Annotated in this window: 42 protein-coding genes and 2 pseudogenes (1 of these 44 only partly in view); 19 read left to right on the forward strand and 25 right to left on the reverse strand. The window is 41.2% G+C overall.

What is annotated here, in order from left to right; genetic code table 11:
- Window positions 1-142: 142 nt before the first annotated feature.
- Together HWQ43_RS31800 and recF are read left to right on the forward strand one after the other, a co-directional pair.
- Window positions 143-3001, forward strand: a complete 2859-nt coding sequence (locus HWQ43_RS31800) for a cation-translocating P-type ATPase (RefSeq protein ID WP_292741150.1) — start codon at window positions 143-145, stop codon at window positions 2999-3001.
- A gap of 156 nt (window positions 3002-3157) precedes the next feature.
- Window positions 3158-4279 carry a DNA replication/repair protein RecF gene (recF, locus tag HWQ43_RS31805; protein ID WP_292741051.1) on the forward strand — a complete coding sequence of 374 codons (1122 nt, stop codon included), beginning with the start codon at window positions 3158-3160 and terminating at the stop codon, window positions 4277-4279.
- A 208-nt stretch (window positions 4280-4487) separates the two neighbouring features.
- Here the strand turns inward: recF and HWQ43_RS31810 are convergent, their stop codons facing one another.
- The gene (locus HWQ43_RS31810; RefSeq protein WP_292741053.1) at window positions 4488-4958 is read right to left on the reverse strand and encodes an MgtC/SapB family protein; all 471 of its coding nucleotides are present in this window, start codon (window positions 4956-4958) and stop codon (window positions 4488-4490) included.
- Window positions 4959-5658: 700 nt separating this feature from the next.
- Here HWQ43_RS31810 and HWQ43_RS31815 point away from each other — a divergent pair.
- Entirely contained in the window at window positions 5659-8010 is a 2352-nt protein-coding gene (locus HWQ43_RS31815; RefSeq protein ID WP_292741055.1) for a putative PEP-binding protein, read from the forward strand.
- A 40-nt stretch (window positions 8011-8050) separates the two neighbouring features.
- Here the strand turns inward: HWQ43_RS31815 and HWQ43_RS31820 are convergent, their stop codons facing one another.
- The 10 genes from HWQ43_RS31820 to HWQ43_RS31865 all read right to left on the reverse strand — a co-directional run bounded on the left by HWQ43_RS31820 (window position 8051) and on the right by HWQ43_RS31865 (window position 17976).
- On the reverse strand, window positions 8051-8869 hold the full coding sequence (locus HWQ43_RS31820) for a hypothetical protein (RefSeq protein WP_292741057.1): 819 nt from the start codon (window positions 8867-8869) through the stop codon (window positions 8051-8053).
- Between the two features lie 51 nt (window positions 8870-8920).
- The gene (locus HWQ43_RS31825) at window positions 8921-10096 is read right to left on the reverse strand and encodes a hypothetical protein (protein WP_292741058.1); all 1176 of its coding nucleotides are present in this window, start codon (window positions 10094-10096) and stop codon (window positions 8921-8923) included.
- A gap of 229 nt (window positions 10097-10325) precedes the next feature.
- Window positions 10326-10982: a DUF1361 domain-containing protein gene (locus HWQ43_RS31830; RefSeq protein WP_292741060.1), complete on the reverse strand. Its 657-nt coding sequence runs from the start codon at window positions 10980-10982 to the stop codon at window positions 10326-10328.
- A 746-nt stretch (window positions 10983-11728) separates the two neighbouring features.
- Window positions 11729-12349, reverse strand: coding sequence for a hypothetical protein (locus HWQ43_RS31835; RefSeq protein ID WP_292741062.1), 621 nt, complete (start codon window positions 12347-12349; stop codon window positions 11729-11731).
- Window positions 12346-12708 carry a hypothetical protein gene (locus HWQ43_RS31840; protein WP_292741064.1) on the reverse strand — a complete coding sequence of 121 codons (363 nt, stop codon included), beginning with the start codon at window positions 12706-12708 and terminating at the stop codon, window positions 12346-12348. The genes HWQ43_RS31835 and HWQ43_RS31840 overlap by 4 nt, the downstream gene beginning before the upstream one ends.
- A gap of 150 nt (window positions 12709-12858) precedes the next feature.
- A complete protein-coding gene (locus HWQ43_RS31845; RefSeq protein ID WP_292741066.1) occupies window positions 12859-14742 on the reverse strand; it encodes an iron uptake porin in 1884 nt (627 codons plus the stop codon).
- Between the two features lie 204 nt (window positions 14743-14946).
- Entirely contained in the window at window positions 14947-15423 is a 477-nt protein-coding gene (locus tag HWQ43_RS31850; RefSeq protein ID WP_292741068.1) for a hypothetical protein, read from the reverse strand.
- A gap of 153 nt (window positions 15424-15576) precedes the next feature.
- Window positions 15577-16341: an ABC transporter ATP-binding protein gene (locus HWQ43_RS31855; protein WP_292741070.1), complete on the reverse strand. Its 765-nt coding sequence runs from the start codon at window positions 16339-16341 to the stop codon at window positions 15577-15579.
- A 65-nt stretch (window positions 16342-16406) separates the two neighbouring features.
- Window positions 16407-17060 (reverse strand): energy-coupling factor transporter transmembrane protein EcfT, encoded by a 654-nt coding sequence (locus tag HWQ43_RS31860; RefSeq protein ID WP_292741072.1) that lies wholly within the window; start codon window positions 17058-17060, stop codon window positions 16407-16409.
- On the reverse strand, window positions 17053-17976 hold the full coding sequence (locus HWQ43_RS31865) for an energy-coupling factor ABC transporter permease (RefSeq protein WP_292741074.1): 924 nt from the start codon (window positions 17974-17976) through the stop codon (window positions 17053-17055). Before HWQ43_RS31865 ends, HWQ43_RS31860 begins: the two co-directional genes overlap by 8 nt.
- A gap of 921 nt (window positions 17977-18897) precedes the next feature.
- On the opposite strand from HWQ43_RS31865, the gene HWQ43_RS31870 reads away from it, so the two are divergent.
- The 3 genes from HWQ43_RS31870 (at window position 18898) to HWQ43_RS31880 (ending at window position 24876) form a co-directional block, all read left to right on the forward strand.
- Entirely contained in the window at window positions 18898-20136 is a 1239-nt protein-coding gene (locus HWQ43_RS31870; protein WP_292741076.1) for a glycosyltransferase, read from the forward strand.
- A gap of 102 nt (window positions 20137-20238) precedes the next feature.
- Window positions 20239-22095, forward strand: coding sequence for a glycosyltransferase (locus HWQ43_RS31875; protein WP_292741078.1), 1857 nt, complete (start codon window positions 20239-20241; stop codon window positions 22093-22095).
- Between the two features lie 252 nt (window positions 22096-22347).
- The gene (locus HWQ43_RS31880) at window positions 22348-24876 is read left to right on the forward strand and encodes a mannose-1-phosphate guanyltransferase (RefSeq protein ID WP_292741080.1); all 2529 of its coding nucleotides are present in this window, start codon (window positions 22348-22350) and stop codon (window positions 24874-24876) included.
- 87 nt (window positions 24877-24963) lie between these two features.
- Here the strand turns inward: HWQ43_RS31880 and HWQ43_RS31885 are convergent, their stop codons facing one another.
- Both HWQ43_RS31885 and HWQ43_RS31890 read right to left on the reverse strand, forming a co-directional pair.
- On the reverse strand, window positions 24964-25266 hold the full coding sequence (locus HWQ43_RS31885) for a hypothetical protein (RefSeq protein WP_292741082.1): 303 nt from the start codon (window positions 25264-25266) through the stop codon (window positions 24964-24966).
- 218 nt (window positions 25267-25484) lie between these two features.
- On the reverse strand, window positions 25485-26168 hold the full coding sequence (locus HWQ43_RS31890; protein ID WP_292741084.1) for a class I SAM-dependent methyltransferase family protein: 684 nt from the start codon (window positions 26166-26168) through the stop codon (window positions 25485-25487).
- Between the two features lie 563 nt (window positions 26169-26731).
- On the opposite strand from HWQ43_RS31890, the gene fldA reads away from it, so the two are divergent.
- The 7 genes from fldA to HWQ43_RS31925 all read left to right on the forward strand — a co-directional run bounded on the left by fldA (window position 26732) and on the right by HWQ43_RS31925 (window position 35210).
- Complete coding sequence (fldA, locus tag HWQ43_RS31895; protein WP_292741086.1) at window positions 26732-27244, forward strand: flavodoxin FldA; 513 nt, start codon at window positions 26732-26734, stop codon at window positions 27242-27244.
- Between the two features lie 67 nt (window positions 27245-27311).
- The gene (locus tag HWQ43_RS31900) at window positions 27312-28064 is read left to right on the forward strand and encodes an alpha/beta fold hydrolase (RefSeq protein WP_292741088.1); all 753 of its coding nucleotides are present in this window, start codon (window positions 27312-27314) and stop codon (window positions 28062-28064) included.
- 400 nt (window positions 28065-28464) lie between these two features.
- Entirely contained in the window at window positions 28465-28926 is a 462-nt protein-coding gene (locus HWQ43_RS31905; protein WP_292741090.1) for a hypothetical protein, read from the forward strand.
- A gap of 6 nt (window positions 28927-28932) precedes the next feature.
- Entirely contained in the window at window positions 28933-31578 is a 2646-nt protein-coding gene (locus HWQ43_RS31910) for a hypothetical protein (protein WP_292741091.1), read from the forward strand.
- Window positions 31568-34534 (forward strand): hypothetical protein, encoded by a 2967-nt coding sequence (locus tag HWQ43_RS31915; RefSeq protein WP_292741093.1) that lies wholly within the window; start codon window positions 31568-31570, stop codon window positions 34532-34534. The genes HWQ43_RS31910 and HWQ43_RS31915 overlap by 11 nt, the downstream gene beginning before the upstream one ends.
- Before the next feature lie 77 nt (window positions 34535-34611).
- A complete protein-coding gene (locus tag HWQ43_RS31920; RefSeq protein ID WP_292741094.1) occupies window positions 34612-34842 on the forward strand; it encodes a DUF433 domain-containing protein in 231 nt (76 codons plus the stop codon).
- Window positions 34839-35210 (forward strand): DUF5615 family PIN-like protein, encoded by a 372-nt coding sequence (locus HWQ43_RS31925; protein WP_292741095.1) that lies wholly within the window; start codon window positions 34839-34841, stop codon window positions 35208-35210. Before HWQ43_RS31920 ends, HWQ43_RS31925 begins: the two co-directional genes overlap by 4 nt.
- A 2-nt stretch (window positions 35211-35212) precedes the next feature.
- Here HWQ43_RS31925 and HWQ43_RS31930 read toward each other — a convergent pair whose 3' ends face one another.
- On the reverse strand, window positions 35213-36535 hold the full coding sequence (locus tag HWQ43_RS31930) for an ABC transporter ATP-binding protein (protein ID WP_292741097.1): 1323 nt from the start codon (window positions 36533-36535) through the stop codon (window positions 35213-35215).
- 235 nt (window positions 36536-36770) lie between these two features.
- Here HWQ43_RS31930 and HWQ43_RS31935 point away from each other — a divergent pair.
- Together HWQ43_RS31935 and HWQ43_RS31940 are read left to right on the forward strand one after the other, a co-directional pair.
- Window positions 36771-37671: pseudogene (locus HWQ43_RS31935) on the forward strand (FAD-dependent oxidoreductase); the annotation flags it as partial.
- Window positions 37672-37967: 296 nt separating this feature from the next.
- Window positions 37968-38537 (forward strand): single-stranded DNA-binding protein, encoded by a 570-nt coding sequence (locus HWQ43_RS31940; RefSeq protein WP_292741099.1) that lies wholly within the window; start codon window positions 37968-37970, stop codon window positions 38535-38537.
- Window positions 38538-38745: 208 nt separating this feature from the next.
- On the opposite strand, the gene HWQ43_RS31945 is transcribed toward HWQ43_RS31940, so the two are convergent.
- From HWQ43_RS31945 to HWQ43_RS31960, 4 genes are all read right to left on the reverse strand, one after another.
- Window positions 38746-39027, reverse strand: coding sequence for a type II toxin-antitoxin system YafQ family toxin (locus HWQ43_RS31945; protein WP_366932939.1), 282 nt, complete (start codon window positions 39025-39027; stop codon window positions 38746-38748).
- The gene (locus HWQ43_RS31950) at window positions 39008-39238 is read right to left on the reverse strand and encodes a hypothetical protein (RefSeq protein WP_292741103.1); all 231 of its coding nucleotides are present in this window, start codon (window positions 39236-39238) and stop codon (window positions 39008-39010) included. Before HWQ43_RS31950 ends, HWQ43_RS31945 begins: the two co-directional genes overlap by 20 nt.
- Window positions 39239-39310: 72 nt before the next feature.
- Complete coding sequence (locus HWQ43_RS31955) at window positions 39311-39544, reverse strand: hypothetical protein (protein ID WP_292741105.1); 234 nt, start codon at window positions 39542-39544, stop codon at window positions 39311-39313.
- Window positions 39545-39611: 67 nt separating this feature from the next.
- On the reverse strand, window positions 39612-39806 hold the full coding sequence (locus tag HWQ43_RS31960; protein WP_292741107.1) for a hypothetical protein: 195 nt from the start codon (window positions 39804-39806) through the stop codon (window positions 39612-39614).
- A gap of 154 nt (window positions 39807-39960) precedes the next feature.
- On the opposite strand from HWQ43_RS31960, the gene HWQ43_RS31965 reads away from it, so the two are divergent.
- On the forward strand, window positions 39961-41847 hold the full coding sequence (locus tag HWQ43_RS31965) for an ABC transporter ATP-binding protein (RefSeq protein WP_292741109.1): 1887 nt from the start codon (window positions 39961-39963) through the stop codon (window positions 41845-41847).
- Between the two features lie 69 nt (window positions 41848-41916).
- Here HWQ43_RS31965 and ureG read toward each other — a convergent pair whose 3' ends face one another.
- The 6 genes from ureG to HWQ43_RS31995 form a co-directional block, all read right to left on the reverse strand.
- On the reverse strand, window positions 41917-42513 hold the full coding sequence (ureG, locus tag HWQ43_RS31970) for an urease accessory protein UreG (RefSeq protein WP_292741152.1): 597 nt from the start codon (window positions 42511-42513) through the stop codon (window positions 41917-41919).
- A gap of 107 nt (window positions 42514-42620) precedes the next feature.
- Entirely contained in the window at window positions 42621-43313 is a 693-nt protein-coding gene (locus tag HWQ43_RS31975; RefSeq protein WP_292741111.1) for an urease accessory protein UreF, read from the reverse strand.
- Window positions 43288-43731, reverse strand: coding sequence for an urease accessory protein UreE (gene ureE / locus HWQ43_RS31980; RefSeq protein ID WP_292741112.1), 444 nt, complete (start codon window positions 43729-43731; stop codon window positions 43288-43290). The genes HWQ43_RS31975 and ureE overlap by 26 nt, the downstream gene beginning before the upstream one ends.
- Window positions 43732-44623: 892 nt before the next feature.
- Window positions 44624-44992, reverse strand: a complete 369-nt coding sequence (locus HWQ43_RS31985; protein ID WP_292741114.1) for a hypothetical protein — start codon at window positions 44990-44992, stop codon at window positions 44624-44626.
- Window positions 44993-45138: 146 nt separating this feature from the next.
- Window positions 45139-46878 (reverse strand): ATP-binding protein, encoded by a 1740-nt coding sequence (locus HWQ43_RS31990; protein ID WP_292741116.1) that lies wholly within the window; start codon window positions 46876-46878, stop codon window positions 45139-45141.
- A gap of 87 nt (window positions 46879-46965) precedes the next feature.
- Window positions 46966-49620 carry a PAS domain S-box protein gene (locus HWQ43_RS31995; protein ID WP_292741117.1) on the reverse strand — a complete coding sequence of 885 codons (2655 nt, stop codon included), beginning with the start codon at window positions 49618-49620 and terminating at the stop codon, window positions 46966-46968.
- A gap of 506 nt (window positions 49621-50126) precedes the next feature.
- Here HWQ43_RS31995 and HWQ43_RS32000 point away from each other — a divergent pair.
- Window positions 50127-55946 carry an AAA family ATPase gene (locus HWQ43_RS32000; RefSeq protein ID WP_292741119.1) on the forward strand — a complete coding sequence of 1940 codons (5820 nt, stop codon included), beginning with the start codon at window positions 50127-50129 and terminating at the stop codon, window positions 55944-55946.
- Between the two features lie 268 nt (window positions 55947-56214).
- Window positions 56215-56325: pseudogene (locus tag HWQ43_RS32005) on the forward strand (Uma2 family endonuclease); the annotation flags it as partial.
- Window positions 56326-56584: 259 nt separating this feature from the next.
- Here HWQ43_RS32005 and HWQ43_RS32010 read toward each other — a convergent pair.
- Window positions 56585-57205, reverse strand: coding sequence for a GNAT family protein (locus HWQ43_RS32010; RefSeq protein ID WP_292741121.1), 621 nt, complete (start codon window positions 57203-57205; stop codon window positions 56585-56587).
- Window positions 57206-57278: 73 nt separating this feature from the next.
- Here HWQ43_RS32010 and ada point away from each other — a divergent pair, with 73 nt between their 5' ends.
- Window positions 57279-57671: the beginning of a bifunctional DNA-binding transcriptional regulator/O6-methylguanine-DNA methyltransferase Ada gene (ada, locus tag HWQ43_RS32015; protein WP_292741123.1), read on the forward strand. It continues 687 nt past the right edge of the window; only the first 393 of its 1080 coding nucleotides appear in the window; the start codon lies at window positions 57279-57281; the stop codon falls past the right edge of the window.

Consider the following 57671-nt stretch of genomic DNA (forward strand, 5'->3'; position numbering starts at 1 on the left):
AACGGGAGGAATTTACAAATGTTAAGAATTACATATACACTCATACAACTGGGCGATCGCCTTAATGTAACTTTAGAAGATGGAATTCCTGCCATCACTAAATTATGATCGAATTTTGTAACCATTTGCTGTGACCTACACGATGTCTGCTAATTCTCTGCCTGAAGGTGCCGCCGTTTGGCATAGTTTAGAAGTTGATAAAGCGCTAGACCTGCTTGATAGTAATGCAGACAGTGGCTTAACACCCCAAGAAATTCAACAGAGATTGCAAAAATACGGCCCCAACGAACTTGAAGAAACTGCTGGCCGTAGTGCTTGGGAAATTCTGCTAGATCAGTTCAAGAACATTATGTTATTGATGCTGATTGGTGTGGCTCTGATTTCTGGGTTTTTAGACCTGATGGCTTTGCGATCGGGCAGCTTAAAGCCCGGTGAAGTGCCATTTAAAGATACAATCGCGATTTTAGCAATTGTCATCCTCAATGGCATACTCGGCTACGTCCAAGAAAGTCGTGCCGAAAAAGCCTTGGCAGCCTTGAAAAAAATGACCTCTCCTTTAGTGCGAGTCATCCGCGACACTAGACTGGTGGAGATAGCAGCCAAGGAACTAGTTCCGGGGGATGTAATGCTGCTGGAAGCTGGGATGCAGATAGCCGCAGATGGACGCTTGATCGAACAGTCTAATTTACAAGTGCGGGAGTCGGCATTAACTGGTGAAGCCGAAGCAGTGAATAAACAGGCATCACTAAAATTGCCGGAGGAAACATCATTAGGCGATCGCCTCAATGTCGTCTTTCAAGGAACTGAAGTAGTCCAAGGACGCGGCAAGGTTCTGGTGACGAACACCGGCATGACTACAGAACTAGGCAAAATTGCCACCATGTTACAGGCGGTGGAAAGTGAACCTACGCCTTTACAACAACGGATGACTCAACTGGGTAATGTCCTAGTTACGGGTTCTTTAATTCTGGTGGCGATTGTCGTCGTTGGCGGTGTCATCAAAGACAGAGGTTTTAGCAACATCCAAGAACTCTTGGAAGTTTCCTTGAGTATGGCGGTTGCTGTCGTACCAGAAGGTTTACCAGCTGTAATTACCGTTACATTGGCACTGGGAACCCAGCGAATGGTGCGCCAAAATGCCTTGATTCGCAAATTGCCAGCAGTGGAAACGTTGGGTTCTGTAACGACCATCTGTTCTGATAAGACCGGCACCCTGACTCAAAATAAAATGGTGGTGCAATCGATTTCCACCAATAACAAAACTTTTCGCATCACTGGCGAAGGTTATGCTCCTACGGGAGACTTTCAGTTAAATGGTCAAAAAATTTCCCTAGAGGAGTCTCCAGAAATTTCCGCGTTATCAGTAGCCTGTGCTGTTTGTAATGATTCAGTATTGCAAAAAGAACAAGGTGAATGGGCGATTTTGGGAGATCCGACAGAGGGAGCATTGTTAACACTGGCGGGAAAAGCCGGAATCGAAAAAGACCAGTGGAACAGTAAGTTACCTCGTGTTGCGGAGTTCCCCTTTTCCTCGGAACGGAAGCGGATGAGCGTGATTTCTCAGGTGGAGGGAGTCGCCACAGGTGAAGCATCTTCGAGAGGTGTTGACCCGGCGATCGCCGGTTTTCTCCAATCTGAACCTTACTTAATGTTTACTAAAGGTTCTCCAGAGTTAACTTTGGCACGTTGTACTCAAATTCATTTGGGTAATGACACCGCTACTTTAACCGAAGAACAACGCCAGAAAATTTTGGCAGAAAATGACCTGATGGCGAGTAAAGGTCTACGGGTACTAGGTTTTGCCTACAAACCTTTGTTAGAGATTCCACCGGAAGGTTCAGACGAAACCTCTGAGCAAGATTTAGTATGGCTGGGATTGGTGGGAATGCTAGATGCGCCACGCCCCGAAGTCAGGGCAGCTGTGCAAGAGTGTCGAGAAGCAGGTATTCGCCCAGTGATGATTACTGGCGACCACCAATTAACAGCACGAGCGATCGCTACCGATTTGGGAATTGCCCAAGAAGGCGATCGCGTTCTCACAGGTCAAGAATTGCAACGGATGAGTGACGAGGAACTAGAGCAAAACGTTGACCTAGTGAGCATCTATGCCAGAGTTTCCCCAGAACACAAACTGCGAATTGTCCAAGCACTGCAACGCCGGGGTCGATTTGTCGCCATGACAGGCGATGGTGTCAACGATGCTCCAGCCCTCAAACAAGCCGACATCGGTATTGCAATGGGTATTACTGGCACTGATGTCAGTAAAGAAGCCAGTGACATGGTGTTACTTGATGACAACTTCGCCACCATTGTCAGCGCCACCAAGGAAGGTAGGGTTGTTTACACCAACATCCGCCGCTTTATTAAATACATCTTGGGCAGTAACATTGGCGAAGTTCTGACAATTGCAGCCGCACCCTTAATTGGTTTGGGAGGCGTTCCCCTGACTCCCTTACAAATTTTGTGGATGAACTTGGTGACAGACGGTTTACCAGCCTTAGCATTAGCTGTGGAACCTCCAGAACCGGATGTCATGCAACGTCCGCCTTTTAGTCCCCGCGAAAGTATTTTCGCTAGGGGATTGGGTTCTTATATGATTCGCATTGGCATCATCTTTGCCATTATCACCATTGCCTTGATGTGGTGGGCTTATCAACATACCCATGCTGCCGGGTATCAGGGAAATCCTGAAACTTGGAAAACAATGGTATTTACTACCTTGTGTATTGCCCAAATGGGTCATGCGATCGCTATTCGCTCCAACAACCGACTGACCATTGAGATGAATCCCTTCTCCAATATTTTTGTACTAGCGGCTGTTGTCGTCACCACGATTTTGCAGCTGATGCTAGTTTATGTCCCGCCTCTGCGAGATTTCTTTGGTACTCATTACCTGAATATGCAAGAATTGGGGGTTTGTATTGGCTTCAGCGCCTTAATGTTCGTCTGGATTGAAGCGGAGAAGATATTTTTGCGGATTGTGGGCAAGAAGGCTGTGTAAATGGGGCATAGGGCATGGGGCATAGCGCATAGCGCATAAGAGGCGGAGGGGCAGAGGGGAAAAACTTACTGCAATTTCTCCCCTGCTCCCCTGCTTCTTCTTTGTCTCCCTCCTCTCCAATGCCCAATCCCCAATGCCCCATGCCCAATTATCACTATGTACCTAAAAACTCTAAACCTCCGACAATTTCGCAATTATCAAGACCAAAAGGTTGAGTTTACTGCTGCCAAAACGATTTTGGTAGGTAATAACGCTCAGGGAAAGTCGAATTTATTGGAGGCGGTGGAGTTGCTGGCGACATTGCGATCACACCGCATGACCCGCGATCGCGATTTAGTTCAAGAAGGGGAAGCCATAGCCCAAATTGATGCCACCCTTGAACGACAAACAGGTGTTAGTGACCTGACCTTAACCCTGCGCCGCAATGGTCGCCGTAGCGTTGCTCTCAATGGCGAATCTATCCGCCGTCAAATGGATTTTCTCGGCGTTCTCAATGCAGTCCAATTTTCCAGTTTAGATTTAGAACTAGTACGCGGCGGCCCGGAAGGTCGCCGCAACTGGTTAGATACACTATTAATTCAACTGGAACCAGTTTATGCTCACATTTTGCAGCAGTATAACCATGTGTTACGCCAGCGCAATGCCTTTTTAAAAAAAACTCAAGACTCAGCACTGGATACAGAGCAATCAGAACTAGCGGTGTGGGATGCACAGTTAGCGACCACAGGAACCAGAGTAATTAGACGACGCGATCGTGCCATCCAAAGATTAGCTCCCATTGCTACCACCTGGCACAGCAGTATTAGCGGCAGTACAGAAGTTCTGCAAATCAAGTACATACCAAATATTCCTTTAGAGGATAACCAGCCAGAAGAAGTACAGCAAGCTTTTTTAGCAAAAATTCAGCAACGAGCCGTTGCTGAAATGCACCAAGGCACGACTCTTGTCGGCCCGCATCGAGACGAAATAGAATTAACTATTAACCAGACACCCGCTCGCCAATATGGTTCTCAAGGTCAACAACGAACGCTGGTTCTAGCTTTAAAATTAGCCGAATTACAATTAATTGAAGAGGTCGTCAAAGAACCACCATTACTATTACTTGATGATGTTCTTGCCGAACTAGATTTATCCCGCCAAAATCAATTACTTGATGCCATTCAAGACCGCTTTCAAACCCTGATTACTACCACTCACTTGGGTTCTTTTGATTCCCAATGGTTGAAGTCCTCCCAAATTATTTTGGTGAAAGCAGGAGAATTAACAATTAAAAATTAAAAATTTATTTAAAGACACATGACTTACGCAAAAATCACCAAAAACCTTAATTTATCGAACCGCCATCTCTACGAGAGGCTTCCGCCAACGCGCAGCGTCTCGTAGAGAAGACGCCATCGCGAAGCGTCTCGTAGAGAAGAATTCGTAGAGTGTGCGTAAGTCCTAAGACATTTTCATCCGGGAATTTATAGCGTCCATCTGTATGCCTCTACTCTGATTTTTTATGATGTTTTTCAAACCTTTTAAAAACATTGAGAACCAAAAAAGTTAGCATAGCACTGATTAATCCTAACTGCCATAAACCACAGCCAGCAGCAATTCCCAATGCAGACGAAACCCAAATAGCCGCTGCTGAGGTGAGTCCGTGAATTTCAAGTTGCTGTGACTCTTGGGAAGATTGGCGCACAATTTCTCCAGCACCGAGAAATCCTACACCAGCGGCAATCCCTTGAATCACACGGCTAAGTGCATCAGGACTAGCTTGCAGTCCTCCTGTTTGCATGATTATTAAGGTAAATAAGGCTGAACCTAAACTCACCAGCATGTGAGTTCTTAAACCAGCTGGTTTGTGCCTAATTTGGCGTTCTAAGCCGATGATTGCTCCAATAAGCAATGCAACACATAGCCGGAAGCTGATATTCAGCCAATCATTAGTTGCAAGGTAGTAAGTGTTTGACAATGTTTAGTCTGATATGGAGAATTCTATATACTAGGTTAAATCGTAATATTTTTATAAAAATAGTACAAAACTATTCTAATGTTTTATTAATGGAGTTTGATCCAATGGGTGTAGTGCAATAGCCTACCTCAATATTTGGAATCTATCAATTTATGAATGGTTTTGAAACGGAGAATTAATATTTTCCATTATTAGGATTATTTTTCAACAAGATAATATTATTTTGGTCAATAAATGGAGATTTGCATTGTTAAATTGTGGCAAGGATCGTCATGGCAAACTATATGAATTTTAAGTTTATTAAATAGTTGTTTGACTATTTAAAATGAATGGGCAACAAAATTATACCTTAAATTGTTAGATTTAACCCATATACTCAACAATTAAATATGATACGACCATGTATAAGTAGAGCAAATCAGCTATACAGCGCATTTCAAGTTACTGAAGTACACAACGATTCGTCTCAAAGCCAGCTATCAAGCCTGTTTTACTTCTGATTTCTGACTCCTGTTAGCGCAGCGGGGCGTAGCCCATTCTGAATTTTCCTCTATCCTGCTTCAAAAACCGTAACTTTGTAATTCATGCAAAAGAAAACTGCTGTCATCCCTGAGTACTTTTTTTCAGAAGTCAGTGGATTAACCTGATAACATACCAAAAAGAAATGGCTGTGGCTACAAATAGACAACTAACAAATTGAGTGAATAAACTCTACTGGCTAGATCAAATTAAACTACAAGACCGTGCCAAAGTAGGTGACAAAGCCTTTTACTTAAGCAAAATTATCCAGCGTGGCTATCCGGTGATGCCTGGTTTTGTAGTTTCGGCAGAAATTTTGCGGCAATTTCTCGAAAATCTTAATAGTTCAGAATCATTAGTAGCTGACTTACCCCATTCTTCGCTACACCTGGATGTTACTAATTGGCGACAACTTCAGCAGGTGGCTAGCCGCTTGCGCCAAGAAATTCTGAGTGCGACTGTAACCCAGGAGTGGGTGAGTACAATTTTCCAAGCCGCTAGGGAATGGCAAACTAGCTGTTTGATTCTTCGACCTTCCTTGGCAGTATCAACTGCTACTCCAGGTATAAACAACAATATATCGGGTTTACTGGAATCGGTATTTTGCCAGTGCGAACCGGAAGCGATCGCTTTGGGGTTAAAGCGTACCTGGAGCCAAATATTTCGGGCCCGCAGTCTATTATATTGGCAGCACTTAGGAATTAATCTGCAACAAATTAATCTCGCAGTTTTGGTGCAACCTGTTGAAAATGCGATCGCCAGTGGCTCGCTCACAACCAATGCCTCTGGGTGGGAAATTGAAGCTACTTTGGGATTAGGAATTGCGATCGCTCAAGGGGAAGTACAGCCAGATGTTTACTACATTCAACCGGGAACTGGGGTTGTGCTTGAGCAACAACTGGGCAATAAAATGCTGGCTTATGGCGTTGATGATGCAGCCTCTGGAGCTTTTTTGCAACCCATGCCGAACTCAGCGTTAACACCAGATCATACCTGTCTGATTACCTATATGCTTCCAGAAGCCCAACAAAAACAGTACTCTTTACAAGAAGAATACTTACAACAAATAATTGCTCTGGGAACTCAACTGGTAAGCGAACTAGGTAAAACCTTTACCATTAAATGGACTATCGCCGGGCAAACTACATCTGGAAAGCTCTACATCACACAAGTTAGTCCTTCGCAATCTATAATTCCCCACTTACACTTTATTCGGGGACTAGGGGCAGCCGGGGGACGTGTTGCAGCCACTGCCCTGGTAATTATTAATCCGCAACAGAAACCCGAACAACTACCGAAGGGAGTCATTTTAGTAATACCAACAATTACACCTGATTGGTTGCCATTATTACAACAAGTTGGTGGTATTATCACAGAACAAGGGGGATTAACCAGTCACGCGGCAATTCTAGCTAGAGAATTAAGTATTACAGCAGTAGTAAATGCAACATCTGCCACAACTTTAATCCAAACTGGCGAGCGATTGCTGCTTGATGGCGACAGAGGAGAAGTCTATCGCATCAAAGGAGACTCAAAGGAGGAGATGGAGAGAGGGAGAGAAGAAAATCTTCTTTCCTCCCATTATCCCAATCCGAAAGCGCCTCATCCTGCTGTTACGTCTCATCTACCTATGATTGCTACCCAACTGCTGGTTAACTTGAGTCAATCCACTTTAATAGAACAAGTGCAAAACCTGCCTGTGGATGGAGTGGGATTGTTGCGTTCCGAATTGATGGTACTAAATATATTGAACGGGCAACATCCTAATAGTTGGATTTTAAGCGGGCGTCAGGCAGAATTGTTAGAGCTATGGTCTGAGCAGATTATGCAATTTGCTCGTGCCTTTGCACCAAGACCAGTTTTTTATCGTTCTTTAGATTGGCGATCGCAAGATTTACCATCATTGCGTGATAGTTTAGAATCTTCGCCACAATCGATGTTAGGTGAACGCGGCACCTTTAGCTATTTACGAAATCCCGCAGTATTTGACCTAGAACTGAAAGCTTTGGCAAGTGTACAGCAAGCTGGTTATACCAATGTCAACCTACTTTTGCCTTTTGTGCGGACTATAGAAGAATTTATTTTTTGCCGTCGCAAAGTTGAGCAAGCTTTTTTAACCGAGGTAGCGCAGTTTCAATTGTGGATGATGGCAGAAGTGCCAAGTGTCTTGTTTTTATTACCAGAATATGTGAAAGCAGGTGCAGCCGGAATTTCTATTGGTACAAATGACCTGACCCAATTATTGCTAGGAGTGGATCGAGAACAAGGACAGTTAGCAAAAGTATTTAATGAACGTCATCCAGCTGTTATGAGTGCGATCGCTCAACTGATCCAAATGGCTAAAAGTGCCGATATACCTTGTTCAATCTGCGGTCAAGCACCAGCCCTCTATCCAGAAATTATTGATAAATTAGTGGAATGGGGTATTACTTCCATTTCTGTTGAACCGGAAGCAGTCGAACGAACATATCAAGCGATCGCTCGTGCTGAACAACGTATAATTTTAGCAGCAGCACGCCGAAAACTTAATTAATTAGGAGTTAGGAGTTAGGAATTAATTGCTCACTGCTAATTTATTTAATGTAGCCAGTTTCGCGCAAAAACTTCCGTAAATCGGTGAAGAATTTGGTGCGGTCGCTTTTTTTATAAGCTTGTTGCACTCGCCCCCATCCATCCTGTCCTTGATTCAGCAGATATTTATCTGCCAGATAAGCTGCTAAAAATCCCTTGCCATCATCGCCTTGTTGTCGTGCCTGAGTATAAGTTTGCCATAGCTCTGAGGCATGATTGGAGATTAATTTGGGATAGCTACGAGTCACATCGACCATTTTACCTTGGCGATAACGCCAAATTTGCAGAGGGTAGGCAGAAGCAGCATAAGCTGTAAAAGCATAGGCAAAGCGATCGTCTCGACTATCAAACTCTGGCAGTCCATCTTTGTCTAAATCTTTAAGTTGATAGCCACCATTACCCCATTCATGACGAATCTTAAGATACTTTTGGGATTTGCTGTCGTAGCGGTAAATCAATGAATAAGTACAACAGTGCGCTCCACCTGTAAAGAAATCGGCAATTATTTCTGGTTCTTTGTTACCGTCCAAGTCTCGCACTGGCAAGTTGTTTTCTTGTCCAGATATATTCCCCACAGGTCTGTCATATTCATCTTCTTGCGGCAGTTTTTGATCCAAAACAGTTTTATCCGCCCGGATAATTTTCAACCGGACATTTTTATACTGATATTCCTCTAGCTTCTCGTAAGATACTTCTGCCCGCACATTGCCCAATTCTCCAGTTATTGTTTCTGCTGTTGCAGTCTGGGTAAATATAGTCGTTGCACTCAAAAGAGCTAAACCGATTAGAGATTGACTGCTAAAGGAGCGAATAGTAATCATCGTTGGTGTTGTACATAGCACATTCAACTTTATACAACACCAGCAAAATGTTCAATATCGATAAATTGCCGCAACGGCTGTGCTATATGGAATCTGTTCAAAGGGAACAGCGTAAACCGTGCCACCGTTTAATAAAGTATGAGCAGCAACAAAATCCAACAAATCCTCATCACCAGCTTCTTTTTCTGGATGCAAATAAACCGTTTCTGAGGTTGGATCGAATAAACCCCACTGTTGCTGACCAACTGCAACTAGTAATGAATCCACGCGTTGGTAATAAGCCGCGGAGACAACTTCTTGGAGCTTGTTAGATGCCTTACCAGTATCACCACCAAACAGTTCGTGAAATTGCTCCAAAACTGCTTGCTGTGACTTTTGGAAATCAGCCTCGACAATCGGCCAAGCTTGGTTATGTAACTCTTGGGCGCTGAGAATTTCTGGATTACCGGTAATAGCTTCATCCATCAAATGCTGGTAAGTATTTGCCTGTCTATACAAAGGCAAGAGATACTCTACGCCAGCCAGCACCAAAGGCGCTTTTTGCAATTTCAGTTTCTTATGTAATGCGCGATCAATAATCTGAAAGAATTGTAGTATGTATTCTTGTTGTTTATCCTTGTCAGGGCTTCCCTGTCCGTGAAACGTGCCTGGTTGCGAAAAGGAATTGGCAGTTGTTCCCCCTCTTGATGTTGCCAGCCGGAACTGCCCTTCTTTAACAGTCTCGTCTTTTTGCAAAGCTTCATCTAGACTTTTAGGGAGATTTTCGACTTCCACTTCATTGATGCTGTAGCGTGTTCCTTCAAAGAACCTGACATCTTGTTGGCTCAAAGCCAGTATATAGAAGCGACCATTGCCATTTAAAATTGGCAGCAGTGGCTTGATGTGAAATCGGTCTGTAACCACGACCAACTCTTGAAAATCAATTGGCAGGGGATAATAGCGAAAAATATCTTCCGAAATAAAAATCGCCAGCCCTTGCTCTCCCATTTGCTCCCAAAACTCTTGGGTATCTATTTCATGGGATTTTTCTAACAATGCGATCGCATCTTTCTCCTCCAAGCCCGCATCAATTAAACGAGTCTCCGCTTCCTTGACCAAATTTTTAAAGCGAATTGGATCTTGTCGCACTTCTGGCCCGGCTGGGTGCGTTGGCATATAAATGGAAACACAATTTCCTTTTGGCTGTTCTATTAATGTCTTTATTTCTTCTCTAGAGATTAATTGCATATTATATCCCTCCTATCAACGTGACTGGGTACATTAGACCAGACCATCGATATTCAACGATCTGATAGAACGTTATTCTCAAGTGATGGCGGTTGAAGTTCAACCGGTTGCTTCTGAGTTTATTTCACCTTAAGGAGAGTTTAGTTGCATCTTTCTTTTGATAGGCAATATTCATCAAAGGAATTACTAATTAAAACCCCAAATTTAAAAGCTAAAATCGCCATTAATATCAAATATTTGGCGTGTTAGAGTTTGCGCTTTCTGAGTTTATGTCTATTCTACTGTCTGGTCGGCTAAGACCTAAAGTTACTCGTTTCATAATCCAGTACAAACCTGCAAGTACCACAAAGGTGATAGCAATAATCACCAAGGGCTGTTTTCCTAGAATTTCTTCTACCCCTTTGGTTATTACGGCATCGGGTTGAGTAATAAAATCCCAACTGTTGAAACGCAAAAATCGCCCCCAATAGACACCAACAGCACAGAGAAAATGTGTAATCGTCTCAACGCGCCAAATCCATTGGCTCTTACCGATGCGATGTAAGTAGTGACCCCAATTAATTAACGATATGACATAAGCTTCAAATCCACCGAGAATTACTAGCAAATACACAGGAATGAGTACCAAAGTAATCATCCAAACCGATTGAATCGTGCGGATATCATCTATTAGGTGAATTACATCAGTCAACAAATATGGTGCATTTGGTAAGAAAGCATAGAAAACTAAAAATCCTAGCCACCAAAGCCAAGTGCCACCACGCTTAAAGCGAAATAGCCACACACTCAAAGCTAAAGGTATAAAAGCCAGAAATAAATTCCAAGTCATCCACTTCATATTAATTTGTAAGACCTGCACAACTCTGGCGATCAATTCTTCTTTCATAGGTGCTAACTCAGAAGATGTTTGATTTATCTAGATTCACTCTGTAGTGTTTAGTCTGACTGATAAATTTTTTGTAGTCCCCAAGAAAACTAATTTCCTCCAATAATATTAGACAAAATTTTTGTCTTATTTAAGTCTCATTTATAAATAAATGCTCACTAATCACTAAATATATGTCTAAAATTTAGATTTTTTATATATTTTATACAAGGGGACAAAATTTATCAATCAATTGGCTTCAGCCACTAGTACCGCAAGGCGGAATTAAAAATTAAAAATTAAAACAGCGTAAGCATTTCATTGATTTGGAATTGGTGGTTTATTTCCGCCGTGTTGTACTAGTATAGCCAGAAAATGATTATGGTAAAAAATACTACCGAAAGGTAGTCTGAGCAACAAAAACACCGCGCATAACTTATTGTGGACTTTTTTAATTGCAATGTTGCCCCTATGCTGACTATTATATTGATTTCATTTTGCCCTGCTATGCTTTCAGAAGCACCTAAAGTTTTTGTCAAGTCAGCCTTTGCTTAAAGGCGGGCGAGACGCCCACCCGACGAGAAGTAGTTGATATTTTTTATTGGAAAGTCCCTAACTAACGCAACGTGAGTTCGACAAGTCTTATTTGACCTCTCCCCCAGCCCCTCTCCGACGCGGAGAGGGGAGCAAAAAGCGGAATTATTTCTTGCTCCTCCCTTTCCGTTTCGGAGAGAAAGGCTGGGAGGGAGAGGTTCATCGAACTCACGTTAACGCAGTAGCACTCGACTACGAGGTCCGATCGCTTGTTTGGGTGAAGTGGGTAGTGTACAACTTTTGGCAGAATCCTGTGAACAAGTAGCTTGAGCAAGGGTTGCAGGGTTGACAATTACTTGATTGACCTCTAGGGAATTACCGTTACTCAATTCCATATTAGGTGTAGTAGAAATTGATGGAGAATGAGACCCAGATGTGTACGTTTTAGGTGTTGAGGAAGCGCCACTATCAACTATTGGTGTAACAGTGAATGTGTTACCACCATCAACTATTGGCGTGACAGTGAATGTGTCACCGCCGTCAACTATTGTTGCAAGGGTGGGTGTGCTACCACCACTAACTACAGGTGCAGGGGTGGGTGTGCTATCACCACCAACTACGGGTGCAGGAGTGGGTGTGCTACCACCAACTACGGGTGCAGGAGTTATAAGAGTTGCAGTTGCAGGTACTTTGATTTGTATTCTTGCTAGGGGTGAGTTAGTCATTTCCAAAGATGTCACCTTTGGCGAACCTGGAAGATCGGATTTGAAATCAAAGACTGTGGGGGTTGCACCACCATTGCGTAGGCGTAGCCCGCCGTAGGCATCGCTATATCGGGCTCCATATCCACTCACTTCAAAAGTGCCCTGATACTGGTTTCCATGCCTTTAAAGTCAACAAAATAATGCAGACTACCATCAGCACGTGTTTGTACCTGCACATAGTCTGACTTGTATATAGGAACGTAATTAGGATTATTCTTAGTACCTAAGTTTTGCGCGTAAGTCCCCGTGTCGTCTGTATCAACACGAGTAATGCTTTGATTGAAATTGGGATTATTTCTGGGAAGTTGGATAGTACCCGATAATGTACCAGTACTTTGAATTGTGATTTGAGCAGAAGCACTTGTTCCACCTAAACCGATGAAGACTGCGGCTAAACTGCTGCTGCTAACAAGAAGACAACCCAACTGAACTGATAAATTTAATTTCATGAAAAATTTGCTCCTTTAATCACATATAAAAAAAATATGCGTGTGTTTACGCATGACTTTTCCTTGCTCTTAATGGATCGTCAAAGCATCCAATACTGAATTAGTCAGTGTAAAAATAGCGTATTTTATTACATTTACGTCGGTATAAAATTAAAACCGGAAACTTGCTCTTAATGTCCCAACGATTAATGCATCGTTAGCAGCATTGTGATCGAGATTGAAAATAACGAATAAGCCTGGAGTCAAGGCGATATTGTCGCTTAGTTGGGCGCGGTAAAAAACTTCTACGTGAATTGATGTGTCACTACGTCCACCTGCTGTCCCCCCATCAGAAAAGTTAGGAAAATTGAAGCCGTCGGGTAAAGTACTAGAAGTCATTTTGGGCGGTTGTCCGACAAGAACGCCCCCTAAATTCCCAAAACGCAGCAAATTAGGAAAAGCTGCGAACACCATCCAGTTGGTGGTTTCTACAGTTCCAGAAAGTTTCAATGGCTTGGAGGAAGTAAAGCCACCCCAACCGCCCAATTGCAAGTTAGGGTTAATTCGCCAAGCAACGGTAGTGCCAATGGCTTGGGTATCGAAAGCTGTAGGATTTGCAAAAGGTGAAATCAGTTGAGAATCGCCAATACCACCTCCCAGTAAGCCATCTGGGGAGTGGGAATAGAGATAATGTATGCCGACATCTATCTTATTTGTGGGTGCCAAACTTAACTGAGCGCCAGCAGTATATCTACCGCCAAAGAGTCCGCCCTGCTTGGTGTCACCAGGAAAACTGGGTATTTCGGCACTATAAACGCCTTGCAAACTGATGCGATCGCTAATTTGCCAGTCAAAGGCTATACCACCACTGCCGTTACCAATACTTAAAATTGGGTTACGCTGACCAAATAGAGAAATTGCACCATCGCTAGAACCTTCTAAAGGGCTAATACCGCGAAAGGTGTTGATTGGGTTGACTCCCGCCGTACCTACCACGATTCCCAAGTTATTTGAAGCGAGAAATCGATAAGATAAGTCACTAATAACTAGATTGTTGTCTGTATTTGACTCGAAACCCAACCGCCCCATATTGGTAGATAACAAAGATGCATTAGAACCCAAATTGCCCGCAGACAGTCCTGTTAACAGTAAATCTCGTCCTGTAAATGAAGTTGCTAAGGTTAGTTGGGCGCTACTTGTAAAAGTTAGATTGGTTTTTCCCTGGCGTTCAGGTACTCTATCTCTAGGAAACAAATCGACATCGGGGCTATTGGTTCCCTGAACGCTAAAAATTGCTTGACCAAATAATCTAGTAGTTGGGGAAAACTGATTACCTTGTAATTCACTAGTCCGGCTTTCCACAACCTCAACGCGCTGCTGTAATTGCTGCAACTCTGCTTTGAATTCGCCTTGCAACCTTTGCAGCAAGATTAAATCTTCATTATTAACAGTATTAATTTTATTGTTAGCGTAGGCGTAGCCCGCCGCAGGCATCGCTTCGTTAATCTTCTCTAAACAAGCATTTAAACCAGCCGCAAATTCATAACGGCTGATAGCACGATTTCCCAGATAAGTCCCATCAGCATATCCCGCAATGCATCCATAGCGTTCTACTAAAGACTGCAAAGCACCAAAAGCCCAGTCTGAGGGTTGCACGTCTTCAAGTTCGGATACTGAGGTGACTTGAGACATTTGGTTGTCTGAGTCTGGAGGATGAGGAGATTGGGAAAATTCTTCTGTACTTTCCTGATTCTGTACAACTTCTGCTACAGGTTGAGTATCTTTTAATTGAGGTAAATTAGGGTAACTGATGAATTGAATTTTTTCTCTACTTCTTCTAAGTATATTCTCGTACTTGTTTTTTATAGCTGACGAGGTGGTTATATCTGGTTGCACGAATTCAGGTGGTGTAATTTCGGCAGGTGAGACAACTTGAGATAAATTATCTTGTCTTGACTGCTGCACCGAATTGTCTGGCAGAATTACGGACTTTTCTGGTAAATTGACCGCAGATATTGGCACTGTTGTCAGCACACTCGCCATCAGTAGACTCATATCACTCCTGGTATTTCATTTGACTTACACCAATACTTCTTTTGACAAATAAAGTTGGTGTATATCAGGGAAAATTTTGAAAAAAAAGTGATAAAAGTTACTGTTGTTCTGAGAGCTATCGCTGTATCAGTGGGAGAATGAAAGAGCAGAGGAGAAGTTGCAGTAAGTTTTCCCCTCTGCCCAATGCCCAATGCCCCAGATAGATTATTCTGGCTCGCTACAATACTTATTCATCTGATTCACTAATGTATCTGACTGTTTGCCAAGAGTTGTAGCTGTTGTCAGTGCTGAATCAATTTCGGCTCTAGCCTTTTGGATTTTTGCTCTCCCAGATTCTGAGGCTTGTGCTGTCTTGGTTGCACCAAGCGCCTTACCTGCCTTAGCGATCGCTTGACTAAGATTTTGAAAAATCTTCACAAAACCGCTTTGAAATTCTTTCAGCTTCGGATCTTTTAGCTTCAGTTCTCCAATGGATTTAGTCACAAAGTCTAAATCTTTAGATAGCTGGATGCTAGTTATCACTTGCGTTCCCTTATTTTTATCAATTAGAGAAGTTCCAGCATTCACAACTCGAATCAGTCGCTGGCACTGGGAAACTTTATTGTCGGTGCAACCAGTAACGAACAAAGCAATACTTAGGCTAACGGGAGCAAGAACAGTATATTTATGTAAAACAGACATTAACACCCCAACAGCAATTCAACCCACAATATAGTATCCAATATTACGGGTAAATGAGGGGATTGGGCACAGGAGGCAGAGGGGCAGAAGGGAAAAACTTACTGTAATTTCTCCCCTGCTCCCTTGCCCAATGCCCAATGCCCAATGCCCAAATCACCAATCTATCGGCAAACCCAACTGGTCTAAAGTAGCACCATCTTGCAACAGTGGTTGAATATCGCTGTCTATTTGAATACGACCACTAGACAGCACCAAAGCGCGTTGAGTAACTCTACTTAACCAATGTAGGTCATGGGAGGCAATTAAGATCACCTGTACGGGTAACTTTAATAATACTTGCGCCAAATGACGCCGCCATGCTGGATCGAGACCGTTAGTTGGCTCATCCAAAATTAGAATTGTTGGTTCTAGGGCTAAAATCGAGGCTAGGGCGGCTAGGCGTCTTTGTCCACCAGAAAGTTCGTGGGCGGAACGATTGGCGTAAGCTTCTAGACCAAAATCAGCTAATAACTGTCGGGCGCGATCGCTAGCCTCTGCTGGTGGCATCCCATAGTTACGTGGCCCAAAGGTAATATCTTCCAAGATGGTGGGCATAAATAGTTGGTCGTTGGCGTCTTGGAAGCTAAAGCCAATTTGACGACGCACTTGCGGTAAAGTTTGCAGTTCTAAGGGGATACCATTAATGGTAATTTTTCCTGATTGTGGTTGTTTTAAGCCGATTAAGTTCTCCAATAAGGTGCTTTTTCCAGAACCAGTTGCTCCCATTAATGCGACGCGATCGCCTTTTTTCAAGGTAAAAGATATTTCCTGTAATACTGGCTCTTGGCGAGAATATGCATACACCAGGTTCTCAACCTCGACTACGGCTGTATGGGGATTATGGGTTGATAATTGGGGATTAGAAGTTAATGATTTCAAAATTTACAAACTCAATATGTAAGGGAGTAGAGACGCGATTAGTCGCGTCTGTAATGGGGAGTGGGTTAAATTTTGTAAGAAGTTAGGGTTACACTAGCAGCGATCGCCCAAGCTAGTAATAGGGCAAAACGTTCTTTTGGTCTGAGGGTAGAATCTATGGGTAATTGTCCGTTGTAACCACGAGCTACCATTGCCGCATAGACTCGCTCTGCTCTATCTAAACTACGGAGATACAAAGCTCCAATCATCGCAGCACTGGCATAGCGCAACCATCCTGTAGTTCCATTCAGACCGCGTAGCTGGGCGCTGCGCCGCATTCGCGTTACTTCTGAGAGCAAAATTTCCATATATTGCCCAGCTAATAACAAGTTTTCCTTTAAAGGTGCTGGTACTGGTAAGGTTTTCAGGGCAATGCCGAAACTGTGGGGCGGTAAGGTTAACAAAAAACTATTCATCGTCACTAGACAAACCAGCGAACGAACTAGCAAAAAACTGGCTCGTTCCCATCCCAAGGGCAATGCTAGCAATGACAAAAAAATCAATTCTGTACCGAGTAATCCTCCCAATTGGCGAATTGGTACGCGCAAGAAGCAAGCCCATAAAAGTGCGATCGCGCCATATACACTTAGTCCATACCAGGCATGATGCTTTAATAAAGCTGCTCCCACCACAATTACTAGAGACAGTTGCAAGCGTAGCGGTAAGGAAAGTTTAAGCATTCTTCGGTTTCACTACCTTGGCAATTCCAAAGGCAACAGCAAAGCAAACCGCAGCTCCCACCAGTCCGGCGATACTAGTGCCAATTGGCCCCAAACCTTCAATTCCATAGTTAGCTAAGGGAGTCGGCACAATTATCCGTACTTTCTCGGCTAAGTTGAGGAAGCCAGTATTTTCAGCAACTTTCTCCAAACCATCGGGCCATGCTGAAGCAAAGAGTGACAGCACTCCCGCAATCAAGAAAATAGTGACAATGGGTACTGACCAGCCGCGAAACTCGTGTTGTTCGCCTGGTAACAAATCTGGTCTGGCTCTGGCCAGATAAGTCAGCACACTCCCGGTAATCATTCCTTCACCAATGCCAATCAAAATATGCACGCCAGTCATGGCTGGTAAAACTATGGCTACGGGTGCAGTTCCAGAGAGGGCTAATTCAATGGCACAAGCGATCGCAGCTACCACTACACTCACACCAGCTGCGATTCCAGCAGCCAAAGGTAAGCGCCCTTTTGATCCCCCAAATAGCCGTTGCAAGGTTTCGGTTAAAACCCAGCCAACCCAAACTCCAACTACTGCCATGTTAAAAATATTTGCTCCCAAGGCTGTAATGCCACCATCAGCAAATAGCACGGCTTGAATAATTAAAACTGTGGCGAGACACAATGTTCCTGCCCAAGGACTGCCCAAAACGATCGCAGCTAAGGTTCCCCCTAACAAGTGACCACTAGTACCTCCTGCTACTGGAAAATTGATCATCTGGGCAGCAAAAATGAAGGCGGTGGTTAGTCCCAATATTGGGGCACGACGAATACCAAAAGCCTCTTGCGATCGCCCGAAGGCAACAAACAGCGCTGCCGCACTCGCTAAACCAGTAGCCCCTGCCACCGGAATAGAAACAAATCCATCAGGAATATGCATGATCTACCCTGTATTCTTAGAGGTTCATTTACTCAAAACAAGCAATAAAACTACGCCATCATTTTAATAACAAACAAAATTTTTCTCTTTTTTGCAATGCCCTATTGGGGGATTTTATAGTGTTACTTTTGACATATTTTCAATCCAGTGCCTACTAAATAGTATACTTATTTAGTAGCATATTAATTTTTGTTAAGCTTATTTTTTATATTACTAAACGTTGACAAATCTGGCAAAATGGGACTGTAAATATCTAGTCTCATTTTGTCGATCAAATTACTCCTAAAAACAGGTAATAACAAAACATTAACTGCCTCTTACCTGATGGAGTAGTTCGTTTTTTTTTAATCAAACAGGAATATCTAGCTTTTCTTACAATTAATAAATAGCTATAAAAATTTCTCAAAAAATTATTTTGATTTTTCTTTGTTTTGTAGTGTCTAATTAATTCAATAATTGTTGCATCAAAAAGTATATTTTTACAGGTATAACAAGCTTATACAATTAGCATTTGCACTTTATTCTTACCTTGCTGTAACAACAATAATATACAAGCACATCACCACAATCTCCGATACTCAATATTAAATTAATATTTCCCCTAGTATAAAAAATCATCAAAATATGCTTAATAAACTGTATATTTATTGACTTTGTTTACTTAAAAGTACAGGATGTTTCGCTAATAAATACGTAATTTTTCGTATAATATCATAAAAACAAGGGGTAAGATGTAAAATTTAGATGAAATTTAGGAAAATACTGTGAATCGAAGTGCGGGAATTACTAAACTTTCAGGGCGGCTAACTGTAACAAAAGTATTCCTCAAGTTTTGAGTAACTAGGTTGAGTCAATAAAGTCAGCAGATGTTTGACTCTATTTTCCACGGACTTTACACACCCTCGTTTTGCAATTTGGAATATGAAAACAAACTCATCCAACTCGCTGTTAACAGTCTCAACTGGCCCACTAAAGATTTCCGAGTTGCCCCCCAACCCCGTGGGTACAGATGATAATTATATTCATCTTTCTCTAGTAATTCCTACTTATAAAGAGCGTGACAACATCAAGAATGTAGTCAGCATATTGAGCCAATTACTGGATGAATCTATTGCAGGAAACTATGAACTAATAGTGGTAGATGATGATAGCCCAGACCGAACCTGGGAAATAGCGCAATCTTTGACGACAGAATATCCCCAGTTGCGAGTGATGCGACGCCAACAAGAACGGGGATTGTCCTCAGCGGTGATTCGTGGGTGGCAAGCAGCTACGGGGAGTGTGTTGGGGGTGATTGATGGAGATTTGCAGCATCCACCAGAGGTACTAATACAACTGCTGGGTAATATTGAGCAAGGAGCAGATTTGGCAGTAGCTAGCCGTCATGTAGAAGGAGGCGGTGTTAGTAGCTGGAGTGTTGTTAGGCGTTTTTTGTCTCGTGGCGCTCAGTTGTTAGGCTTGGTGATCTTACCGGGGGTATTGGGCAGAGTTTCTGACCCAATGAGTGGTTATTTTATGGTGCGCCGGAGTGCGATCGCAGGTGCAACACTCAATCCAGTCGGATATAAAATTCTCCTAGAAGTAATTGGCCGGGGAAAAGTAGACCAAGTTGCCGAGGTTGGGTATGTATTTTGCGAACGCAAAGAGGGCGAGAGTAAGGTGACATGGAAACAATATGTAGATTACATCCACCACTTAGTGCGATTGCGGCTCTCCACAGGGAAAGTAGGACGATTGAGTAGAAAAGTCAATTTCCCCGTCGGTCGATTTGTCCGTTTTGGGTTTGTTGGCTTTAGTGGTGTGTTTGTGGATTTAACGGTGTTTCACTTGCTGCGTACTGTAATTCATTTAGGTTTAACTCGCAGTACGATTCTTTCGGCCGGAGTGGCAATCGTAAATAATTTTTTATGGAATGATGTATGGACTTTTAGTGATATTTCTCAAGGTCAACGTGCTTTGCATCAACGTTTCAAGCGATTTTTGAAGTTCAGTGCAGTCTGTTTGGCAGGAGTTATATTACAAGCTCTAATAATTAACTTTCTCTATAATGTTTTGGAAATAAATCAGTATTTAGCTAAGTTGATCGCGATCGCAGTTGCTACCATCTGGAATTTCTGGGTTAATTTGAAACTTAGCTGGCGCGTCACAGACGTGAAATAATCACAACGAGGGATTTGAGCTTTAGATTTTTGTTTTTAGATTTTAGAACGAACTTAAATCTCAAACGTCAAATCTACAAATCCATGAGTGTGAGGCCCAGCAATGAGAGTTCTTTTCCAAGGTGCATTTTATTTTTACAAACAAATTATCTCGTTGCTATCTGCATCTGCTACCCATTTCCTGCCTCTGGCAGATAAAAACTCTGGCTCACAACGCAAGCATTGGCATAATTGGCATCGCCTTCGTCCTTCCTGGGTTAATCCCTTGCTGATCTTAGTGTGGTTGATTGTCGGCATCAGCTTGCGCCTGGTCAACTTGACTGCAAAGCCTCCTTGGACTGATGAGTTTGCCACCTTGGTGTTTAGCTTGGGGAATACTTTTTTATCAGTTCCCCTCGATCAAGCGATCGCACCTGATATCTTATTACAACCACTGCAACCAAACCCAGCGGCTACTATTGGTGATGTTATTCATAACTTAGCCACGCAAGATAGTCATCCACCACTGTATTTTGTGCTGGCTTACCTATGGATGAAATTATTTCCCAGCGATGGAGGATTAGTATCGCTGTTTGCGGCGCGATTGCTACCAGCGATAATCGGTGCTGCATCTATCCCGTGTGTTTACGTATTAGGTAGAGTAGCGTTTCGTTCGCGATTAGTGGGACACTTGACTGCTGCCATGATGGCAGTATCACCTTATGGCGTATTTTTAGCACAAGAAGCGCGTCATTACACTTTGGCAATTTTATGGGTAATTGGTTCCTTCACCTGCTTAGTAATTGCCACACGTCATATTCAAAACCGCACACCTTTACCTATATGGGTAGCGCTTTTCTGGATAGAAGTTAATGCTTTAGGTATTGCTACTCATTATTTTTTCACCCTTACCCTCTGCACAGAAGCCGTAGTTTTGATTTTTCTGGCTTGGCATCAATTGCAAACTAGCAGCAAATTTTCTCTCCTCCTCTCTCCTCCTTGGCGGCGCATCTATGCCGTTGCTGTAGGTACTTGTGTGGCGGGTTTAATTTGGATACCAACCTTGTTAGAGAATGAAAATCGTGGTGCTTTGACCGAGTGGATTCGAGGTTCGCGCGTTGGACTAGATTGGTTAAGCCCAATTTTTCAAGCTTTAGGAACATTGATTGCAATGATTTCCCTATTACCAGTTGAATCTTCACAACTATTGGTTGTGATTCCTTCTGGAGTAGTGATGCTGACTTTCTTTATTTGGGCAGTCCCAATTTTGCTGCGTGGGATTAAAATTCAACTACAGCACCCAGAAAGCCGGATAATGATTCAGGTGCTTGCGGGAGTAGTTACCGGTGCGATCGCTTTATTCTTTATCTTTACGTACTTTTTGGGTATTGATCTTACTAGGGGTGCTAGATATAACTTTGTTTACTTTCCCGCGATCGTGGTTTTACTAGGCGCAAGTCTTGCAGTTTGTTGGCATCCTCCCCAGATGGAAACAAAGCAAGGGAAAAATGGGATAACAAGCATAGGTAAATGGGGAATAAGCGGGAAAAAAGCCGTAATGTTAATTTGGTTAATGGGATTTTTCAGTGCAGTTACAGTAATCTGCAATCTCGGCTATCAAAAATATTATCGCCCTGACCTGTTTGTGCAGCTAATTCAACAAACATCCCCAACACCAGTATTGATTGCCACCACCCACAAAACTTATGTACACACTGGCGAAATGATGGGAGTTGCGAGGGAGATTAAACTTGCAAATTCACTCCAAAATCCTCAGTTTCTCCTCGCTCATCAAAACCAAGATCCGAATGCTTCCACCATTGCTCTAGAAAATACTTTAAAAAAATTACCACGACCTTTTGACTTGTGGCTGGTAAACTTTCACGCACCCGTAGCAGAAACCGTCAAAACATGCGTATCTGATACTCAATCTTTGCCAACCGTAGACGGCTACGAATATGAACTTTATCATTGCCAATAAGCTGGGGAATGGAGAGCAGGGGAGCAGGGGAGCAGGGGAGCAGGGAAGCGGAGGAGCAGAGGAGAAGTTGCAGTAAGTTTTTCCCCCTGCCCCAATGCCCAATGCCCAATGCCGCATGCCCAATCCCCAATCTATATGCATCTTGTGGAAGTTCCTCAAATATGAATATCCATAGGAGACTAGAGAAAGAAGAACAAAATATATCTGACACGTTTTCAAGCAGCGAAAGCTGTAACTAGTTAAGGAGGATTTATGCGTGCAGTACTCATGGCAGGGGGTTCGGGAACGCGGCTTCGCCCGTTAACTTGCGATCTGCCCAAACCGATGGTGCCGATTCTAAATCGACCAATTGCCGAACATATTATCAATCTCCTCAAACGACATCAAATTACAGAAGTTATTGCGACATTGCATTATTTACCTGATGTCTTGCGAGACTATTTTCAAGATGGCAGCGATTTTGGTGTCCAGATGACTTATGCCGTCGAAGAAGATCAGCCTTTGGGTACAGCTGGCTGTGTGAAAAACATTGCCGAACTTCTTGATGAAACTTTTTTAGTCATTAGCGGTGATAGCATAACAGATTTTGACCTCACAGCAGCGATCGCATTTCACAAACAAAATAAGTCAAAAGCTACTTTGATTTTAACCAGGGTTCCCAACCCGATTGAATTTGGAGTAGTGATTACCGATGAGGAAGCCCGGATTCGGCGATTTTTAGAAAAACCCTCTAGTAGTGAAATTTTTTCTGATACCGTCAACACTGGTACTTACATTCTCGAACCAGAAGTTTTGGAATATCTGCCAGCAAACGTTGAATGTGACTTTTCCAAAGACTTATTCCCCTTGCTACTAGCAAAAGATGAGCCAATGTATGGTTACATCGCTCAAGGTTACTGGTGTGATGTCGGTCACTTAGATGCCTATCGTGAGGCTCAGTATGATGCCTTAGATCGGAAAGTACAATTAGATTTTGCCTACAAAGAAGTTTCCCATGAATTATGGGTAGGCCAAAATACTTATATTGACCAGACGGCTGTGATTGAAACCCCAGCAGTGATTGGTGACAATTGCCGGATTGGGGCAAGAGTACAGATTGAGGCAGGAACCGTAATTGGGGATAATGTGACTATTGGTGCTGATGCTAGTCTCAAACGTCCCATAGTGTGGAATGGGGCATTTATTGGCGATGAAGCACATCTTTCTGCCTGTGTAATTTCCCGTGGCACTCGTGTAGACCGCCGCGCCCATGTATTAGAAGCTGCTGTTGTGGGTTCGCTTTCCACCGTGGGAGAAGAAGCCCAAATTAGCCCTGGTGTACGTGTTTGGCCCAGTAAAAAGATTGAGTCAGGGGCAGTTTTAAACATTAACTTGATTTGGGGAAACACCGCCCAACGGAATTTATTTGGGCAACGTGGTGTCCAAGGTTTAGCGAATATCGACATCACCCCAGAATTCGCTGTGAAATTGGGATCTGCTTACGGTTCTACTTTGAAACCTGGTTCTAAAGTAACGGTTTCCCGTGACCAGCGTAATGTTTCTCGGATGGTGACGCGATCGCTGATTGCTGGTTTAATGTCAGTAGGTATTGATATTCAAAACCTCGATGCCACAGCTATCCCCATCGCCCGTACGGTTATACCCACAATGTCGGTAGCTGGTGGTATCCATGTGCGGGTACACCCCGATCGTCCTGACTACATTCTGATTGAATTCATGGATGCTAAGGGCATTAATATCTCCAAAGCCCTGGAAAAGAAAATCGAAGGGGCTTACTTTAAGGAGGATATGCGGCGGGCGCTAATTCATGAAATTGGCGATGTATCTTATCCTAGCCAAGTCATGGAGCGCTACTGCACTGCTTTTGAGAAACTGTTGCATGTTCATACACTCCGCAACAGTCGCGCCAAAGTGGTGATTGATTATGTTTATGCAGTATCCGGGGCAGTTTTACCCCAAATGTTGGATAAATTTGGCGCTGATGCAGTCGTACTGAATGCCAGTGTCAATAAAACGGCGATGTCAATCACCGATCGCGAAGGATTGCTGACTCAGTTAGGTCATGTAGTAGAGGCATTAAAAGCTAACTTTGGCGTGCAAGTATCTGCTAATGGAGAACAGCTAATTTTAGTTGATGAATCCGGCTACCCAATTCGTGGGGAAATGTTAACAGCACTGATGGTAGACATGATATTAACCGCTAACCCCAGAGGAACAGTAGTTGTACCAGTTCATGCTTCCAGTGCTATTGAACAAGTTGCCCGTCGCCATGATGGCAGAGTGATTCGCACTAAAGCCAACCCGACAGCTTTAATGGAAGCTTGCCAGAAAAACCCGAATGTGGTGTTAGGAGGTAGTGGAGAGACTGGTTTTATTTTCCCGCAACTGCATCCGGGATTTGATTCCATGTTCTGCATTGCGAAGATAATTGAGATGTTGACTATACAAGAGCGATCACTTGCTGCTGCGCGGTCAGAATTGCCCCGTGTCATTCACAAAACTTATACAGTCCGTTGCCCGTGGACAGCCAAGGGTGCTTTGATGCGTTATTTAGTGGAAACTCACCCAGCGCAAAATCTAGAATTAATTGATGGAGTGAAAATTTGTCAACCCTACGATGACAGTTGGTTGTTAGTTTTACCAGATGCTAGCGAACCACTGGTGCATTTGTATGCAAATAGCAACGATCGCGAATGGGTAGATGAGACTGTGAGAAACTACCGCACCCGTGTACAGGCGTTTGTGGAAAGACAACAAGAATATCAACCAGCCGAAGTGTAATTCGTAATTCGTAATTCGTAATTGAATTCTTTAATTACGAACTACGAATTAGCAATTACGAATTATATTGAGGGGGGTTCAAAATTCTCATCGAGGGCATTCTGGTAAACTTCTCTCAGCGTAATTGCAATCAAAATAAATTAGAGCTTCCCTAGTAGAGGTGAATGCTCCATTTGTAGAGTATGCGTCACTGTTTGGACTTGCTTCAGATGACCAAATTTTCAAATAGTAATGACTATTATCATCGCTAGACCATAATTCATAACGGTAATTACCTCCTGAACCCTGACTATTTAAATAGTCAGCTAGTGCTGTATTTGATGTAGACACAAAGCTAAATACAGTCAAAACCGGAATTACGGCTAGTTTTAGTATTTGGATTAATTTCATAAATGCACAAAAAACTTACACCCTCTAGCCTCCTTTACCGAAGTGATTTTTGAAACCAGTAATTATAGGGATGTTTTGTGAGGATATCGTAAGACGCGATAAATCGCGTCTCTACAAGCGTTATCGATATTTTGAGCAGCGATCGCACTATTTATCAATTTTCTTGATTAAATAGCTGAAAACTGCTTTCAGCAAATTGTTCTAGAAAAGAGTCTGATTCATTCTCCAGAGGTTTGAAAAACTGGCTGTGCTGCTCTATTTGGAGTGCCGGAAAACACGAATAACTGTTGATTCTCTAGTAAAGCCGAACCTTCACCGAGATAACGATGAAGTCCTACTGCCATATCTCCTGTAGGAGTGAGCTTAAAACTAACTTCTTCAAAATCAGCTTCACGTAAAAGTTTGCGGACAGTATCAGAATGGCGAATATCTTTAGTCTCTCCACGAGTCCAAATTATTAAGGAACCTTTTTTACTTAATAAACTTAAGTTCCGAAGTAAGCGATTCAGTTCAGCTTCGTCAGCTAAATTGCCGAATATACCACACACAATCACAATGTCTGCTGGCACTGCTCCTGCATAATTGGAGGAATTTGTGGCATCGCCATTAACAAACTCAATTTGCTTTGCCAAACCAGCTGATTCTATAGCTAGTTTTCCACGTTCAACTAACTTCGGATCTAGTTCAACGAGTCGTGCATACACATCTTTTGCACGGGGGTGCTTTGATAACGTCCCTAATAAATCTCTCCCATCACCCGCGCAAACACTGACTACACGAATGATTCCCGGTAAAGATACATCCAAACTATGAGAAATATATTCCCGAACAATTTGCAGTCGTTGCTGCAATTTTGGCTCACTATTGTAAAGATCGTGCCATTCAAACCAGTCTTTTGGCATAAGGGGCAATTTCCGTTTGATTTAAACTATCCTCTTGCAGAGTGCATTATTCACTCTTAATATAAAAGTACGGTAACTCGACACAGTTACCGTACTTGAATCAGCTAAAGAACAATATCACATAACTCTTCCAAGATCAAGTCTTGTATCGCTTTTTGTCTAAACTCCAGTAACTGAGAAATGCTTTTTGTTCAGGCGTTCATCTCACTACTTCTATTCGAGTAAGTGCGAGGTTTCTGACCAATTAAGGTACAAGAGTTCTTGCTGCCTCGTCTAGTTTTCGGTTTGTTTTCTGAAATACTTAACAAAAGTTTACCAAAATAAATGAAAAAGACTCTCAATAAGTCTGGTAGTATATCTTCAGAGTTATTGAGAGTAATACTCATTAAGCGGGCGATGTATTTCAGCTATTTGCAAACTTTCTAAAAAGATAACGCTTTTGACTTGCGTGGCTGTTCAAACACTGGAGTCGATGCCTTGATGAGTAGGAAACCTTGGATTAACCAACTTCTCAGGGCGACTTTTCAGCAAAGCACACAACTATTTATTTATCAGGTGTCAATATGTCAAAAAAAATTGGTTTGTTTTACGGTACTCAAACTGGCAACACTGAATCGGATGCTGAAAAAATTCGGGATGAGTTTGGTGATGATATTGTGACATTGCATCCCATTTACGAGGCGGATAGTAGCACTTTTGATGAGTATGACTTGCTGATTATTGGCTCTCCTACTTGGGATATTGGTCAACTTCAGAGCGATTGGGAAAGCTTTTTCTCCGATCTAGATGAAATAGATTTTAGTGGTAAGTTGGTTGCCTATTTTGGTGATGGAGATCAATATGGCTATGCCGATAACTTCCAGGATGCAATAGGAATTCTAGAAGAAAAAATTTCCCAACGGGGTGGTAAAACTGTTGGTTACTGGCCAACTGAGGGATATGACTTTGAGAATTCTAGAGCTTTGAAAAATGGCAAGTTTGTTGGGTTGGCACTTGATGAAGGTAGTCAATCCGATCTAACAGACGAGCGAATTAAAACTTGGGTTGCTCAGTTGAAGACAGAATTTGGTTTGTAGAGATTTGCGGCGCACAGCTAGCTGTGCGCCTTTATTGAAATTGATAATTTAGAAGTTATAGGTATTTATGTCTGATTCATTTGATGTTCTGTGGTTAAATGCTAGTCCTATTTTGAAGCGTTTTGATAAACCATTACTTGAATATTTATCTAGGTATATAAATGTCGCCCAGTGGGAATATCAGCAAAGCAAAGATGAAGCGAGTTCCATAGATCAAGCAGTGGATTTGCTATATGAGTTTTTAGAATGGCGCGATCGCCCCGTGCATTTAGCAGGTCATGGTATGGGTGGTGCGATCGCCTTAACCTTTGCGCGGCGATTTCCCCAAAAAGTGCGATCGCTTACCCTGCTGGCTGTAGCAGCTCAACCTGCAAACAATTGGCAAGCTCACTATTACTTTCAACGACAACTTTTTAGCATCAGCCGTGAATTAGTTTTAGCAAGCAGCGTTCGCAGTCTTTTTGGAAATCAACCAGCTCATACCACTAAAAAGTTAGTAGCTGCCTTAGATAAAGATTTAGAACAATCTCCCACGTCACACTCTTTATTTAAGTTGGTTTATTTACCCAAGGGTGGAGTTTCGATACCAATGATGGTATGTGGTAGCAAGAGTGATCCGGTAGTCAACTCAACTGTATTGCATGATTGGTTAAATTGGTTGAAGCCAGAAGATAAGCTCTGGGAATGCCCAGAAGGATATCATTTTTTTCACTACTTCTATCCTCAACAGGTTGGCGAAGAGATTTTGAGTTTTTGGGAACGCCACCATCCGCATCTACTGGAAGCATCTGCACTATCTTTTAGCACTTCTACAAATTAGTAACTTTGAAAGTGCAATGTCTGACGATAAGCCTTACAGCTACGCACTTGTGGAATTTGGGGTGTAATGAGGTGCGTAGCTTGCCGCCGTAGGCATCGCTACTTTACAGTTGAAAGCACTTTTTTACCAAATTGATTAATAAACTATTTTTACTAAAAATTAAGAATTTTAAACTTTTTTCTAAAAGCAACCTTTTGGTACATTTATACTATAATATTCACCAGATAAGCGTAAGTCTTCAAAACTAGCGATATAGCTGAATTAAAATTTTCGGGTTATAAGATAAGTCTTACAAACTCTGAATTCATTCTACCAGGTTACTCTGTTGGCTGCTATTTAAGCGCATCAATCTTCCAGGATAAGTCACAAAATTGAAATATTTCTAAACAGTGGTTGCATCATGACATCAACATCAGGACATTCTATTGAAGAAAGTTTAAATCCCTTAGCAAAATTAGATTATATTCCATTATTAGACACAGTTTTAAAGTTAATTAAAAAAAAGACTCTTTTCAAATTTTCTCCAGATAGACAGAAACTCAGAATATCAGCTTATGAAATTGCCTATGAAATTGCTACCAATACCAATCAACGTCCACAAAGTCCTTTAACGCAGAATATAGGCATTAAAGCAGCAACTGTCAATTTTAAGTTGGAAACAGAATTTTATTCTAAAATCCAAGCTATTAGAGATGAATTGAGAAGACAACTTGTTACTGCTTGTGGAGAAAACCAAACTCAATCTTCCTTAGACAATCTTTGCACACCATTATCTGATTTTATTAGCGCTCAAGCTGAGTTACCATTTAAATATCCTTTTAACAAGCCTTATAGTTTTACATCTCAGCAATTAGTTATTTAGAATAGCTTGGCTCAAGAGAGGCGAAAGGGTACAGAATCAGTCATAAAAGCTCATCACTTGAACGTCAAATTTGAAGGCATATCTAATTTTAATAATAGGTTTTTAGAGAGCCTTAAAAGCTACATAGATACTATAACTAGACCCGATTCACAAGATTGGCAAAAACTTACAGAAATTTTAGATAATATATCAGAGCAAAAAGAATCTGAACTTACTAAATTTCAAAAAATAGTAGATACTGAATCTCTTCCGAGACTACTACGAGATATCAAAATAGATTATTTGGATTATTTGAGAATAGAATGTGCCAAAACTAATCTACGTAATTCCAATACACAGGGTTTTGAATATTTAGAAACATTGATTAAGCGGCTGAGATTATTAATAAATTATATCAACGATCCAGATTTAGATGATCCCGATTATGAAGTAAGTTATTTACTTGATAAGCCTGTTAATCTCAGGACAGCTTTTTCTCAAGCAAATGCCTTTGATATCTTGCCTATTATTCCTGAGTATGAAGGAATGATAGGAGAAAGCATAGATCAAGACAGAGGTATCCAAGAATTCAACTTGGGTGTGAGATTAAAGCTCAATGGTTCTGTAAATTCTTATCATGAAAATTCAGTCGTGAATTACTATATGACTGAACTTGACCCCACCAGTCCACGTCATAAAGACCAACTAAAAGATCCTGTAAAAGCCAAGAACTTTAAAGAAAAAGTTTTGAAAATTGCTTGTCTTTATTACTTCGTTTTCGCTGTTGATGAAGAAGGCGAGATACCTGATAAAGATTACGATCCTACTCCTAAATTTAAGGACGATATTTTAAATAAATTCAAAGTCGGTATTTCTGATGAGGAAGTTACAAATTTATTAATCAAAATTCACGCTTTGATATTGAATAAGGATGTTTGTCAAGTCGAACGAAAATTAGCAGCCTTAAGAAATCTGCTGCAAACCTTTCTTAAGAAAAAAGAAATATTGCCATCTTTTTCTAAAAGAGTACAATTATGTATTAACAAAGCGGTTTTGCATAAAAATGTCTCAAAAATTATTAATACTCATAGTTTTTTGAAACTTGATTTAAATCAAGAAAACCAAGCAAATTTTAAAGCCCAAGCTAGAGAAGCTCTGGCTTATGTGGAGGTTTTACCACCTACTGTAAATGAACAATCTCTTAGTTCATTATCTGTTACTTTTACCTTTGATGATGTTCGCTATTTTACAGATAGTGATAAGCAAAATTTCTCGATGGAGTATGATATCACAGGTATTAAAGGATTACCTGTAATATTTTCTCCAATAGGAGAGAAAGATGGTAGGTCTATATCTCTCCCAATATATGATGAATACTTTGCAAAAGAAAAAATCATAGTTATTTATTATAAAATTAAGGAAGTAAGAGAAGTAATATTTAAAAATACTCAATCACCAGAAGCAACTATATATCAGCAGGTCTTCACTTTATTAAGTTACTTGTGCATTAGTATTTGTCGAGAGCAAATTAGTCTAGATAGTGAAAAACAAGAAAAACTTTTTATTCCAATTTTTAGATTTCATCTCCAAGATACTCAGAAAACAACAGAAGATGAAGTTTTTCTTAATTCTTTATCAAAGTCATTAGCACATATTCTTCGTCGAGATTGTATGGCTGATGCTCAAGGATTAAATCTTAAAACAACAGATAAGTATATAGATAAGTATAAAGTCCAAAATGCCTTGTCATCATTGTACGCTTTAATTCCTAAAACTTTCGAGTTGCAAGAAGGTTATCAGGCTCAACTGGATAAATTAGCAATTATTGTTGTTTCTAGCTGGTTGAGTGATGCAGTTTGGGATGAAAAAGATAAACCTGTCAGAATTTCAAATATATATGGCGAAATTATTGTTATTAATCAGGTATCTGATACAGCAGTCAAGGTTGAACCTATCAAAACATTTGCAGACAATCAACCTCATTCTAAAATATCTACAGAATCAGAGGTTGTGAGAGATGAAATTAGTAAACTTTACCAACAAGGTTATCGACATTTTTTATACATAGCGAAAGCTCCCTATACTAGGAGTTTGGGTATAACTAAATTGGAATCAGACCCAGATTCATTATTTTTCATGTCTCAGGATGTAGTTAAGTATCTCAAAGCAGGTAAGCCAGATATCAAGCTATATCCAATATTTATGGATAACTATCCTGCTATCAACTTGGTTGAGGGGAAAGCTGATTCTTTTTATATTCCTGATATTGAAGAATTAGAGAAGTTATCTGTGGATAAAAGTCAAAAAACCAGAGTGTTTCTCAACCTCTTTACAGGTCGTTGTGTAGATAAAAAGCGCACTATATTTAATAGTGTAGTTTGCTACAGTACTTTATTAAATATTTATGACGTAGGTGATACAAAAGATATTATAGAAGGGTTATTAGATAAAGATTCGCCTTTACAAAAGACGATTTTACAATACATTGCTTTATTTCATTTTTCTCGATACGAAGTAAATATAAACATTGCTCTCAAGCTGAACCCTTATAGTAAACTAATTGGTGACGAAGGTATCGGTAAAATATCTACTTATACTTACTCGGTGAAGAATGTTAAGTTTAATAACTTAGCCTTTTTGACTGAAATTAGGAGTGTGCTTTATGGGAAATGATTTAGGCATTAATTTAGGTCGAGTATTTGAAATAAGTTTTAATATCGGCATTTTAACTTACTTTCAGCATTCCAAGTTAAAACATTACTACGGCGATGTTTATCTTCAGCCTTTAAGTAAGTTATCTTTGCATAATATCCAAAAGTCTATAGCTAATAATTTTATAGATAAATCTCATCAAGAAATTATTGGAGATTGGGTAAAATTATTTATTCAAAAAGGATGGACTTCAGGCTACAGCTTTGTGCGAGAATATATAGAAGCATCTGGCTGGCTAATTAAAAACAAAATAGAAATTATCTATTTTCAGTGTGATTTTCACAATGAAAATGCCTTTGGTATCAAAAATTTAGAGAGATATACTCCTGACTGCTACAAGGAAATTTTAGAAATTCAGGGATTTGAAAACGTAGATATCAGTCGTTATATGGATGGAGGGGAGTTTCTGAAAGCAGATACTCTCTTATTGCTGCGGTATATGGGTAAGTATCGAATTTTAGTTGTAGACTTATCCACTTTTACCACTTCTGCTATTCATTCTATAACTGACTTAAATAACATTCAAAGTCTGGTAGAATCATTAAATACTGAGTTAAATTATGTGCGTTCCAAGTCTAGTTTTTGTGGACTCGGTATCGATACTGGAAATAGTAGCGACAATAACAATAAACTTAACGAGATATATTCTAAAGAATTGACTCGCTTCTTCTGTGCTTTCAAGACTAAAGACAAGGAAGCAGTGAAGGTTATCCAAGCTTCTAGTTATGCTTGGAGTTTTTATAAATTTCTGTTGTCATCAGGTAAAATATCACGAGATGATGCAGTGAAGTTTAATTGCTTTGGCTATAGTGACAGAATGATTAACGGTATTGCTTTGACTAAAGATAAAGACAATGCTCAAAATAGCCTAGAAATATTAAAAAATTGTTATGAAATATACAAAAATAAAAGTGACAAAGATATTAGTGACAGCCGTAACACGTTACTTGAAGTCATTAAAAGTAATGCAGCTAGAAACTTTCAGGATGGCAACAGGTTTGTCAAAGATATAGTTGAAACCAAAAAAGATACAATAAATTATATTCCAAATACTGAAGTATTTGAAGCAGGGCAAGATTTTTTTAATACGGCCGGTATTGTACCTGAATATATTAAGCGATCGCTAGACCTAAAAGAAACAGAATTTAGAAATGCTCATGCAGAGTTGATACATCGAGCGCTTGCAGATTCTAGAATACCATTGCTGTTTTTGACGGGGAATCCTGGAATTGGTAAAACTACAGCAGTTGCAAAGCAAATTATTAACCACTTGCATGAGGGATCACTCCTAATATATGTCAGTCCTCGAATTCAGGTTAACCGAGATATTATTGACAAGTTTACAGAGGAAAATAGCTTAAAATTAGTTTCGGATAATTTAATTTGTATTAACACCAATAAAAGAATAGTTGATGATGCCAATGGAGGTTACGTTGTTGAGTACTATAATAATAACCTGACTAACGAACATCAAATAGGGCAAGTAAAATTTTTAGATGCTAGAAATTTAAAAGACAAAGTATCTGACTTTCCTAGTCGCTTGGTTAGACATACAGATAACTTGGTACAAGTAGAAAAACACCGTGAGGTTGGAGTCTTAGCAAGTTTGTGTGAAGCAATTCACACCTGTATCATTAATCCTGATTTACCTAATAATATTATTGCTACAGCCTCAATGCAGTCTTTAAAGGAAACTCGCTACGGTAATACTTTAAAGCATTTCGGCAGAATATTTAGTAGTGCTTATAATTCTTCCAAAAAGCCTCCTGGAGTTATTCCAAAGAAGATGAAAGAAATCGCCAGTCGCATGAAAAATATTTTCATTATGATTGACGAAATTACAGGTTCCCAAGAGGGAGTTGCTTTTCTACACGGGATTTTAGATTTTGTTGAAGATTATGATTTGTTAAATCCTGAATACGGCTTTAATCTGAAAGTGATTACTGCTGACGCCTCACTGACAATACAAGACGTAGTTGAAAATCATCTTTTTCTAAATCAAATTCAGGGAGATAGAATATTTGTTAGACAAGTTTCAGATTCAATTGGTCAATGTTTATCTTTTAATGAATTTCAATTTTTGAGTAAGCCTGCAAGTCTGATAAATGCAAATTCTTATCCTGCTGACAAGCTGATATTTAATTATCACATATTTGTCCAGTCAGTAAGCTCAGACGAAATTACAGATGAAACTTTTACTTTAGATACTAAGGTAGCTAAAAAAATTGAAATAAGTCCTTATTCTCAAAAAAAATCACTTTCTGAAAATAAAGAAGTATCTTATGTTTCAATAGGATTTAATTTGTTATTAAAAATCGAGACTAGCCTTGATAATTTGCTGAGTCTACCACCAATTGAAAAAACCTATGTTAGAGGTAGTTTACTCATTGTACCGTTATCAGAGAAACTAGTTAAAGAAACTAATTATATTGACTTAGAAAAAATTCTCGACCGAGAGCGAAATGAAGCTTTTATTAAACAACTTCAACTTTTAGTAAAGTCAGGAAAATATCCAAAACAAATTATTAGTGCTGCTTATTCTTTAATAGACTTGACTAGAACAATTTTTAGTGAATTAGAACGCTCACAAAAATTAACCCAAACTTCTCTTTCGTCAGAACGTTATTATGCTTTGCCTATACAGACATTTTTATCTTTTCAGGCTTTTGAAGACTATTTTGAAAATGAGAGAAGAATTGATAATGTCTCTTTACGGGATATTTTAGCTCGGTACGTTTCTACACTTGCTTTAGCATATAATATTTTGCCCATTGACTCTAATTATCAAAATATTCCTTATGTAGTTTTTAATAGTGGTGCAATGGATAAATTAGGAAAAAACCTATTTAATGAAAATCAAATATTCCAGTCTAAAGAAATGAATATTCTAAATTTAATTCTTTCTCAAGAAGATTGATTTTCAATGACATTTGATCGTACTTGTGAAAGTTAGGATGCTCAATCCAATAACCCCACTGCTACTCTACAAAAATTATGCAAAATCTCACTAGAATTACTCGCAATCCTGAAGTTATGGGCGGCAAACCCTGTATTCGGGGAATGCGTGTCACCGTTGGTACTGTCGTTGGCTTAATGGCATCTGGACATAGTAATAGCGACATCCTTAAGGCATATCCTTACCTCGAAGAAGCCGACATCTATGAAGCACTTGCCTACGCTGCATGGCGGGCTGAAGAGATTGAAGTTCCTCTCAGAAGCGCATGAAAATTTTGATTGATATGAACCTTTCTCCTGATTGGGTTGCGGTTTTTGAGAGGTATAATATCTCCGCTGTCCACTGGTCTACCATTGGCGATCCCCGCGAGAAAGATTCAATAATTATGGAGTGGGCAAGAACTAATGGATATATCGTCTTTACTCACGATTTAGACTTCGGTTCCCTGCTAGCTGCGACAGGTGTCGATACTCCTAGTGTCATTCAGGTTCGTACCCAGGATGTTTTGCCGAACAGTATCGAAAATCTAGTTATTTCAGCCCTGAATCAGTTTGAGTCTTCACTAGAAATAGGCGCATTGGTCACTGTTGACCAAGCCCAATCCAGAGTGCGTATTCTACCAATTAGGCGCGGATAGTCTTAAGGAAATATAGCCAACTCAGTTTCCGGGTCAAAAAAGTGAATTTTCTCTGGAGTTAGCGATAACCAAAGTTGCTCGCCAGGTTGTACAAATCGGTCTGGTGGGATTCGCACTTGTAGGAATTTGGCTGTAGTAGCAGGTTGAGATCCTGGGTCGGCAATCTTAACAGCGAGAAAAGAATCGTTGCCGAGATTTTCTACCACATCTACTTGCACTGGTAGATTTTTGGTGGCAGGCATACTCAAGTTCAAGTGTTCTGGGCGAATGCCTAAAATTAGAGTTTTCCCATCATATTTTTGTAAAGCTTTTCCCCAAACTTCTGGCAGAGTGAAACGCAACTGGGAATGAGTAATCAACTGCGGGGCATGAAATTCTACAGGAATAAAATTCATCGGTGGTGAACCAATGAATTCTGCTACAAAAAGGTTGGCAGGACGGTTGTAGAGTTCTAAGGGAGAAGCAACTTGCTGAATTTTACCCTCAGACATAATCGCAATGCGATCGCCCATTGTCATCGCTTCTGTTTGGTCATGGGTAACGTAAATTGTCGTTGTCCCCAATTGACGCTGCAATTTGACAATTTGAGCGCGGGTTTCCGCCCGTAGTTTGGCATCTAAGTTAGAAAGCGGCTCATCCATTAAGAATACTTGAGGGTCACGCGCGATCGCTCGTCCCAATGCAACCCGTTGTCTTTGTCCCCCAGATAGCTGTTTGGGTAAGCGATTCAGCAATGTTTCGATTTGCAACAGTTGGGCAACACTACGCACCTGCTCATTCACTGCTCGTTCTTTGTCAGAAATGTAGCGCAATCCTTTAGGTAACTTTCTGGTCGCCCCCACAAAAAGATTTTCTGCCCACGCCTGAAGATATTGAGACGAGGAAGTATTTTCTCCTCTGCTCCCCTGCTCCTCTGCTCCCCTGCTTTCCCTACGGCGTAACCCAAAGGCGATGTTGTCATACACCGTCATGTGAGGATAAAGGGCGTAATTTTGAAACACCATTGCGATGTCGCGTTCCTTGGGCGGTAGGTCATTGATTAAGCGATCGCCTACCCAGATATTACCGCCAGTCATCACTTCTAAGCCGGCGATTAACCGCAGCAGAGTGCTTTTACCACAACCAGAAGGGCCTACCAACACCATAAACTCGCCATCTGCGATCGTCAGGTTAATCCGCCGCAAAACGTTAACACTTCCCGCACGTTCTTGCGCTGCATCAGTTTTCTCCCCAGGCGTGAGGGGAGATTGGGTTTGTGAGGTAACACTTTCCTCTTTACGCGAGGAAAAACTTTTATAAACGTTTTCTAAAATAACTTGGGACACAACTAATTTGGGAATTGGGCATGGGGCATTGGGCATGGGGCATTGGACAAATGACTAATGACCAATGACAGTTTAGCGCCCATCATAATACACCTTCTATGTAAATACGAAAAGTTAAAAAAACAGCTTGCACCATCAAAAGCAAACTACCCTAAATTTTAGGGCTATCAAGAGGTGTTGTGATGACTACCGATGTACCTAAAAATCTTTCCCAAGACCCAAGCGTTAACCTTGTCCATACATTACAATGCTTCCCCAGGTGAAATTTCTGGAGTTCATCACCCAAGAAGCACAAAAATATCCTAATTTCCATCTGGTGATGGGTGCGAATGTACAGGAATTAATTGCCGAAAATGGCTTAATTCAAGGTGTCCGTTATCGGGGAGGCGGTGGTTGGCATGAAATCCGGGCAATACTGACAGTGGGTGCAGACGGTCGCCACTCACGTTTACGCCACCTGGGTGAGTTTGAGTCCATCGAAACCTCGCCGCCAATGGATGCTCCTCTGGTTTCGCCTACCGCGTCAGCCAGAAGACCCGGAGGGGGGAATGGGGCGCTTTGGTCAAGGTAAAATCATTGCCATGCTTGACCGTGGTGATGAGTGGCAAGTTGCATATATCATCCCCAAAGGAGGCTATCAACAACTACGCGCTGCGGGTTTGGAGGAATTAAAAAAATCTGTTGTCGAAGTTGTGCCAGAATTTCTGCAACGCATCCAAAATTTACATGATTGGTCACAGATAGCTTTTCTCTCAGTCGAGTCCAGCCGTGTCAAACGCTGGTATCATCCGGGACTATTACTCATCGGTGATGCAGCTCATATAATGTCCCCCGTTGGTGGAGTTGGCATTAACTACGCGATTCAAGATGCTGTAGTCGCGGCGAATGTACTCAGCAAACCACTCAAAAACGGAGAAGTACAACTTAGTGACCTAGCAAAAGTACAACGTCAACGTGAGTTGCCCACACGCATCATTCAGGCGTTTCAAACTTTTATCCAAAAGCGGGTATTGGCCCCGGTTCTCTCCTCAAATCGCACCTTTGTACCACCTGCATTTTTGCGCTTACCCGTCTTGCGCGACCTTCCAGCCAGGTTGATCGCCTTGGGTGTTTTTCCAGTTCACGTTAAGACTTAATTCTTGGCAAGAATTTTTTCTATTTAATCAATAAGTGGTACAATTATACTACTCTATGCAGAATTGAATGCTCAATTTAGTCAAGCGAGGGTGGCGAACGGTATACTCAATGCTGTTCAAAGCGATCGCTTGGCTTTTATGCTAGAAAGGACTAAAAACTCAGAGCGGATGTAGAAAATTTGTTCAAACATTATTAAAAAATGCAAACAATTAAACCTATATAGATATTAATTGGCACTACATAGAAAAACCCTCTCTTTTTCAATCAGTACTTTTTGCAGTCAGGAGTAATTTTAATGAACAGCTGCGTTTTGATGGCGGAAATTATTAACGAACCGCAACTCCGCTATACGGCGGATAATTTGGGAGTAACGGAAATGCTAGTGCAGTTTCCCAATTCCCAGAAACCAGAAGATCCGCCAGCGACGCTGAAAGTTGTCGGCTGGGGGAATTTAGCGACAGAAATTCAGCAAAACTACCACCAAGGCGATCGCGTCATCCTGGTAGGACGTTTAACTATGAATACTGTTGCGATGGAAGGTTTTAAAGAAAAACGTGCTGAATTTACGGTGCAACAAATTCAATCTGTTGGAGGTAGTTTTAATACCGATCCATTGCCTTCAGCAACCGTAACTCCATCATTCACTGAAACTGCTCCACGACAACCATCAGCATCTCGTCCTGCACAGAAAGACGTTCCCAGCTACGAGTCACCGCGTCCAGCACCTACCCCAGCGACAAATCCTGTTGGTGTTACTCCCCAAACGACAACTTACGAACCCGTACCCCAACCAACAAATTATGAGCGAACCACTTATCCAGCAGTGAAAGAGCAAGAACCAGATCCAGATGATATTCCCTTCTAAAGTTGGTAGTTGAGCGTGTATTCAATTTAATAACTAACATTACAGTTAGATAATTTCTGCAAATAGCCATCCTTGAGGGTGTGCTATTTTTTTGTCTGCGTTGACGCTTTACATCTTGTCGTGAGACATCGCTTAGTTTAGCTATCCAGCAGTTAGGGTTAGAGAATTTTAATCTCTCAATCCCAAGCTTCAGCCTCTATTTTACAATTTAATAAACTTCATCATGGCTGCCAATATCAATCAATAAAATAACCATTTCTAATAACTTCTCATCCTCGGATAAATTAAAGATAATTCTACAATCATAAACAACAGAACAAGACCACAAACCCGCTAAATTTCCTGTTAACTTATGAGACTTCAAAGACGGTGTAAATGGATCATCTGCCAAAAGCCTTAATACATTAACAATTTGATTCTTTAATTGCGGGTTTTTCTTTGTAATCTTCCTAAAAGAGCGCTTAAATCCACTACTCCAGACAACTTCCATCATCATCTCCGAGTAAATCAGCGATCAAATCGTCAACGCTTCCCCTATGAGCTGTCCCATCCTTAAAAGCCTGTATCACCTCCTGAGCATTAGCCAAAATTTCAACCCGCCGATTCTCAATTCGTTGCTGGCGAAGAAACTCAAATAAATACTCTCGATCTTCTGTGGGCAAACTTTCAATAGAATTAATAATTTCTTGTAAAGTCATCATAGAACCTCCTAATCAAGTAAATCCTACCTTTACTTACTCTATTTTAATCTCCAAATCCAAAGCCTCAGCTTCTTACATTTGGTCAATTTTGGCAAAACTTATGATATAGCACAGTGGTGGCAAATGTTTTTGGAGGGCAGAACAGCGATTAGCGTAGGCGTAGCCCGCCGCAGGCATCGCTGGATTATTTAACTGTCCACTTTGACGGAATAGGGTTATTTGCTTCCAGAAGGAGGAAGTAAATTCCGATATCCCCAGTGTCCGCGTTTGCCCAAATCTTGAATAATCCTGCCGTACTTCTGGCATTTCATCAAAACCTCTCTACCATACCAACACAATCCAGACCTATACTGGCAATGATTACTGGAGATGTTTAATCAGAAAAACGAGGACAAGCACTGCAAAAGCATAACTCAACATTGCAGACTGGCGATCGCTCCTTAACCAATTTACGGATTTCCTCTCCTGGCTGTTTTGTTCGTGGTGGCAATTTTCTGTAGTTAATGCTGTTACGTAAAGACTGGAACTCTGAAAAAAGAGGATACCATAAGCTGATCGCAATTTGCATAAGTCACAAGCAGTTCTATATCGCAAATGCGTGTATATTGTGGAAGTATGTGATAAAACTGCCAAAAAGTGTAAAAACCATATTTACTTACATATACATCAAAACTCTTGTTAAAATCCAGATAATTTTAAGTTAGAATTCCTACCCAACTCCTATGAGAGAAACTGTCCTAGAGGTTCGCAATCTCCAAGTTGAATTTCCCGGTGATGGCAACATTAACAGAGCTTTGGATGGTATTTCCTTTGCGCTGCATCGAGGTGAAACTCTAGGAATAGTAGGAGAATCGGGGAGTGGTAAATCAGTGACAGCCTTAGCTGTGATGGGTTTGTTGCAGACTCCCGGTATAGTGACTGGTGGTGAAATCTGGTTTCGTCCGCAGGAGAATGGCAACGCAATCGATTTGGTAAAATTGCCTCCTGAGCAAATGCAGTTACACCGGGGTGGCGACATCGCCATGATTTTTCAAGAACCGATGAGTTCGCTTAATCCAGTTTATAACATTGGGTTTCAGCTAACAGAAGCGATTGTGCGCCATCAAAATGTGTCAGCAGCCCAAGCACGACAAATTGCGATCGCAGGTCTACAAGAGGTTAAACTTCTACCTAGTGATGAAGATATCCAGCAGCAGTATATCGAAACTTCGCATCAAACCAACGACAATACATCGAAACTAGAACCATCAAAGTTGGCACAGTTGGTTAAACAACACAAAGAAGCCATGCTGGAACGCTACCCTCATGAACTTTCTGGGGGTCAGTTGCAACGGGTGATGATTGCAATGGCAATTTCTTGCAACCCATTAATCTTAATTGCCGATGAACCAACCACAGCTTTGGATGTAACAGTGCAAGCGACGATTTTGGACTTGTTGCGAGAATTGCAGCAAAGCCGTGACATGGCAATGATTTTCATCACGCATGACTTGGGGCTAATTTCAGAAATTGCTGACCAAGTAGCGGTGATGTATAAAGGCAAAGTTGTTGAATCTGGTACTTCTCGGCAAATTTTCAGCAGTCCCCAGCATCCATATACTAAAGGTTTGATAGCTTGTCGCCCCACACTTGACCGCCGTCCCCAAAAATTACTCACCGTTTCCGACTACATGAGTGCAGAAGAGACACCAACGGGACAAGTAGTAATTCAAGCGAAAGAACCTGCACAACCTATAGAAGTCACCACCGAAGAGATTGCCGCAAGATTGGCAAATTTTAATGAGAAGGAACCCCTGCTGCAAATCCGCAACCTGAAAGTTGGTTTTCCAGTGCGTGGGGTGTTTGGTGGGACAAAACGCTACAATATGGCAGTTAATGGCGTTTCCTTTGATGTCAAGCCAGGAGAAACAGTAGGTTTGGTGGGAGAATCTGGTTGCGGGAAAACCACCCTTGGCAGAACCTTGCTGCGCTTAATTGAACCGATGAGTGGTCAGATTATCTTTGAGAAACAAGATATTACTAGCCTCAAAGGAGAACCGTTGCAAAAACTGCGGCGGGAAATGCAAATAGTCTTCCAAAATCCTTTTAGTTCCCTCGATCCCCGGATGAAGGTTGGGGATGCGGTAATGGAACCTTTGTTAATTCACTCCGTGGGGAAGACAAAGCAACAACGACGCCAACGAGTAACCGAACTCTTAGAACGGGTCGGGTTGAGTGCAGATGCAATTAACCGCTATCCTCATCAGTTTTCTGGCGGTCAACGTCAACGGATTTGCATAGCCCGTTCTTTGGCGTTAAATCCTAAGTTTATCATTTGCGATGAATCAGTTTCAGCGCTGGATGTTTCAGTACAGGCGCAAGTATTAAATCTTCTCAAAGAGTTACAGTCAGACTTTCAGCTTACTTATATTTTTATTTCTCACGATTTAAGTGTAGTGAAATTTATGAGCGATCGCATTTTAGTCATGAATCGCGGTCAAATTGTTGAAGAAGGCACAGCCGAAAGCATCTACCAACAACCCAAAGAGGAATACACACAAAAATTAATTGCTGCGATTCCTACTGGTAGTGCTGAACGGGTGCGAAGTCGGCATCTAAGGGCTTTATAGAAAGAAAGGGCGGTTAAAAACCGCGTCTACACGAGACTTTACCCACCTCCGTGGGTTATAAAATTCTTTTTAACAGATATTTGTGCAAACAAAGTTAATTACATCTGCAAGTCCAGACTGAGTTTTCAAATTAGTAAAAATAAAAGGTTTATCACCGCGCATTTTTTTAGCATCTCGTTCCATCACACTTAAATCTGCACCAACATAAGGCGCTAAGTCAGTTTTGTTAATCACCAACAAATCAGATTTCGTAATACCGGGGCCACCCTTGCGGGGAATTTTATCACCAGCCGCAACATCAATGACGTAAATTGTTAAATCCACCAATTCTGGACTAAAGGTAGCAGCTAAATTATCGCCGCCACTTTCCAAAAATACTAAATCCAAATCGAGAAAACGTTCCTCTAACTGTTCAATTGCCGCCAAATTCATCGAAGCATCTTCGCGGATAGCAGTGTGAGGACAACCGCCAGTTTCTACACCCAAAATGCGATCGCTAGCCAACGCCTGAGAACGCACTAAAAACTGAGCATCCTCCTGAGTATAGATATCATTCGTCACCACCGCAATCTGATACTGCTCACGCAATCCCTTACACAAAGCATCCACCAAAGCCGTCTTCCCCGAACCCACTGGCCCAGCAACCCCTACTCGAAATGCGTTCATTGTCATTTGTCATTTGTCCTTTGTCCTTTGTCCTTTGTTATTTGTCACTTTCGCTTGGTAGATGGTTATTAGTTATTAGTTTTTGACGAATGATCAATGACCAATGACTAACTCCTAAACAACCTTGTATACTGCGTTTCATGCTGCATACTCGCCAGCGACAAACCCCAACTACAACAGGCGAGTTGATCATCCTCCAACGCGAGAATTTCTAAAGCCGCAGCATTGAGTAATGGGTGCAAATCTAGCAATAACTGCTGTCCTGATGTTTGTCCAAGAGGGATGAGTTTCACGCCAGCAGTAATCAAATTACTTGCCCAACTATGCAGATATCCGAGTAATGCGGCTTGGATGCTAATTTGCCAATGGGCAATAGCAATGCCAAAAGCGATCGCATAATTGCAAGGATTACCCACAGCATTGGCAATAGGTATAATCTGCGGTTCTAGTTTACCAAGTAATTGGATGAGCGATCGCCCCATCTGCCAACTAGAGGCGCGTAATTCTTCTGTTTCCCTAGCTGCGGATAACCACAGATTCCAACGGCATAGCGACTCTACATCACCCATTTTTGCAGATTGCTGCGATCGTACCATCACTGCCGCCTCTAACCGAATTGCCCCATAGAGTAACTCTGCTTTTAACCAATCTTTGAGATGTGTGTGGTTAGCGATCGTACCATTTTCCACCAACATTTCTAAGCCTTCAGAATAACTATATGCTCCCACAGGTAAAGCGGGGCTAGCCAACTGTAAAATACTCAAAAGATGACTATCAGTGAGCATGATGCTGTTGTCCATAAGCTCCTAATTCTGGCTGAAACAATGAAATTTCCTCTTTAACTTCTAACCCAAGTTGTTCCAACATAGTGCGTAAAACCGAATCTGAAGACAAGCGTAAATAAGTCGGAGTAATTTCTACAGGTACATGGCGATTTCCCAAATGGTATGCCGCCCGTAATAATAAAAGTGGTGTTTGGGCAAAGGCAGTCAGCACTAGTTCTGGTTTGGCAGTAATTCTGATTAAACTGCTATGGCTTTCTTCTAGCAGAATATCGCCATCGTGTAAAACAGTTCCTCTGGGTAAATGTAAAAACACAATACCATCTTCCGTTTCAAAACGATGACGGCTGCGGGTACGTTCTTCTGCTGTCAGCGCCAGAGTAAAAGTAACTGCGGCATCGTAATTAGGTGGTTTAAATTGAGTAAATTTGAGCATACAGAGTTTTGCCTGAGCTTCCGCTTTTCATTATGCTTATAATTTAACTAATTACGAATTATTTTAATCCTATATATATAGCAGTCATAAATAATTTCTGAAAATTATATATCTCTTTCTTATTTCTTCCCTTTGCTCCCTTCTCTGACGAGACGCTCCGCGAACGCGTCCTTTGCGATTCGTTTTCAAATTTTATATTTTTCACGAATCAGATAGGACTGCTATAACAGTCTTTAGGGACTTCCAGAAATTAAATTATTCAACTGTGAATGCAAATAAAATGTTCAGATTCTTTCTCCCTCTGCTCCCTCTGCCCCCTCTGCTGACACAGGGATGGAATATTTTTTTACTTGGAAGTCCCTTAATAAGACTTACGCACAGGTAACGGAAAATCGAACCACAGAGGCACAGAGAACACGGAGGAATAAGAGTTTGAGAGGTATTTTGCGTAAGTCCTATTTAATTACGAATTACGAATTACGTTAGCGCAGCGTAAAGCCTTTGGCATGGCTTCTCTACGAGACGCTACCGCGAACGCTTAGAGCGACGTAGGAGCGTCATTACGAGTTATTTTAAACCCCATAGTTAGATGCAAATGTTGATTTCAAACATCATATTAGTCATAATTTGCATAAAAAGCGCCTAATTTTTTGAGCAGCGCCTTGAATAAGATTATTTTGGCATTAATTTGAAAAGATTTATGCAAACAAAAAAAGGAGAGTAGCAATACTCTCCTAACGTAATATGAGGGAAAATTTTCAGCTTAGGAATGTGAGTTAAATAAAATGCAAAACTTCATCTTGTATCTACCTTCCCTCTCCAATATATAGGAGAGGGATTGAAGGTGAGGTAAGCCAAAGACATAAATTGTCTGTTATTTAATTCTTATTCCTTAGTGATTAAAACGGACTTGACGTTCACGCAATTCACGAGCGCGTCGTTCACGGGCTTGACGTTCACGCAATTCACGAGCGCGTCGTTCACGAGCTTGACGTTCACGCAATGCACGAGCGCGTTGTTCACGGATTTGACGTTCGTGTTGGACTTTATTAGTATTAAAAGCTACAGTATTATTACGATTAAAATGCTCTTGCTCAGATTTAAATTCAGCAGCATTAGCATTTTGAGAAAGAGCAGCAATTGAAGTAGCTGCTAATAAGCCTCCAAGAAGAATAGATTTTAAGCGGTTCATATATCCTTTAATTTCCGTTGCATTGATTTGTATATTCTCAATATAATTGGAATAATCAGGCACAAGCATGTATCTAAAGTCACCTTTCAATAGTTACTTTAGTCACTAATACTAAGATTTACAGTAGAATTCATCAAAAGTCAGAATTCAGTTGGGTATTTTGTACGACACTTTGGCTATGCTCAGTGCATCGCTGGCGGATAAATAACCGGAGGTCAGCTAATAGGCAATGTAAACCAAAAGGTTGCCCCTGCATTCAATGCGCTATTAATACCAATTTCGCCGCCGTGAGCATGGATGATTTGCTTACACAGATACAACCCCAATCCCAAACTTACAGAATTGCGGATACTTGCACCCCGAAAATAAAGGTCAAAAAGCCGATCGCTTTGTTGTTGACTAATGCCCACGCCGTTATCATTAACAGTACAATAAATCATCTCACCTTCACGGGTAGCGTTAATTGTCAAGAGCAAGCCAGGGGGATTATGTTTCAGAGCATTCACGATTAAGTTAGAAAAAACTCGCCATAGTTGCGTGGGATCTGCATTCACTAATGGCAAATCTGCGGATACCAGATTTGTCAGCTTGGCTTGATTTTGCTCTAGCAATGGCTCTAAATCTACGATCGCAGCTTCGACAACTGCCAGTAATTGTACGGTTTGACGCTGCAAAACAACACCTTGCACCTCGCTGATATGAGTTTCCATCAACGAATTAATTAAGTTTAGTTGGCGATCGCTACTTTGAATCATCCGCTCTAAAATTGAACGGGAAATCGCAATATTTTCCTCTGAACGGGCAAGCAAATTCTTCAGCACCATTAAAGTACCCAGTACTGGGTTGCGTAAGTCGTGGGAAACTGCATGGAAAAAGACTCGTAGTTCTTCTTCAGTTTGCTTGCGTTGGGTAATGTCTTCAATCAAACCTTCGTAATAAAGCAATTTTCCCTGTTCGTCACGGACTGCGTAGGCTTTTTCTGAAATCCAGACAATACTCCCGTCTTGGCGATAAATTTGGGATTCGAACTCGGAAACGCTACCATACTTTTCCATCAGGCGCACAAATTCTGCCCGGCGGTTCGGGTCAACGTACAATTGTTCAATATCAGTGAAATTTGCTGTCACCTCGTCTACTAAGGAGTAGCCATAAATTCTGGCTAAAGCAGGATTTGCCGTAATGTAACGTCCATCAGGGCTGCTTTGAAAAATCCCTTCAACAGCGTTTTCAAAAATACTGCGATATTTGGCTTCGGCAACCTTAAGTTTTTGGTAGGCAGATTCCAGTTCTTGACGGGCGAAAAATTCAGAACGTTGCAGGCGATCGTACAGATAAACACCGATGTCACATATAGTACAAAACCAAAAAATGTATAAAATGAACGTTACATTATATATTTCTGGGTGTTCGGGGATTGGTGTTTTTAGCCCAAGAGCGGTATTTACACCAAAGTAGTAAATCAGCACACTCACTTGAGTCAGCAAGTGAAGAATCCAGCAGACGGGCATCAACACAGCTTGGCTCAAGAACAACAGCGACCAACCGATGGTATCAGGTAGTGCAAAACCTCTGATGGTTGCAAACAACTGCGACGCTAAACTAATTGACCAAGAAGACCCCAAAAATAATAAATCTGGACGATGACGACCTAATTTAGTTTTATGTAAGGCAAAGCAAATAATTATACTTGCAAGCATTGCAACATTAATGACCAGGCGTTGAGTTCTAAGTTCTTCTGGCAGCTGCTGCAACTCTGCAAAAGGAAAAAACAGTCCGTAAATGTCTCGCAAAGTAAAAGACAACAGACAGATCAGCGCTAGCCATAACCATAAACGCAATCTCTGCCACAAAAAACGGTTACGCCAAGCTCTGTAAAGAGTAGTGACTTCATCTGTTATTGGTGCAGAAAAGGTTTTTCTACACCAGCTTTGCACTGTTGTAAATGGAGTAGCCATTAGCATCCGAGCAACTTTGCCCATACCTTGAGGGTGTTTCCTTTACTCAACATTGCCATAAATAACACCCTCTCATTTTTTGGTGATTTATGGGCGATTTGTTGCGGATGAAGTGAACACAGGTAGTGTAAACCAGAAAGTTAATCCACGCTTGCGGTTATTCATAACATCGATTTCGCCGCCATGCGCCTTAATAACTTTCCGACAAAGATACATTTTTAAGCCAATGCTTGTAGAGCAACAGTCTTGAGGATCGCGGACATGGAGATCGAAGAGGCGATCGCACTCTACTTTACTCATTCCCACACCGTCATCTTGAATCTGAGTGCGAATCATTCCGCCCTCAACGGTAGCGCTCAGAGTAAAATTTAATCCTGGTGGATTATTTTGTAAGCTATGTGCGATCAAATTTACTAAAACTTTCTGCAATCGAGTCTCATCTGCCATTACTAACGGTAAGTCTGCGGCAACCAAGTTCTTCAGAGTGGCTTGATTTTGTGTCAGCATGGGTTCCAACTGGGCGAATGTGCCTCCCAGTAGGGTGCTAAATTGCACAGGTTCGATTTTGATCTCAATACCCTGTTTTTCACAAGAATTAATTTCTAGCAATGAGTTAATCATTGTTAGTTGGCGATCGTTGCCCTGAATCATCCGCTCGATGATTGAGCGAGATATTGGAATTGGGGATTGGGCATTGGGGATGGGGCATGGGGCATGGGAAAGAGGCAGGGCAGAGGGGATGGGGGGCAGAGGGGAAAGACTTGCTGTAATTGCTCCCTTGCTCCCCTGCTCCCCTGCTCCCCTGCTCCCCTGCACCTGCCCCTGATTTAACAAATTCTTTAACACCATCAAGTTACCCATCACCGAAGTTCGTAAATCGTGGGCAACTGTGTGCAAAACTACATCTTTGACACGATGCAATTTTTCAACTTCTTGCATTTTCTGCTGCAACTGTGCTGTCCGTTCTTGGACTTGGTGTTCTAAATTAGTGTTGAGTTCTGCTAGCTTTTGGCATATCTGGCTTTGTTGAATCGCGATCGCTAGCTGTTCTGACATCTGCTGTAACAAATCAATTTCTATTGGCAGCCAATGACGCGGCCCTGAGCATTGATTGGCAATTAATGCACCAAATAATTCGTTGTTTAACATAATTGGTACAGCCAAAGTTGCCCTTGTTTGGAATTTTTGAAAGTGCGCTTTTACTTTAGGAGATAATGTTACTTGTTTTATATCATCAACGACACCCACAACATTATCTTTTAGTAAGTTTCTTAATTCTTGTAGATAAGCTTCATCATTTGTAGACCAACCGGAGACTGATGGATACTTAGGATCTCCTGATTCAGCAAGAGTTTTGACGGTATTGACGGTATTATTTAAACCAATAAAAACCCGATCTGCTTGCAGAAAGTGCCTGACTTCCGTCACGGTGGTTTGAAGAATTTCCTCTAAGTTAAGGGAAGACCGAATTCGTACTAGGGTTTCTGCCAACAAGCGATCGCGTTGGGCACAAAAGCGTAATTGTGCTTCTACCTGTTTGCGTTCTGTAATGTCGTGATGCACTGCTAAAATGGCAGGAATACCATTCAAGTCAATGACTTCGGCTGACAGCAGCGTTGTAATTATCTCGCCAGATTTTTGCCGGAAATCAATTTCTAAGTTACGAGCAACTCCCGTACTTTGCAACTCTTGCACTAAGTTTAAGCGATCGCGATCGTTTACCCAAAGATTTAACTCAAACGAAGTTTTCCCAATTGCCTCATCTCGCCCATAACCGGAAAGATTCACAAAACTGTCGTTAACTTCGATAAAGCGTCCTTCTTGCAGGGTGCTAATGGTAATTGAATCGGGGCTACAACTAAAAGCTTTAGCAAATTTTTGAGCAAGATTTTGTAAGGCGATTTCTCCTTGTTTACGATCTGTGATATCTCGAACAATTGCTAGTACTTCATCTGCGCCACTCACTACCAACCGCGCCTCATAATCTCTGATTCCCAAAGGCGTTGTTAGCTGATATTCACAACTTTGTAAAGTTCCAGAATCTAAAGTTTTAGCGATCGCTACTTGGCTAATGGCTGCAACATCACTCGGCAATAACTCTTGCAAATTTTTTCCAACTATTTCTTCTCTCGATAGAGTGATATTTGCACCCTCACTTTTCAAATCTAGATACTCGCCATCGCGGCTGATGCGAAACATCAAATCGGGGATAGCATCCAAAATTGCTTTATACCGTGCCTCACTCTCTTGCAGTTTTTCTTGGGCTTGTTTTCGGTCTGTAATATCCATAATCAAGCCATGCCAAAGACAATCGCCTGCTGCTTGTAATTCGGGTTGCGAAATACCTTGAATCCATTTAAGTTTGCCACTAGGCGTAACAATCCGGCCTTCCCAATGCCAAGGGGTAAGAGTATTGCGACAAACAGCAATAGATTCTGTAAAAGCTTTTATATCCTGTGGATGAATCAGTTTACATAACACCTGAAAGTCTGCCTGTACAGCTTCTGGTTCTAATTCATACAAATATTTACAACTAGAACTAATATAAGGGATAAATATAGAACCATCCTGCCGTTGCAGAATTTGGAAAATCATCCCCGGTAAATTGGCAGCAACTGTTTCCAACAGAGGGATCTTCTCTGGTTGAAAATCTGGTTTATGCCGTGATTTTACAATTTCATCCACTCTTAGACCCTTTGATATATAAGCAATTGGCATAATATTCAAGGTAATCATAGCCATTGTAAAAGTTTTTTAGCTGTCGGCGAGATCACTAACAGCAAAAAAGTGGCTCTACTTTCAGAGTAGTTCTGGATGCTGCGATCGCATTCACCCAATCGGGTGAACCATTTGTCAAAGAGCAAATCAGTTCAGGAGTGCTGATTGGCTTTGAGCAAAGGTTTCAATCCTCTTCTAAACACTAAGTACAGTTTTGCATAAATTCGTAGCTTTTTTAAACGCAAAGAAATACAAAGAGAATGTAAAGATGTAGCAGTGCTACGTTTCTACGAGGTTTATGGATAATAATTAATTTCTGGGAAGGTCTAATAGGTGATTAATTAATAAAATTTTGTAGTCAGCTAATCGTCATTCAAATAGTATCTCCGTGTCTTTGCGTAAGAATATCTGCACATCAGCTTATTCTCATATCCTTGAAAAACAAACCCTGATTTTGGGAACAATAACTATATATGTGCTGATAAAAGTCAAACTTTTGAACAGCAGTGTTGATTATCGAGAGCATAACTATGACAACAGCAATTCATGAAATTTATAGCATGAGCGGCTATAAATTAATAGAAACAATCTACCAAGGTTCCAAAACTGTAGTTTATCGAGCCATCCGACTGGTGGATGAACAACCTGTTGTCATTAAAATACTGCAAGTAGAATCCCCTACCTTTAACGAACTCTTACAGTTTCGTAACCAATATACTATTGCCAAAAATTTAAATATTTCTAGTATAGTTCGTCCCTATAGTCTAGAACCATATCGCAATAGTTATGCTTTCGTAATGGAAGATTTTGGGGGAATTTCTCTGAGAGAATATACCAAAACTCAATCACTAGAACTTGGGGAATTTCTCACAATCGCCCTGCAACTTAGTCAGATTCTCCATGAACTCCACCAAGAACGGGTAATTCACAAAGATATCAAACCGACTAATATTCTGATTAACCCACAAACTAAACAAGTAAAACTCATCGATTTTAGCATTGCTTGTTTGCTCTCCAAAGAACACCAAACTATGACTAGTCCCAAGGTTTTAGAAGGAACTTTGGCTTATTTATCTCCCGAACAAACTGGACGCATGAACCGGGGAATAGACTACCGTAGTGACTTTTATTCTTTGGGTGTGACATTTTTTGAACTACTAACAGAACAATTACCCTTTGAGTCAGAAGATTCGATGGAGTTGGTACATTGTCATATTGCTAAACAGCCACCAATATTAAGAGGTAAGAGGGAAGAAATCCCCAAAGTGGTTTCGGATATTGTCATAAAATTGATGGCGAAAAATGCTGAAGACCGTTATCAAAATGCTTTAGGATTAAAACACGATTTAGAAAGTTGTCTCTGGCAACTAAACGAAACGGGTAAGATTAAATACTTCCAAATTGGACAACGGGATATTTGCGATCTCTTCATTATCCCAGAAAAATTATACGGGCGAGAAACAGCCGTCCGACAACTATTAGAAGCTTTTGAAAGGGTTTCTCTAGGAAAGCGTGAAATCGTGTTAATTGCTGGTTGTTCCGGTATTGGTAAAACTGCGGTGGTGAATGAAGTTCATAAACCAATCGTTCGGCAACGCGGTTATTTTATCAAAGGTAAATTTGATCAGTTTAACCGGAATATTCCCTTATCTGCCTTTGTGCAATCCTTGCGTGATTTAATAGTGCAGTTATTAACAGAAACCGATCAACAACTGCAACAATGGAAAAAAAATATCCTGGGAGCATTAAGAGACGATGCACAGATTATCATTGAAGTGATTCCAGAATTAGAAAAAATTGTCGGTAAACAACCGCCTACACCAGAATTATCAGCAGAAGCGGCGCAAAATAGATTTAATTTATTATTGCAAAGCTTTATTCAAGTTTTTACTACAAAAGAACATCCCTTAGTTATTTTTCTAGATGATTTGCAATGGGCAGATTTAGCTTCTTTAAAATTGCTCCAATTACTAATGAATGAGTCAGAGTGTGGATATTTATTACTAATTGGTGCTTATAGAGATAACGAAGTATTACCTGCCCATCCGTTAATGTCAACTTTAGATGAGGTAAGAAAAATAGGCACGACTATTAACTTGATGACTCTGCAACCTTTAAGTCAATTAAAATTGAATCAGTTAGTCAGCGATACATTAGGCTGCAAAGAAGAATTAGCATTACCCATTTCACAATTAGTATTGAAAAAAACTCATGGCAATCCATTTTTTGCAACACAATTTCTTAAAGCTTTGCACCAAGATGGATTGATTATCTTCAACTTTGCAGAAGGCTGTTGGCAATGTGATATTGCAAAAATAAATCAGCAATCTCTGACAGATAATGTTTTGGAATTTATGGCATTTCAATTACGGAGGCTGCCAGAATCAACTCAACAGACTCTAAAGTTAGCTGCTTGCATCGGTAATCAATTTGATTTAGCAACATTGGCGATCGTTTCTGAACAGGTGGAAACCGAAACAGCAGCTTGTTTATGGAATGGGTTACAAGAAGGTTTGATTTTGCCCCAAAGTGAAGTTTATAAATTTTATGTTGGGCAAGAACAACAAATATTTACTCAACAAACTTCCCAAAATACTGGATACAAATTCTTACACGATCGCGTTCAACAAGCGGCCTACTCGCTGATTCCAGACGACCAAAAGCAAGTCACCCATTACAAAATTGGGATGTTATTGTTACGCAATTCCTCAGATTCGGAACGAGAAGAACGAGTATTTGAAATTGTCACTCATTTGAACGCGGGTAGTTCCTTAATCACTGCACCTTCAGAGCGGCAAGAACTGGCACAATTAAATCTGAGCGCAGGACGGAGAGCAAAATCTGCAACTGCATATACAGTAGCCGTGGAGTATTTTAGCACGGGAATTAGTTTGCTGTCCCATTCTTGCTGGGAAAGCCACTATGACTTGACCCTGGCGCTGTATATCGAGGTAACTGAAGCCACTTATCTCAACGCCGATTTTGAGCAGATGGAGCAATGGGTGACAATTGTGTTGCAACACGCTAAGACCTTGCTCGACAGCATTCCCATCTACGTCACCAGAATGATGGCAGGAAGATCGCAAGGTCTTCCATTGAAAACGCTAAATATTGGTTTACAGGTGTTGCAACTGTTGGGTATTGAATTTCCTCAACAACCAACTCCGGCAGATATTGGCCAAGCAGCCCAAGCAACTATGCAGTTATGGGAAGGACGGTCTTCTCTGGATTTGCTCAATTTATCCACTATGAGCGATGCTCACCGCTTGGCAGCTATGAGCATTATGAGCAAAATGGTTCCGGCTGCCTATCTCGCAAGACCTGTTTTAATGCCCCTACTGATATTAAAACAAGTAGAATTTTCGATTAAATATGGTAATTGTCCTATTTCTGTCTATGCTTATGCCGACTACGGCATCATCCTCTGTGGTGTGCTTGGTAATCTGGAAGCTGGTTATGAGTTTGGACAATTGGCGTTAAACCTGCTGGAACAGTTGCAGTCCAAAATCTTTAAATGCAGAACCTACTTTATTGTCTACAACTTTATTCGTCATTGGAAAGATCCGCTGCGTAAACAACTTGTGCATCTACAAGAGGGCTACCAGAATGGACTGGAAACCGGAGATATCGACAGTACATCATTGAATGCCCAAGCGTACTGTCACTATGCTTATTTTGCGGGGCGAGAATTAACCGGGTTGGCGAACGAGATGGCAGCCTATCGCCAAAGTATCCATTCACTCAAGCAAGAATCGCCGCTGCAATATCTGGATATTGCCTATCAAGCGGTACTCAACTTGCTAGGACATAGCCAATCTCCCGATCGCTTAACGGGGACGATTTATCATGCTGAACAACGACTATCCCTTAATCAGACAACCCAAGACCGAACGGGATTGTTTCATTGGCAAATTAATCAAACGATTTTCTGGTATTTGTTTGGGCAGTATCAAGAAGCTGCCCAGCAGTCTGCTCAGGCAAAGCAGTACTTAGACGCTGGTATCGCCCAATTCGGTGTTGCACTATATTTTTTCTACGATTCTTTAATTCATCTGTCACTTTACAAAACCGCAACTGAGTCAGAACAGCAGCAGATTCTCGCCCAAGTCGAGGCGAATCAAGAGAAGATGCAAAGATGGGCAGCATTTGCTCCCTGTAACCATCAACACCGTTGGGATTTGGTAGAAGCTGAACGGTATGCTATTAGCGATGTCTACGACGGGCTACGCCTACGCGCCGTAGCAATGGACTTTTACGATCGCGCGATCGCTAAAGCCAAGGAAAACGGCTTCCTCCAAGACGAAGCCCTCGCCAACGAACTCGCAGCCAAATTCTACCTTAACTGGGGCAAAGAAAAAGTCGCCCAAGTTTATATGCAGACAGCTTACTCTGGCTACGCCCGCTGGGGAGCCAAAGCCAAGACAGATGACTTAGAAAAACGTTACCCGGAATTGCTGTGTCCAATTTTGCAACAGACAGTACAAACAGTAAATCTGTTAGAAGCCTTAGCAACAATTGCTAACCCAGTCAGCTCATTTACTAGTACCGCGACTTCTTCCGGCGGCAACATCAACAACATACTTGACTTGAGCGCTATCCTCAAAGCGTCGCAAACTCTTTCTGCAACAATTCAACTCGATGAATTTTTACAGCAACTTACCCAAATCATTCTCGAAAATGCTGGTGCTGATAAATGTGCCCTGCTTTTACCTGAAGATGGAAAATGGCAAATACGCGCAATTACTACCCTTGATAGCACTAGCTTAAAATTAGAACCGCTCGAAAATAATCCTAATGTTCCGACTGCGCTGATTCAGTATGTGAAAAATACAGCGAGTGTGGTTGTGATTGACGATCTCAAAACTAATTTACCGATAATTGATGATTATTTAATTCAGCATCAACCCAAGAGTATGATGTGTTTACCGATACTCAATCAAGGGCGTTTAGTAGGAATTTTATACTTAGAAAATCATTTGACGAGTGGGGTATTTACCAGCGATCGCATTTTAGTACTGAATTTCCTTTGTACTCAAGCGGCAATTTCTCTAGAAAATGCTCGGCTTTACGCGAATCTTCAGCAAAGCGAAGCCCGTTTCCAGAAAGTTGCCGATAATGTTCCTGGAGCTATTTATCAACTCCATGTGACAGCAGATAATTTGGCTTCTATGCCCTATATTAGTTCTGGCTGCTATAACCTTTACGAAGTGACAGCAGAGGAAATAATTGCCGGCAAAGAAAACCCTCGTTCTCTAGAACATCCCGATGATATTGCTGGTATCGAGCAAGCAATGATGGAATCTGCCCAAAATCTGACACCGTTTGTTCACGAATGGCAAATCATCACACCATCAGGAACCGTGAAATGGGTACAAGCGGCATCTCGTCCAGAGCGACAAGTGGATGGTGCAATTGTTTGGGATGGTTTAATTTTAGACATTAGCGATCGCAAAGCTGCCGAAGCTATCGTTCAGCAAAAATCTCAACAACTAGAACAAGCAATTGAAGACTTACAAAAAGCCCAATTACAAATTGTCCAAAGCGAAAAAATGTCAGCCCTGGGGAATTTAGTTGCAGGTGTCGCCCACGAAATCAATAACCCAATTGGCTTTATCGCTGGAAATGTCAACGAAGCGAAGTTGGGATTAGAAGATATCATTGAACACTTGCAATTGTACCGTTCTGGCGCATCTACAACAGAAATTGAACAACATGCCCAAGAGATTGAGATTGATTATCTCTTGGAAGACGTACCCAAAATGATTAAATCTATGAACGTCGGGTGCGATCGCATTAAAAATATCAGCACTAGCTTGCGGACTTTTTCGCGCGCAGATAAGGATTACAAAGTTCCCTTTAACATCCATGAAGGTATTGATAGCACTATTTTAATTTTGAAACATCGCCTCAAGGCTAATGAAGAACATCCGGCAATTGAAGTCATTACTAACTACGGCAATATTCCCCAAATAGAATGCTTTCCTGGGCAACTCAATCAGGTATTTATGAATTTAATTGCAAATGCCATTGATGCTTTAGAAGAATCAAATCAAGGATACACTTTTCAGGAGATTGAAAATAATATTAACCGCATTACTATTACAACATCAATGCATAAGAATTCTCACGTTAAGATTCAAATAGCTGACAACGGCATTGGGATGAATGATAATGTTAAAAAACGTATTTTTGAGCATTTGTTTACTACTAAACTTGTCGGGAAAGGTACAGGATTAGGATTAGCGATCACTCGACAAATTATAGTTGAAAAACATGAAGGTACTTTGGTAGTAAATTCTACTTTAGGACAAGGCTCTGAGTTTGAAATAACACTACCAATCGGTAATTGACCAAATAATTCGTAATTCGTAATTCGTAATTAATATTATATTTGCATAATTACTTATGATTCCCACAGTAATTGTACCCTACATGCCAAATGCTCTCTACGTTCGCACAGCGTGTCGCAGACAGAAGCTGCGTGTAGATTACTTCTTTGCGGAGTACACAGGCTCGTTAACAAGGCAGTGGAAAGTACAGAGCAAGCAGTGATTGCAACTACGAATTACTTTGACAGACTACTAGAATAGATATATTGCTTCCACCCAAACTGATAACATGAATACTACCAACGTCAGTTTACCTCCTACCCTCGAATTAAATATCGACTTGACTGACGAGCAATTTTTCCAGCTTTGTCAAAATAATCGAGACTTAAAGTTTGAGCAACACCGCAGGCACCGCACTTCATATCGTTTAGCCTTAGTTGCAGTAAACCGAGCCGACTTTGATCGCAACAATCAGATAGAAAGTAGTTTCTCGATACAGCTAATCTATTCTCATTTAGAACATGAATAGATTTACCAACATGGAGAAATTAACGATGGGTTTTTAGGAGTGGATAGTTTCTGTATTATGGGAAGGCTCGGTCTTTTTTATCAAGAAAGGCAGGAGGATGTTTGGCGAACCCTCAATCGAGCCACAGAGGTTAGGAGGAAAACCCACCATTTTTTGCCGCACTAGCCAGTATTTCATATTCAGGTTGTAAAACGGACATCATAATCAGGGAATCATAACCATTTTCTGATTTTAGACATTCGCGTAGCTTTCCTTCGACAACAAAACCAGCACCTTTGTAGACAGCCTGAGCGCGATGATTTTGCTCTTTAACATCCAACCATAACCGATGTGCTTTGTATGTCTCAAACACCAATTTTTTAATTATTTCAACAGTGTCTTTGCCATAACCTTGCCCTTTTTGTGTGATGACAATGCGACGAAACTCAATACTCTGATTTAAATTAAGTAGTCCAGCCAAAATAACGTAACCAATTTTTATTTCTGTTTGCACAATCAGATGAGCAATATCAGAATCAGCGATCGCTTGAAGATGCTGTTGATATGACCAAGGAATGATGTACTGTCGATTATCGTCATCATACTCGGCTTGCAGAACATAATCGAGATCAGCTTTTTGTGTTTTGCGTAGACTTAAACTGTGCATGATCTCACTCAACGACGTATTATCATCACTTTGTTCATTATTGTGAACAGTTATGTTTATTTTAGGTAAATATTCACCAGCATCATGCTGATCTTTGCAGATCATCTAGTTGTCATTGATGGTAGGGTGCTAAAAACAAATGAATTCCTTAATAAAAAATATATTGAAGGAGGCATCAATGCAATTACAACAAACACCAGTCTTGGAAGAAGCACTTTGGCAAGCAGTTCTCAATCGAGACTCCACTTTTGTAGGTAAGTTTTTCTATGGTGTTCGTTCTACAGGCATTTATTGCCGACCGATTTGCCCTAGTCGCAGACCAAATCGCAATCAAGTTTGTTTCTTCAAGTCGGTACAAGAGGCTGAAATTGCAGGTTTTCGAGCTTGTAAGCGCTGTCAGCCACAATCTGAAATAGTTTCAAATACAGCCAAAATCTTAGCAGTATGTCGATATATTGAATCACAAGTTGACCACATACCAACCCTCTCAGAATTATGCTCTCAGGTGGAAATGAGTCCCAGTTACCTGCAAAGAATATTTAAGCAAATAATTGGCGTATCCCCTTTTCAA

The organism is Nostoc sp. JL31, assembly GCF_017114965.1.
GTDB lineage: Bacteria > Cyanobacteriota > Cyanobacteriia > Cyanobacteriales > Nostocaceae > Nostoc > Nostoc punctiforme_A.

Coding starts and splice junctions, on each gene's coding strand:
- HWQ43_RS31800 (WP_292741150.1), top strand. CDS start 143: ATGTCTGCTAATTCTCTGCCTGAAGGTGCCGCCGTTTGGCATAGTTTA.
- recF (WP_292741051.1), top strand. CDS start 3,158: ATGTACCTAAAAACTCTAAACCTCCGACAATTTCGCAATTATCAAGAC.
- HWQ43_RS31820 (WP_292741057.1), bottom strand. CDS start 8,869: ATGATTACTATTCGCTCCTTTAGCAGTCAATCTCTAATCGGTTTAGCT.
- HWQ43_RS31825 (WP_292741058.1), bottom strand. CDS start 10,096: ATGCAATTAATCTCTAGAGAAGAAATAAAGACATTAATAGAACAGCCA.
- HWQ43_RS31830 (WP_292741060.1), bottom strand. CDS start 10,982: ATGAAAGAAGAATTGATCGCCAGAGTTGTGCAGGTCTTACAAATTAAT.
- HWQ43_RS31840 (WP_292741064.1), bottom strand. CDS start 12,708: ATGAAATTAAATTTATCAGTTCAGTTGGGTTGTCTTCTTGTTAGCAGC.
- HWQ43_RS31845 (WP_292741066.1), bottom strand. CDS start 14,742: ATGAGTCTACTGATGGCGAGTGTGCTGACAACAGTGCCAATATCTGCG.
- HWQ43_RS31850 (WP_292741068.1), bottom strand. CDS start 15,423: ATGTCTGTTTTACATAAATATACTGTTCTTGCTCCCGTTAGCCTAAGT.
- HWQ43_RS31860 (WP_292741072.1), bottom strand. CDS start 17,060: ATGCTTAAACTTTCCTTACCGCTACGCTTGCAACTGTCTCTAGTAATT.
- HWQ43_RS31865 (WP_292741074.1), bottom strand. CDS start 17,976: ATGCATATTCCTGATGGATTTGTTTCTATTCCGGTGGCAGGGGCTACT.
- HWQ43_RS31870 (WP_292741076.1), top strand. CDS start 18,898: ATGAAAACAAACTCATCCAACTCGCTGTTAACAGTCTCAACTGGCCCA.
- HWQ43_RS31875 (WP_292741078.1), top strand. CDS start 20,239: ATGAGAGTTCTTTTCCAAGGTGCATTTTATTTTTACAAACAAATTATC.
- HWQ43_RS31880 (WP_292741080.1), top strand. CDS start 22,348: ATGCGTGCAGTACTCATGGCAGGGGGTTCGGGAACGCGGCTTCGCCCG.
- HWQ43_RS31885 (WP_292741082.1), bottom strand. CDS start 25,266: ATGAAATTAATCCAAATACTAAAACTAGCCGTAATTCCGGTTTTGACT.
- HWQ43_RS31890 (WP_292741084.1), bottom strand. CDS start 26,168: ATGCCAAAAGACTGGTTTGAATGGCACGATCTTTACAATAGTGAGCCA.
- fldA (WP_292741086.1), top strand. CDS start 26,732: ATGTCAAAAAAAATTGGTTTGTTTTACGGTACTCAAACTGGCAACACT.
- HWQ43_RS31900 (WP_292741088.1), top strand. CDS start 27,312: ATGTCTGATTCATTTGATGTTCTGTGGTTAAATGCTAGTCCTATTTTG.
- HWQ43_RS31905 (WP_292741090.1), top strand. CDS start 28,465: ATGACATCAACATCAGGACATTCTATTGAAGAAAGTTTAAATCCCTTA.
- HWQ43_RS31915 (WP_292741093.1), top strand. CDS start 31,568: ATGGGAAATGATTTAGGCATTAATTTAGGTCGAGTATTTGAAATAAGT.
- HWQ43_RS31920 (WP_292741094.1), top strand. CDS start 34,612: ATGCAAAATCTCACTAGAATTACTCGCAATCCTGAAGTTATGGGCGGC.
- HWQ43_RS31925 (WP_292741095.1), top strand. CDS start 34,839: ATGAAAATTTTGATTGATATGAACCTTTCTCCTGATTGGGTTGCGGTT.
- HWQ43_RS31940 (WP_292741099.1), top strand. CDS start 37,968: ATGAACAGCTGCGTTTTGATGGCGGAAATTATTAACGAACCGCAACTC.
- HWQ43_RS31945 (WP_366932939.1), bottom strand. CDS start 39,027: ATGGAAGTTGTCTGGAGTAGTGGATTTAAGCGCTCTTTTAGGAAGATT.
- HWQ43_RS31950 (WP_292741103.1), bottom strand. CDS start 39,238: ATGATGACTTTACAAGAAATTATTAATTCTATTGAAAGTTTGCCCACA.
- HWQ43_RS31955 (WP_292741105.1), bottom strand. CDS start 39,544: ATGCCAGAAGTACGGCAGGATTATTCAAGATTTGGGCAAACGCGGACA.
- HWQ43_RS31960 (WP_292741107.1), bottom strand. CDS start 39,806: ATGCAAATTGCGATCAGCTTATGGTATCCTCTTTTTTCAGAGTTCCAG.
- HWQ43_RS31965 (WP_292741109.1), top strand. CDS start 39,961: ATGAGAGAAACTGTCCTAGAGGTTCGCAATCTCCAAGTTGAATTTCCC.
- ureG (WP_292741152.1), bottom strand. CDS start 42,513: ATGAACGCATTTCGAGTAGGGGTTGCTGGGCCAGTGGGTTCGGGGAAG.
- HWQ43_RS31975 (WP_292741111.1), bottom strand. CDS start 43,313: ATGGACAACAGCATCATGCTCACTGATAGTCATCTTTTGAGTATTTTA.
- ureE (WP_292741112.1), bottom strand. CDS start 43,731: ATGCTCAAATTTACTCAATTTAAACCACCTAATTACGATGCCGCAGTT.
- HWQ43_RS31985 (WP_292741114.1), bottom strand. CDS start 44,992: ATGCTTGTGCCTGATTATTCCAATTATATTGAGAATATACAAATCAAT.
- HWQ43_RS31990 (WP_292741116.1), bottom strand. CDS start 46,878: ATGGCTACTCCATTTACAACAGTGCAAAGCTGGTGTAGAAAAACCTTT.
- HWQ43_RS31995 (WP_292741117.1), bottom strand. CDS start 49,620: ATGGCTATGATTACCTTGAATATTATGCCAATTGCTTATATATCAAAG.
- HWQ43_RS32000 (WP_292741119.1), top strand. CDS start 50,127: ATGACAACAGCAATTCATGAAATTTATAGCATGAGCGGCTATAAATTA.
- HWQ43_RS32010 (WP_292741121.1), bottom strand. CDS start 57,205: ATGATCTGCAAAGATCAGCATGATGCTGGTGAATATTTACCTAAAATA.